Origin of the sequence: Paenibacillus baekrokdamisoli, assembly GCF_003945345.1 — a bacterium.
GTDB classification, from domain to species: Bacteria; Bacillota; Bacilli; order Paenibacillales; family Paenibacillaceae; genus Paenibacillus_Z; species Paenibacillus_Z baekrokdamisoli.
Window position 1 is genome coordinate 6,815,001 of the sequence record NZ_AP019308.1, and the last position, 57,671, is coordinate 6,872,671.

Below are 57,671 nucleotides of genomic sequence, written 5' to 3' on the forward strand. Positions count from 1 at the left end.
CCTCTAGCCAGGTGAAGGTGCCCGTACCGCAAACCGACACAGGTAGGCGAGCAGAGTATGCTAAGGCGCTCGGAAGAACTCTCGTTAAGGAACTCGGCAAAATGACCTCGTAACTTCGGGAGAAGAGGTGCCTCGGTAGGGTGAATAGCCCGAGGGGGCCGCAGTGAAAAGGCCCAAGCGACTGTTTAGCAAAAACACAGGTCTGTGCGAAGCCGTAAGGCGAAGTATACGGGCTGACGCCTGCCCGGTGCTGGAAGGTTAAGGGGAGTGGTTAGCCGCAAGGCGAAGCTATGAACTGAAGCCCCAGTAAACGGCGGCCGTAACTATAACGGTCCTAAGGTAGCGAAATTCCTTGTCAGGTAAATTCTGACCCGCACGAATGGCGTAACGACTTGGGCGCTGTCTCAACGAGAGATCCGGTGAAATTTTAATACCTGTGAAGATGCAGGTTACCCGCGACAAGACGGAAAGACCCCATGGAGCTTTACTGCAGCTTGATATTGGACTTTGGTACGATCTGTACAGGATAGGTGGGAGCCTAAGAAACCGGAGCGCCAGCTTCGGTGGAGGCACCGTTGGGATACCACCCTGATCGTATCGGAGTTCTAACCTGGTACCGTAATCCGGTACAGGGACCGTGTCAGGTGGGCAGTTTGACTGGGGCGGTCGCCTCCTAAAGAGTAACGGAGGCGCCCAAAGGTTCCCTCAGAATGGTTGGAAATCATTCGTAGCGTGTAAAGGCATAAGGGAGCTTGACTGCGAGACCTACAAGTCGAGCAGGGACGAAAGTCGGGCTTAGTGATCCGGTGGTACCGCATGGAAGGGCCATCGCTCAACGGATAAAAGCTACCCTGGGGATAACAGGCTTATCTCCCCCAAGAGTCCACATCGACGGGGAGGTTTGGCACCTCGATGTCGGCTCATCGCATCCTGGGGCTGAAGTAGGTCCCAAGGGTTGGGCTGTTCGCCCATTAAAGCGGTACGCGAGCTGGGTTCAGAACGTCGTGAGACAGTTCGGTCCCTATCTGTCGTGGGCGCAGGAAATTTGAGAGGAGCTGTCCTTAGTACGAGAGGACCGGGATGGACGCACCGCTGGTGTACCAGTTGTTCCGCCAGGAGCATAGCTGGGTAGCTACGTGCGGACGGGATAAGCGCTGAAAGCATCTAAGCGTGAAGCCCCCCTCAAGATGAGATTTCCCAATTTAGTAAGACCCCTAGAAGACGACTAGGTTGATAGGTTCGAGGTGGAAGTGCAGCAATGCATGCAGCTGACGAATACTAATCGGTCGAGGGCTTATCCTACCGCTTCTCACCATTGGTGAGAGCAAGGCTTCGGGACTTACGTGTAACAGCTAACATAAGCTAAGACAACATTTCGCAAATGTTCGTATCCAGTTTTTAAGGTGTAATAACCTGATGTATATTGTTCCCTGATAGCTCAGTTGGTAGAGCACTCGACTGTTAATCGAGTTGTCACAGGTTCGAGTCCTGTTCGGGGAGCCATCTGGAGAGGTGTCCGAGTGGTCGAAGGAGCACGATTGGAAATCGTGTAGGTGTTAATCGCGCCTCGAGGGTTCGAATCCCTCTCTCTCCGCCAGTATAAGGCCCGTTGGTCAAGTGGTTAAGACACCTCCCTTTCACGGAGGTAACAGGGGTTCGAGTCCCCTACGGGTCACCAAATTCTTTTGAAAAAAAAGATAAAAAAAGACTTGCAATGAGTATGGTAAATGAGTTATAGTATTACTTGTCGCTCAACAATATGGAGGCTTAGCTCAGCTGGGAGAGCATCTGCCTTACAAGCAGAGGGTCGGCGGTTCGATCCCGTCAGCCTCCACCATAACAACTTTAGATTTACTTATAATGACGCGGGGTGGAGCAGCCCGGTAGCTCGTCGGGCTCATAACCCGAAGGCCGCAGGTTCAAATCCTGCCCCCGCAACCAATTAATTTTGGACATGATTCAATTGAACAATGTGGAGCTGTGGTGTAGTGGCCCAACATGCCTGCCTGTCACGCAGGAGACCGCGGGTTCGAATCCCGTCAGCTCCGCCATTTAACCAAATTGCTCAAACGGCTCGGTAGCTCAGTCGGTAGAGCAGAGGACTGAAAATCCTCGTGTCGGCGGTTCGATTCCGTCCCGAGCCACCATTTTTGCATCAATTGAATATGCCGGTGTAGCTCAGTTGGTAGAGCAACTGACTTGTAATCAGTAGGTCGGGGGTTCGACTCCTCTCGCCGGCACCATCATGGAGGATTAGTGAAGTGGCTAAACACGGCAGACTGTAAATCTGCTCTCATCGAGTTCGGTGGTTCGAATCCATCATCCTCCACCAGTTTTTTATTTAGGGGCATAGTTTAAGGGTAGAACAACGGTCTCCAAAACCGTTGGTGTGGGTTCAATTCCTGCTGCCCCTGCCAACTGAATACCTTTTTATGGCGGTCGTGGCGAAGGGGTTAACGCACCGGTTTGTGGATCCGGCATTCGCGGGTTCAAGTCCCGTCGATCGCCCCATAAAAACTAAAAAAAGTAGTTACATAATTGGGGATTAGCCAAGCGGTAAGGCAACGGACTTTGACTCCGTCAACCTAGGTTCGAATCCTAGATCCCCAGCCATTATGTGCGGAAGTGGCTCAGCGGTAGAGCATCGCCTTGCCAAGGCGAGGGTCGCGGGTTCGATTCCCGTCTTCCGCTCCATCTTTTTTTTCTCATTTTGGCGCCATAGCCAAGTGGTAAGGCAGAGCTCTGCAAAAGCTTTACCCCCAGTTCGAATCTGGGTGGCGCCTCCACAACCTTAAATAATCTGCGCCCTTAGCTCAGCTGGATAGAGCGTTTGACTACGAATCAAAAGGTCAGGAGTTCGAATCTCTTAGGGCGCGCCATTATAACATGCCGGCGTGGCGGAATGGCAGACGCGCGCGACTCAAAATCGTGAGGGAAACCGTGGAGGTTCGAGTCCTCTCGCCGGCACCACAATAAACTCTAATTTTCACAAATATAAACGTCGATTGTACACTATGTGCAGTCGGCGTTTTTGCGTTTTATACTATATTGCAAAAAAACTAACCGCGTACTACCTTGGGGGCGTTGGTAACTGTGCTTCGCAGACGATGATACTCATTCGTGCTATGGAAAGCGATATCCCACTGCTTTAAAAGATAGAGGTCAGTATCCGTTTCAGCCTCGACCTCACCTTTGTCCAGGTAGACGATCTCCCAGAAATCATGCTTCTCGCCAGGGTAAGATGCCGTTTTGATAGCTCGAAGTAATAATAAGACACAAGGCTGCTGACAACAATATATTCGATGGGTTTGTAAGGTTTGTATTCCATATGTCCCGCCCCATATCTCTGTTTATACTAATAAACGCGGCTCGATAATCAACCTTCTAATAAGCATAAAAAAAACGGCCTAAAATGCAAGCACGAATGCAAATTTTACGATATATAAGCTAAATCTTATATTTCGAAGTTGCTGTACTATTTAACTTATTAAGAATGATTTCACATGATGTGGATATGATATATTGGCTGTTCGGCAAGCCTCAGGGGGGCTCGGCTTTGAGCACTGAGCGTTTTGACATTGTGTCCGCGCATTACAGATATCCCGACGGGAAAATCATTAACGCGCAAGCGGACTTGTCCCTCCAGGGCGATGTAGGGTTCGAGATGAGCTACCGCGTGCATGCGGAGACTGCGACTTTAGTCTTTAAGGAAAACCGCTTGACTATATATCCGAAGGACGGTAGAGCTTGGGTGTACGAGCATTCAGGAGATCATGGATACTACCGGGAAATTAAATATTTTGCAAATAAGCTGTTAAGCAACGGGAATATTGAAATTTCCAAGCCTGAAGATTCGTTGATTACGCTGCAAATTGCGGAAGCGGAGAGAGAATCTGCACTCCAATCCGGGGCATTTGTTCTTTTATCAGCACATTAATCTGGTTATTTGTGAAGAAAGTGAGGTTAAGATTATGGAAATCGGAGTGATCCTTACGCTGAATTCGGGCGATCAGGGAAATTTGTTTTAGAATGTCAGCGATTACGGCTTTAAAGTATGCCAATTGTGCGGATGGGATATCGGGCAGTGCACCCCAGAAATAGCGGAACGCGTAGTCAGGGATGCGAAAGCCGCGAATGTGCGCGTGTGCGCGGTATGGGCGGGAGTCCCTAGACCGGCGGAATGGAACTTTACGGGAGGGCCGGTTACCCTTGGTCTTGTGCCAGAAGAGTATCGCGCGGAACGGATTGACGCGCTTAAGAAGTGGGCGGATTTTGCAGTATGGGTTCACGCTCCTGCCATTATTACACACTGCGGATTCATTCCTGAGAACTTGACTGATCCGGCTTATCCGGGTGTTGTTGAGGCAATTCGTGAAGTAGCGCTTTATTGCGAACAGCTGTGAATTGGGTTTTGGTTTGAAACCGGACAAGAGACCCCGATCGTACTGCTTCGCACGATTGAAAGGGTAGGAACCTCCAATCTCGGAATTAATTTGGATCCGGCGAATTTAATTCTGTACGGCAAAGGCAATCCTATTGATGCGCTGGATACGATCGGACAATATGTACGCAATGTACACGTGAAGGATGGTCTATACCCTACGGATGGCAACAGGGGGAGGAAGTTAGAGCTGGGGAAGGGAAAGTGAACTTCCCGGTATTCATTCGTAAGCTTAAGGCTTTGGGGTTTAATGGTGAATTTGTCATCGAGCGTGAAATATCGGGCGATGAGCAGAGGGATGATATCCTCAGGACGACAGCGGATTTGCGTGTGTGGCTGCAAGATTAAGAATCGGAGGGGATTTCCATGCATATTGATTTGTCTGGCCGAACAGTGCTAATTACCGGGGCCACGGGAGAGCTAGGCAGGGTTATGGCTAGGACGTTGGCGAATTGCGGGGCTAACTTGGTCATTCATTATCTCCAGAATGAAGCTAAAGCCAAGCAATTGAAAGAGGAGACGGAGAAGCTCGGCGTACAGGCCGTTATGGTCCAGGCGGATATAACAAATGAACAATCCGTTTTTCGGATGAAAGAACAGGCGGAACACGCCATGGAGAAAATCGACATCGTAGTGGCTAATGCGGTCATTCAGTATGAATGGACGACAATCTTGAATCAGTCGCCGCAAGATTACGAGAGTCAATTCCAGTCCTGCATCTTGCAAAATGTATATTTGGCCAAAGCATTTGTCCCGGGGATGATAGATCGGAAATACGGGAGAATCATTGGCATCAACACGGAATGCTCAATGCTGAACAACTCTAATCAATCCGCATATGTAGCGGGTAAACGAGGCATGGATGGTTTGTACCGCGTGTTGGCCAAGGAAGTTGGCGAACATCAGATCACCGTGAATCAAGTAGCACCTGGGTGGACCATCAGCGACCGGGATAGAAAGAACGGTACGGTGCAGCGTTCGGAATACGAGGCAGGAGTCCCTCTGAGGAGAAGGGGGGAGGACCAAGATATCGCTAACACGGTGGCGTTCTTGGCTTCGGACCTGGCTGGATTTATTACGGGCGCCTATATTCCTGTCTGTGGCGGAAATATAATGCCTGCGATCTAGAACGACATAGTGTATTTCTTTTGAAAAATTGACGGAGATTAACACATAGGAGCTGGTAGGGTATGAGAAATCCGAGGATATGACTGTCGCTGGCTTTACATGAGTCTGGATGCGCTCAAGCAGTTACTCTTGTCATTAACAATATATTTATTAAGCGGGATTCATTACGGGCGGGTGATGTGGACTATTGGGATTACAAAATCAGATAAATCCTCATAAGAACAAAGAAATATTTGTTCTTTATTCTCCGACATTTTCTTGAGTAAATCAGCAGCATCAATCAGCTCATGACTCCAATAGGTTCAGGAGCTTGGAGGAGCCCCCCTTGAATATGAACTCCAAGTTGCAACCGAGTCAAACACTCATCCAACTCCTCATGTGTTAACTGTTCAGAGCAGTGAGAAAAAATACATGAGTATTTGCCTTTATTGATTCCAGTCGGATGTATGGAATGGAATATCATGGAAACCATCTTTCTTTAGGGACAGATAGATTATTGCCGAAGAGCTGAATGAAACTCATCGCAGAACGCATTCCCTGTACACTAGCTCTGGGAATTCACTTCGAGCCGACTGTATACGGGCTGCAGGTCACTGTCTGACGGAACTATGGAAATGACTGCGGAACTGTGTGGGGCGAATAACCGCAAACTGGAGCGAGCTAGAGACTCGCTTAGCGGAAAATAGATTGCAGATAAGAGGATAATGAGAAAAGGTCAAAACGGAATTATGCGCCGCTGACGGTAAGTCAGTGGCTTTTTCTTTGCTTGAAAAGAAATATCTACTTACTATCGAAGCGTATGTAAAAGTCATTAAAAATACTAAGGACGCACTAACTAGTGCTCTATACCATAATCAGTGCTAGCCATCACGAAAAAAAAGTGAAGCGGACGGAATCGTTCTGAATAAGCAATAGCGTTCGCCTTTGTCTCCTTATTTCTACCTCTAAGGTATAGAATCAAGAAATAGGGAGACAACAGCGACCCTTAAGAATGATCCGGCAGCAAAGCGGCCTTCTATGCACCATGCTTCGCATTTATCAAGCACTTATTTTAGTATTGAACCGAAACTAGTAATAATCACTATCTTTTTTTGGGTAATTTATCCTATAATAAAGCAGGAACTTACAAAAAAGGGGGTTTTACGACAGTGGGTACATTTTTAGCTTTAATTGGTTTTCTAGCGATTATCGTATTCTTAGTCTTGTCGATCAATCCAAAGATGCTGAAATGGACGCGCAACTTCTCTCGTAAGAAAACACTTTTGTTCGCTCTCATGGGACTCGTTGTTTTGGGTGTAGGCGGTACAATCGGTGGATCGGATACCGCGACTACAGGAGCTGTAGTATCTGATGCTGACGCAAAAGTGAAGGCAGATACCAAAGCTAGGGAGAAGGCTGAGGCTAAAGCGAAGGCTAAGGCGGATGCTGACGCAAAAGTGAAGGCAGACATCAAAGCTAAAGCAGATGCGGATGCCAAGGCGAAAGCTGAGGAAGAAGCGAAGATAGCAAAGATAGGAGATACGCTTCAAGTAGGGGATGACCTTTTTAGAGTCAACAGCATACAAACAAAACAAACTATTGGTGACAAATTCATGTCCCAAACAGCTTCTGGCACATATCTGATCGTCGATGTTACGCTTAAGAATGGTGAAAAGAAAGCGATCACGACGAATAGCTCATTTTTCAAATTGGTTGTAGGTGACGTAGAGTATGAGGCTGACGCTGTAGCTGATTTTTATGTCAACGGCAAACATAGCATGTTTCTCCAAAAGATCAATCCAGGGATCACTTACACGGCTAAGGTAGCGTTCGATATCCCTACCGAAGTGTCTACAGCTAATAACCTAATGTTGAACGTTCAAACCGGCTATTGGGGTACTGAGCAAGGTCAAATCGCGCTTAAGAAGAAGTAGATGATAGATTCGCTCAGTGAGAATGAGCATAACTATAACTTTTTCATATCAACGAAAAGCAGATTGGACTACGCTAGCGCGACGCAAAAAGTGAATCGTCGAGGTTCGCGTCCTCTCGGCGGCACCCGAATAAAATCCTGAAGTCAGTTGACTTCAGGATTTTTTTGAATTGTATTTTTGTATTTTATCTTACATATATTAACTGTACAAAAATGTAAATTTATTGACTAAACGAACTTTATGTATGTATAGTTAGAGAACGATTTCTTGCTTATATATGAGAACGCTAACATTTTAGTTAGTGTTGATAGAAATCTGATGGTTAGCCTTATCTAAGAATGCAAGGATGAAGTCATTTATTTATGTGAGGTAGAGGAACTAGTTGTTAAGTAGGGGGAGCAGGGTCGTTGAGGATCATCCAATCTTTAAAGAACAAGCTCATTATTGGCTTTATCGCGATTATGCTTCCTCTTGTTGTTTTTATGATGATTAATAATCTTTATGCAAAGGAAGTTGTTAGGGAGAAGGTATCACAGACCTATCGAAATACGCTCGATATTTTTGTTAAGCAGACAGATAGTTACATGAAGGAAATAAATAGCTATCTTTACAAAATGGCTGTTCTGGATTCGGATGTCGGCATATTAACTTCTTATCCCTATGGCAGCGATACCTATGTTCTTACGAAAGTAAGAATTAACAATAAAATCAATCGAGATGTCGGATTTTATAGCATAATCGATACGATTTTTCTTTATCATGAGAATGATGAAATTATTGGGACCGTATCGGATTATGGAAAGATGCAGAAGGTTGTACAAGATAATGTGAAGGATGTAATAAAGGCTGGGGCTGTTAGCGGGGATGAATTATCAGGATGGATCCTTTGGTACGATGAGAGAGTCCAGGGTGGTTACTTCCTTGTCACTACTTTCCGAGTGACTGAAGGCTTTTATGTTGGAGCTATCATCAAGTTAAGTGACATTGTGGTGCCTCTTGGCTATCAATGGGCAGATGGCGATATTGGAGAAAGTTCGTTATATCGAAGTGCAGGTACGAAGCTTCTGCAGCCTCTGTCGACTAAGGAGCCTGCGATTGCGTTGACTGATTTTGATTTATCCAACGAGGCCTACCAAACTGTCAAAGATAAGGTCAGTGATGAAAGTTATTTGATCATGAGCCAAAACAGCACGATGGCCCCGATGACCTATGTGGTCACAATACCCGAGAAGACACTGCTTAAGAGCTTACTGTTCTTTCAGAAGGCGACTTACTTTGTGCCCCTCGGGTTCCTTATCTTGCTAATGGGTTATTTATTCTTCATGAGGGGGATTATGTTTAAGCCGCTAGCCGAGATTATAATCGGGATGAAGAAAATCTCGCTGGGTATGCTGGGGATTCGACTTCAGTCACAGGGAAGTGTTGAATTTAATTTTCTGGCGAATACATTTAATCAGATGGCCGGGCAGATTGAAACGTTGAAGATAGGCGTGTATGAGGAACAGCTGCGGGTTCAGAAGAGTGAGATGAAACAGCTGCAGGCACAGATCAATCCGCATTTTTATATGAACAGTTTAAATATCATTTATAATTTTGCGGCTCTTAAGGATACGGAATCGGTTAAGAAAATGTCGCTTCATCTAGCGGATTACTTCCGCTTCATCATGACGGCCAATCGAGATACGATCTCCCTCGGTGAGGAAATTAATCATATTCGTAATTATATCGATATTCAAAAATTACGTTTTCCAGACAAATTAGATGTGGAGATTGATATACCCGATGAGGCATTCTCCTTACTAATCCCTGCACTGACTATTCAGCCCGTCGTAGAAAATTCAATTTTGCATGGATTTAAAAATCGAAGACAGATTTTCCGGATATCCATTGAAGGTGTGCAAACAGAAGAGGGTACGTTGATCATAAAAGTGAGTGACAATGGGATTGGATTTGTGCAAGAGGTATTGGAGGATCTTCAGTCCAATAGACCGCTGTCTGAAGCACAGTCAAGTCGTTTAGGCATAGTGAACGTTATACATAGGCTTAAACTTCGCTATGGGGATAAGGCAGAGATTGAATTTGATAATCAGGCGAATGGAAGTGGTGCTATTGTTACATTTCGATTCTTCCACTGGTCAGAAATGGTAAATGTTAAGGCGGGTGCGGAAGGGGAGGAAGGAAAGCAGGATGTATAACATGCTCGTCGTTGACGATGAAGAGATTGCGATTCGTGGCATAATTGAAGGCATTGACTGGTCGGATTTGCCGATTGCAAGTTTCCATAAGGCATATGATGTTGAAGAAGCCAAGAGTATGTTCGTGGATCAAAGCATCCATATTCTAATTTCGGATATCGACATGCCTTTACAAACGGGTATTGATTTATTGGAATGGGTGAACCAACATTCAACGAAAACGATAACTATCTTTTTAACTGGCCATGCAGACTTTAAGTACGCCCAGCAGGCTGTTCAGTTAGAGAGCTTTGATTATCTGTTGAAACCAATTGATCATCAAATGCTGAAGGCTCGTGTTGTTGATGCAATAGAACGTTTGCGTCGACTTGAAGAGCAGGAAGCGTTCACTCAAACCTATACCTACTATTATGAGCAATGGAATAAGCAGCTGCCGATTCTTGTCGAACGATTCTGGCAGGATGTATTATCTCTTCGAATACCTTCTACTGTTGAGCAACTGGAGCCAGCTCTATCTCTTTATAATATCCCGCTTCAGGCAGAGGGGGCTATCCAAACGATACTGCTCAGTATTGAGCAGTGGAAGGAGGAGTGGACAGCACGAGATGAAGAAATAATGACGTATGCTGTCAAAAATGCTGCTGAAGAGCTGCTGCTTCATGATCATCCCGGACATGTGATTCAGGATAGTAATGGCGTACTCTACGCACTGCTGTACGAGTCAACACTTACTGATTTAGAGCTCAATAGACGATGTGAGGAATTCATTCGTAAATGCGAAATTTATTTATATGCAACGATTTCCTGTTATGTAGGCAAACCCAGTAGTGTGAGGAATATTCGTACCCAAACTCAATTGCTGATGGAGTTGGAGCGCAATAACGTAAGCGTCAGCGGTTCGGTGTGGTTCCAGTATGATTTTAAACAGACGGATGGATCTTCAACGATTATCCCTCAACTAGCAGACTGGAGTGCATTGCTGGAATTCGGGAAAAAGAATGAGCTTCTCCAGCGAGTAGAGGAATGCTTCGAGCGGATCAAGAGTGAGAAGGTAGATCACGCTTTTCTATTGTCGTTTTATTATGGCGTTGTGAATGTGGTTCTGAGTGCCCTTCAGAAGAAGTCCCTAGTTGTAGGAGAACTTCTGCCTTTTGTGGAGTGGAAGGAAGCAGAGCAAGCGGTTAAGTCACTCGCTAAGCTGCAAGGATGGACGATACAATTCATCACGCAGGCTGTCGTTTACATACAAGGAAATGGTAAGGATGTATCGCAGGTTGTGCATAAGGTCCAGCAGTATATAGAGGAGCATCTGGCAGAGGATTTTACGAGGGAGGATATAGCCGATCACGTTTATTTGAACTCTGCTTACCTATCCAGGCTATTCCGTAAGGAAACAGGAGGCTCCTTAACCGACTACATGGTGGATTTGCGGATTAATAAAGCGAAGCACCAGCTGACCAAGGCAAACCATAAGATTAGCGATATTGCTGTTGAAATAGGGTATACGAACTTTTCTCACTTTTCCAAGCTATTCAAAAGGGCTACAGGCCTAACCCCGCAGGAGTATCGTCGACAATATCAGGACATGAATTGAAGAGGTCATAATAGTGTTAAGGAAGTCACAGTGCCGATAGATAGTCGGTGCTGTTTTTTTTACAATAAAGACAAGAGAGAAATCGCAAAAAAGTGAAGCCAGCGGATTTGAACCAAGTAGGCTTCAGGACTTGTATGAGGAGGAACTAGTAAATGGCAGCTCAACCGACAGGCTTAACCGTCTCCGTCAAGCCAAAAATTCCGGATCGGCCCCGTATGAAGTTTATAACGAATGTTCGAAGATACTGGATATTTTATGTAATGATGCTCCCAGCAATTGTTCTGCTTGTTCTTAATAATTATATTCCTATGCTGGGCATTATCGTAGCTTTCAAGAACATTAACTATACCGACGGTGTACTTGGCAGCCCATGGGTAGGCTTTGATAATTTTAAATATCTATTCAAAACGTCGGATGCATGGATCATTACGCGCAACACAATTGCCTATAACGCCCTGTTTATCGTACTGAACCTCGCTATACCTGTTATGTTCGCCATCATGCTGAATGAGATAAAAAATCGGTTTATGGCAAAGTTTCATCAATCCATTATGTTTCTCCCTTACTTCTTATCCATGGTCGTTATCAGCTATCTCGTCTTCGCATTCTTGGATGAGTCACACGGGTTCATTAATACAACGATATTCCCATGGTTTCATCTGGATGCTATCCAGTTCTATATGGAGAAGAAGGTATGGCCCTATATTATCCCACTTGTCAGCACTTGGAAAAGCATGGGCTATTATACGGTCATCTATATGGCAGCTATTATCGGCATTGATGATGAATACTACGAAGCTGCTACCATTGACGGAGCGAGTAAATGGCAGCAGTTTAAAGGCATTACAATACCGATGATTGCACCTGTCATGATTACAATGACTTTACTGCAAATTGGGCGTATCTTCTTCGCAGATTTCGGCTTGTTCTACCAGGTGCCCCGCGAGTCAGGAATGATCTTCTCGGTAACGAACGTAATTGATACTTATGTATATCGAACGTTCCTTGCCGTCGGAGACATTGGTCTTTCTTCTGCAGCAGGACTTTATCAATCTCTGGTCGGCTTCATACTCGTTCTTCTTTCGAACTGGATTGTACGTCGAGTTAACAAGGATAATGCTCTCTTCTAGGTAAAACTGCTGGGCAAAAGTGATTTTCTACTGACGTAGCCGGTTTGAAACAGGAAGTGTAGAAAAGTTTCAGGAGGTTCAAGGATGGAAACGACGGAACATGTAAATACGGATGCGAATCCGCACAATAAATTATCGCCAATATTCGATTGGTCCATTAAATTGTTCTTTATTCTATATTCAGCAGCTTGTATTTTCCCAGTATTATTGGTCATTATCGTTTCTTTCTCTGATGAGAAGACGGTACTAAGAGAGGGTTACAAGATTATTCCTTCCTCTTTCAGTTTCGAAGCTTATCGATTCCTCTTCATGGATTGGGAACAGATTGCTCGATCCTATGGAATCTCCATTCTGGTTACAGTTGTCGGAACGGTTCTTGGGTTACTCATCATGGCATTGTATGCTTATCCGATTTCGAAGACCGATTTTCCACATCGTAAATTTTTCAGTTTTCTGATATTCTTCACGATGCTGTTCAATGGCGGTCTAGTCCCTTGGTATCTCGTATATGTGCAACTGCTGGACTTAAAGGACACGACTTGGTCATTAATTATGCCGCTGCTCGTAAGTGCATTCTTTGTACTGATTATGCGAACATTCTTCCAAACCACAATTCCTAATGCTGTGCTGGAATCAGCTAAAATAGATGGAGCGGGTGAGCTTAGAATATTCATGCAGATCGTAATGCCGCTTTCTCTGCCTGTACTTGCAACGATCGCATTATTCAACACACTCAACTATTGGAATGATTGGTTCCTCAGTCTAGTGTTCATCTCAGGCGATAAAAATATTACGATTCAATATTTAATGTATAAGACGATGCTCAGCATTCAGTATTTATCGCAAAAAGCAGGAGAGGTTCAGAGCGCTGGTGCTGTGCTGACATTCCCTAGTGAAACGGTACGGATGGCTATGGTCGTCATCGGTATTGGTCCAATCGTGTTCGCTTATCCTTTCTTTCAGAAATATTTTGTAAAAGGTCTTACTGTAGGTGCGGTTAAAGGTTAGTTACAGGTTGATCCATACAGGCTATAATCGGTAAAAGCCAACCGATTGAGCATAGATAAAATGACGAAATGGGAGGTCCACCAATGAAACGTATGAGAAAAAGCGCAACCCTAAAGCTTATCTTAATTCTTGCTATGTCTGCGGTAATGGCTGCTTGTGGAAGCAACAAATCAGTCAACGACAGTGGAACGAAAGAAACGAATACAGATACAAAAACGAATGCAGAGACCGGCAAAGGGACGAACGACACAACAAAGACAGATGATTCAGCTTCTAAGCTTAAGCCTTATGTAATTAAAATCACGTATCCAAGCGCTGATGGTTCACAAAAAGACGAAGCGGCAGTTGAAGCGGCACTTAATAAATATTTGACTGAGAAGATCAATGCAACGGTTGATCTGATGCCAATTGGTTGGGGTCCATGGAATGACAAGTCCAATCTGATGATTGCAGGCCGTGATAAAATTGATATTTTCTTCACGGCACAGTGGGATCGTTATACGCAGAACGTTGCAAAAGGTGCGTTCCTTCCTATTGATGATTTGTTGAAAACAGCAGGTAAACCAATAGTAGATTATCAGGATCCAGCCTTCCTTGCAGGGTCCAAAATCGACGGTAAAAATTATGGTGTACCAACAACGAAAGAGCTTGCCTCACAAGGAGGTATTCTTTATCGCAAAGATATCGCTGAAGAGCTAGGTCTGGATATGACTAAAGTTAAAACGATTTCTGATCTTATTCCTATTCTTGAAACGGTTAAAGCTAAGAAGCCTGATATGATTCCATTGTTCCTGCGTGATGGTGAAAACTTCGCTTCTCACTATTTCTCTAATTATGATCCACTAGGTGATATCACAGTTCCAGGCGTTATCCTTAAGAATGTGGATGACAAGGTCGTGAAGCCGATCTATGAGCTTGATATTTACAAACAAACACTTAAGGTAACACGTGATATGTATTTGAAAAAGCTGATTAATACGGATGCAGCAACTACGCAGGTTGGTTCCACGGATGCCATGAAGGCTGGAAATGTATTTGCTATTCCTTCGCCGCTAAAACCAGGTAAAGCGGAAGAAGTAGCTGGATCGGTAGGTCTTCCAGGTAAATTGGCACAAATTGAAATGAATGAAAAAACGGTATCGACTTCGGAAACAGCAGGCTCTATGCTTGCTATTTCATCGACTTCCGCAGATCCGGAGCGCGCCATGATGTTCATTGCTCTACTTCATACGGACCCGATTGTTAATAACCTGATGAACTTTGGTATTGAAGGTGTTAACTATACGAAGGTCAACGACCATGTGATCAAAGCAACAGATAAGACGAAAGACTTTGCTCCGGGAACGAACTGGATGTTCGGTAATCAATTCCTGAACTATCTGTGGGATACGGAACCGGCTGACAAATGGGAGCAGTTCAAGGCTTTCAACCAAGGTGCACATCTCTCCACAGGTCTTGGATTCGTATTCAACGGTGACCAGGTAAAAACGGAAGTTGGCGCTATTCAAAGCGTACTGCGTGAGTTCCGTAATCCGCTTGAAACCGGTTCAGTAGATCCTGATAAAGTAATTCCCCAGTATGCAGAGAAATTGAAGGCAGCTGGTCAGGATAAGATTATACAAGAGAAACAGAAGCAGCTGGATGAGTATTTGGCAAAAAAGGGTTAATCATTCGAATGAGTTTCGTATTATTGTTAGTGAAGAAGAACAAGGTCCTTCCGTTATTTACGGGTGGGACCTTGTTTGTTGTATGTAGACCATTCATTGAAGGCGATAAAGCACGTGCTGCAGTGGTATTTCTGAGGGGAAATCCCGCTATTTACCTATATTATCACCACGTTCAGTCTATGGAAGGGTCTCTTCCCCGACTGAGGTCTAGGATCAAAAACCGTCGCGAGTCCGTTTTGAAATACTTCAGAAACACCTACAATAAGTACATAAGGAAGCGATGAACAACTTCAGTCGCAAGCAAATCAATCAAACTAATACAAACTATGGAATAGAAAGGCGGTGACACAAATAATGAATGGAAAATCTGCACTTGGCGCTTTATTAGTTGTCGTTGGTGGTTTGATGGTGATGAACTTTCTAGGTATTCACCTTGGTTGGCTTATTGGATTAGTAATGCCTTTCATCTTCATCGGTCTTGGGGCGATCGGCCTTAAGAACAACTCTAAAGTTATCGGCGGAATTCTGGTGGCAGTCGGCGCAATTATGCTGCTTGGTAAACTAGCTGGAATCATTGCTCTTCTGCTAGCAATCGGCCTAATCCTCTGGGGCGTATCGATGTTTAAAGGTCAAAGACGTGTATAATTATACTTAGCCGCCTATAAGTTGAAAAAGGTAACAGATTGTATGAAGGAGGTTTATCGATGAGTATCATCAAGCGAGTACGCGACATTACAGTTGCGACGCTGAATGAACGGTTGGAGAAAGCAGAAGATCCTGTTAAGCTGATTGATCAGTTCCTATGGTCAACTAGGGAGGAAATCATCCAAGCCGAGCGTTTGTATCAGCAATATGTGACACACGGTAATCATCTAAAAATGCAATGGCTCCAAGCGGAGCAATTGAAGGATAAGCGAGAACAGCAAGCATTAACGGCTCTAAAGGCTGGAGAAGAACAGGTCGCTCGTATTGCGCTTCATGATAAAGCTGCAAGTGAGGAGCGCTCAACACAATATCGAGAGCTTTACGAGCAAACACAGCAAAATGTACAGGATTTGGAAGAACAGCTGCGAGAGCTTCGCAGTGAATATCAAGCGGTATATGACAAACGCGAATACTACGCTGCACGGATGGAATCCCTTCGATTGCAGCAGCGCATGAATGCACGGTATGCTGGAGGAGGTGCTGCAGGCCCACAATCCGGTCAGCAGCCTGACGGTATGTTCCGTAGGTTGGAGGATCGCATCAGCGATATGGAGCTTGAGGCCCGCAGCTTACGTGATCTTCGTAAAGCCGGTCAATCCTTCATACTTGGTGCAGGAGAAGCTGTACAATCTGTCATTGAACGTGAAATGGAACAATTAAAACGCAAATTGCAGCAGGAAGGATGGAAATCATCATGAAGAAACTGTATCGGTCACGCCGCGACAGAAAGCTATTTGGTTTATGCGGCGGACTAGCCGAGATGCTTAATGTCGATGCGACGCTGCTTCGGATTCTTCTGATCGTTCTAACCGTATTCTCAAGCGGGGCATTAATCTTGGTCTATATCCTTGCAGGCCTGGTGGTTCCTAAGGAATCTAATCCTTTCGGTGGATACGGTCCTGGTCCAGGTGGTTATAATCCAAATGGCTTTGGTCCTGGTGGTTATAGCGGAAATGGTAACTGGAGCAATAGTAATCCATATGGTTCTCATTCCAACCCTAGCCAAGGTTTCGGTGGTCCTTACACAAACCCGCCTGGCCCTGGAGCAACTGCTGGTCCAACTAACTGGCAGCAGCAGCCAGCGCCGCCGGCGTCGAATATTGATGCTATGATGGATGACTTGGAGAAAAAAGCATTACGTAAAGAAGTTGAAGAGCTTCGTGCCAAACTAGCTAAACATGAGAAGGGAGATTTATAAAAATGAGTATATTCAAACGGATGAAAGATATGACGAAAGCGTCTCTGCATGAGCTGTTAGATAAAATGGAAGATCCGGTGGTAATGCTAAATCAATATCTGCGTGACATGGAGGCCGAAATCCATCAAGCCGAGCTGACGGTAGCTAAGCAAATGGCTAGTGAGCGCCGCATGAAGCAGCGTTTGGATGAATCTGTACGCGGAGGAGTCGACCGTGAGGCTAAGGCTGAATCAGCTATCCGCGCTGGTCAGGATGAGCATGCACGTAAGCTTCTTGAAGAGAAGATATTCTTCGATCAAAAGACTGCGGAGTATACGGATCTGTATGCGGGTGCTAAATCACAAGCAGAAGAGCTGTTACAGCAGCTTCACGGTATGAAGGATGAGTTTTACCAGCTCCGTAACAAGCGTAATGAGCTTGCTGCTCGTGCTCAAATGGCCAAAGCGAAAAAGCAAATGGCTCAAGCAACCGTAGTTAATTCTATTGAGAGCGGCCATGCCTCACGCGGCTTTAGCCGGATGGAAGAGAAAATTATGCAGCTTGAAGCAGAAGCGGAAGTAGCGCGCGTTCCTTATGGCAGCAGCTATAATGGTTCATCTTCAGTAGGTACGGTTGATCCGTCCAAGCAACTGAAAGTAGAAGAGCAGCTTCAGGCACTAAAAAACAAATTGAACCCTCCTTCTCCTTCTTTAACAAAAGAGCAGGAATAATGTTCTTCAATGAAGAAAGTATAAAGTAACGACGGAATTACGTATGGTTAAGCCAATACGGTCGATGCCTAGATAGTAGGTATCGGCCGCTGGCTTGTTTTTATGAGAGATAGAGAGGAGATACATACAATGGCTGACAAATCGTCTCCATCCTCGGATGAGGCGACCGTCAATCGGTCGAATCATTCAGAGACGGAGGGGGCGGAGCGTGTAGCTGCTTCGGCATATCGAATAGAACGCGGAGGTCCTCCGGGTAATCCTGAGAAAAGAGGTAATGCAGCGGAGACTGTGCTGTGGCTGCTTGTTATCCTTGGGCTTATCGTTCTTGTTATGCAAGGAACGGGCTATGTGAAGTTATTTGCCCTACAGAGTAAATCAGCTGCCATTGTATTATCTGTCATTGCTGTTGCTCTTGTGTCAGCGGCAGCATATAGCTATTTACAGGGTTTGAAGCTTCGTGCCGCAATAAAGCGATTGACCGATCAACAACGACGCAAGAGACAGCGAGTTACGCTGCCAGCTATCGATGGGGAGACGGAGGCAGCTCCGGTTAGCTTCACGGAAGAGGATGAGGCATGGACGGAGAAGGTTCGATTCTCAGCTGTTATCGAAGAGCGTCAGCGGCTTGCGCGTGAGCTTCACGATGCCGTTAGCCAACAGCTCTTTGCTATATCAATGACGGCTACAGCGGTTAGTCGAACACTTGAGAAGGATTGGGAGCGGGCTAAACGTCAGGTTCAACTTATTGAAGAGATGGCTTCTGTAGCCCAATCGGAAATGCGTGCGTTATTACTTCACCTGCGTCCTGTACATCTGGATGGCAAGAATCTAGGTCAGGCGCTGAATAGTCTGATTGAGGAGCTCAAGCAAAAGGTACCGATGGATATTTCTCTTCAGGTTGATCCTACCATTAAGCTTAATCCGGCTGCCGAAGATCATTTGTTCCGTATTGCGCAGGAGGCATTATCCAATACACTTCGTCACTCAAAAGCAGATCGATTGAAAATTCATTTGCAGCAAGCGGATAAATACGTAAGGCTAACCTTTCAAGATAATGGGGTCGGCTTTGATTTGGAATCGAAAAGACAAACTTCCTATGGCCTGCTTACGATGGAAGAGCGAGTGAATGAACTAGGCGGCACCATGCAGCTTATTACTTCACAGGGTCAAGGTGTTATTATAGATCTATGGATACCTGCAACGGTTTAAGAAGGAGGGGATCGCGCGAGATGGGAGCGATTGAAACAAAGGAATCGGTCGATCAGTTTATTAAGGTTTTACTCGTGGATGATCACGAGATGGTTCGAATTGGTTTGGCGGCGGTATTAAATACGGAGGATGGCATCGAAGTAGTTGGGGAAGCGAGTAACGGAATGGAAGGGATTCGTCTTGCCCAGGCATACAAACCGGATGTTGTTCTGATGGATTTGGTTATGGATGGCATGGATGGTATCGAGACTACTCGTAAATTACTGGAGCTGTACCCGGAATGCAAGGTTATCGTGCTGACCAGTTACTTAGATGATAATAAAATGTATCCAGTTATTGAAGCGGGTGCGTTTAGCTATTTGTTGAAAACATCACGTGCAACTGAAATAGCTGATGCAATCCGTGCAGCAGCACGGGGACAATCGGTACTGGAATCGCAGGTGGCGGCGAAGATGATGAATCGCTTCAGGCAGCCAAAGGCCGAGACAGTTAAACCGCTTCATGATCAGTTAACAGAGCGGGAAATGGACGTGCTCAAATGCGTAGCAAAGGGACAGTCCAACCAAGAGGTAGCGGAAGAGCTGTTTATTGGTATCAAGACCGTTAAATTTCATGTTACGAATATATTCGCAAAGCTTGGTGTAGATGATCGTACACAAGCAGCCATCTATGCCCATAAGCATGGAATAGCAGAATGAGCTGGCAACTAGCTCATCGTGATCCCTATTAGAAGCCGTCCTCGGTGTAAGCTGAGGCGGCTTATTGTCGTTTTATGAGCATGGAGCGTGAGGCTTGGGAAAAGAAGGATTCAAAAGAAATGAGAAGAAAGAAAAGCATAAATTTCGTTCGTGCTGCTAATTGCAAAGCATGGAAGTGGATAGGAATCTCCTGCCTTATTTGCTGTGTGCCAGGCTGCCCATGCTTGAGGCCATACAATTACCGCGATTGGGTTACTAACTACCTCTAGCAGCGTGAAGTCTTCTTCTGAGCGAATAAGGATTAGCTTAGGATAGGATTCCTGCTTGAAGCCTTCCACTAATACGATATGAACCTCGTTCATTTGCTTGAGCAGTGCAGGTAATGACTCGGAAAAGCTCCGAAGGATTGTACTTTGATTGGCTGAAGTGATGGCAGTCACATCTGCTCCAGCTTCTTGATGCTTCCAGCTATCTGTACCAGGGTAATCCATTTGATAGTGATGGGCATCATGCTTTGCGGTTCCGACGGAATAGCCATCCTGCTTCAATCGGCGTATGAGGTCGATTATCAGCGTCGTTTTGCCACTGTTCTTGTAGCCAACAAGCTGCAGAACGATCGGATGTGGGAGAGGGAAAGAGGATTCCAAAGGATAGCTGGCTCCTTTCATATGTTGATGAGCGAATTGATGGCAAGCACTGATTATGATTTAACCCGTTTAAATGTATCATATTTCGACATGGAAAAAGACAATCTTATCGCTGGAGCGGTTATACGACTTTTGTTACAATAGAAAAGATTGCGTAAATGGCTAACATACTTGGAACTTTTTAAATAAACAGGAGAATTGTCTTGGCGGATAATCGCGGGAGGAGAGCGGAAATTGCAGCAGCTACATAGAGCTTCTCGCTTCAATCGAAGAGCAATTAAGGTGGAGCAGGCGACCAAGCTTGTCTTGGAGTCAGTTGCACCCGGACAGCAGGAAATGGTGCCTCTCTGGAAGGCAGGGGGACGGCGGTTAGCGGAGTCGCTGTGTGCAACCAGCGATTGGCCGCCCTTTGCTCGCTCAGGGATGGACGGATATGCCGTCCGGAGCGAGGATACGTTGCAGGCTTCACCAGATTCTCCGGTGAAGCTGCGGGTGTTGAACCCGGTCACCGCCGGCGGGATCGCGGCTGGGGGCGTAGAGCTGGGCAGCGCCATCCGGATTATGACCGGAGGCGTTGTGCCGTGCGGGGCGGATGCTGTGGTCATGCTGGAGCAGACCACAGACGTCCTTCTGGACGGGCTGGCAGCTGTGCAGGTGAAACAAGCCGCGCTGCCTGGCCAGCACATTGCGCAGCCAGGCGAGGAGTTTCGCCTGGGCAGCCTGCTGGCACAGTCTGGGACGTTAATTCGTCCCGGACATGCTGCTCTTCTCGGTACATTCGGCTATGCCCGTGTACCGGTCTTTACAAAGCCGCGCATAGCGGTTATCGCGACGGGCAGCGAGCTGATTCCCGTTACAGCGCAGCTCGGAGCGGGTTTAATCCGCGATAGCAACAGCGGAATGGTTGCCGCTATGATAGAGCAGAGTGGCGGTATTCCTCTTCAACTAGGATGCAAGGTTGATCAGGTGGAAGCCATTGTTGCGGCGCTTGTAGAGGCGCTTGATCAAGCCGATATTGTGATCACCACGGGTGGAGTATCCGTGGGAGACCATGACGTGATGGCTGCAGTCATGCGCAGCATTCGTAATCACGACCATGATCAAAGTGAGATCGAGGCATCGGCAAAGCCAAAGACTGTAGGAGATCATTCAACAGTATCTCTTCCATCAGAGAATCTTCATTCATCAGTGAAGGAAATGGCTGATCCGTTTCAGAGTAATTATGAGCACTCAACTAAGGTTTTACAGGCTTCTTTAGATCCGAGCACCCGTCTGCTATTCGATAAGGTTGCTATGAGGCCTGGCAGTCCGACTTCTGCTGCACTCGTCAATGGCAAGCTGCTAGTTGCCTTGTCCGGTAATCCGGGAGCCTGTTTCGTTGGTTTAGAGCTGTTTGTAAGGCCTGTTCTTCTTCGCCTGCAGGGCGTAAGTATGGAGGAAGCGATGCCTAGGACAGTCACGGCCATACTCGACGCGGATTGGGATAAAGGGAGTCCTCATGAGCGGTTTGTACGAACTCGGCTCTACACGGCTGATAGCATCTTGCATGCTGACCCGCTTGCCTTTAACAAATCAAGCATGCTTGCCTCCATACCGGATGCGGATGGATTGATTCGAATACCTGCTGGACCGCGGGGAGCAGCTAAAGGAGAGATTGTAGAAGTACTTCTCCTTTGAATGAAATTCCTCAGTGTGCTAGTGCTCGTTAGATGCGATGTAGCAAAGCGAAGTTCTCTACCTTGGTTAACCAAGCGGCTGCAGCCTCCGCATCCTCCGCAGCATCCTTTGAGATTTCTCCCGCAAAATCGAAGATAGGCGGGTTAACTTTTTTATGTATAACGGGGCTTCTTCCTCATAAAAGAATCTTCTCTGATCTTCCATAAAAGGATACTATATGTAGAGCATGATGGGTTGAATAGAGAGTAATAGTTTGCGGCTAACACCTGCAATTCAAACTTCTGTACTGCAAAAGCCCGTACCTGGCATGGATGGCTTCGCAAGGTTTCGGGCGTTCGCAGTTCCAGCGATTAAAGTAATAGAAACAGAAAGGCGATTTGGGCCAAATCAATGGCAAAGAAGTCTCCGAATGGAGAGAATGACGAGTTTCCATTAAACGGATCGTTGGAAGATATCGCTTGGGCTTGAGCTTTACTTTCTGTGACAGCTTTTTTTGGCTTCGCACCCTTTTTTCCTTTCAGCTTATTCTTGCCTTTTTCATGATTCTTTGTGCCTTGACTGCCAAATGAGGATTTATGTTGCTGTTCAGGACTACCATTAAGCATGACGCGACCGTTGTGGCAGCTAGTGAGAATACCTACATGTCGGTTACCGTCATGAGTGATAATACAAACGGGGACACCGCAAAACTTATTAATATGATCTTCATGGAGCGGGAAAATAGGTTCCATTATTCATCTACACCTCCCAAGGTTTCTTGTATCAGTGTATTCACCTAGGGGCGAGTGCGTATGGTTATTTACCTAGTATATGGTTGATTTGAAGCTTCTATTAAGGAGTGAATGCTCATCACTACGAATCCTTCTACTCGTACGAGGTCTTCAGCTGCAAGGAAGCGCTCTAATCTGAAGGGAATAGCAGTTGCATGGCTGATATTAATGATTGCAGCAGGGTGGTCGGTATGGCAGGTAAGAGAGAATCAGAAGCAAACAGTAGGAAGTACCTTGCAGAAGGATTTCTCTGCGATCTGGTCATGGAGTGAAGATGAGCTTAAAGGCGGTTCTTCGGGTGCTCGCTGGTCGTTTCGGTGGGATGGTCATCTTAAGCGCTCCGATGCAGAAGAAGCCGCTAGTCAGCTAGGTATAGATTTGAAAGCAACTGCGGTCAATACCTACGAGGGGAAGAAGGAAGAACTTGATGGGCATAATAAGCTAACAATCTGGATTCATACGGATCAACAGCAGCAGTCAGAGACAGTGAAGACGATGTCAACGGCTGTACAAAAAGATGAACCTGTCGATCTTGTTATCCTTTTTGAACCGGAAAAAGGTTCTGCATATAAACGGATTGCGAACGCGATGACCAGCATTGAGAAGACGATTATTCCATTAGAAGCTTCAATTAAGGGGAGCTTTGCACTGCGAGGTATTCCCATTAGTCAAGACGCTGCTGGGCAAATTGCTCTTAGGGCGGATGCGAAGCAGCAGGAGACCTATGATGATGGTCATACAAGCAGCAATACCTATCTCAGTTCCAAGCTAAGATCACAAGTGAGCAGTGGAACGAAAATGGTGAATTTGCAAATCGCTGAAGCAGCCTCATCGGCTGGAATTTCTGCGGAGCTTATCGTTGGAGTTCCCTTAATTACAGGGGATTACATCGTACCTAATTAGAAGGAGTTACGACTTCGATTAGATTTTTTTATGGTAGCATGAATAGCATCTAATGCCTCAATATGCTAAACTACATAACATGATCCTTGAGAGTTTTGCAACCTGTTAAAAATACATATGAGAAAATGAGGGAAATGACCGACGTGAGCAAACATGACACTATTGCCGCAGCGGGGGCGGTTTATTATCTATTCGGAGCCACCGGCGATCTAGCGCGGAGAAAGCTTTTTCCAGCGCTGTTTAGCTTATATAAAGAAGGAAAATTAGCAGAGGATTTTGCAGTAGTTGGTCTAGCCCGTAGACCTCGGACAAATGAACAGTTCCGTGCTGACGTTTACGAATCAATTGGTGAGTTTTGTCGGTATAAAGCAGACGAAACTGAGCTTTGGAATCGATTTGCCGAGCATTTCGTCTACATGTCACTGGATATTAATAACGTGGATGGATTCCGTCAGTTGAACAACCTGACAGAGGAGCTGGATGCCAAGTTTGATATTCCGGGCAATCGTCTATTTTACTTGGCGCTTGCACCTGATCTCTTCGGACCTGTTTCATTCAATATGCGTGATGGCGGCTTGCTGGAATCCAAAGGCTGGAATCGACTCGTTATCGAGAAGCCATTCGGTTATGATCTGGAATCGGCTCGTAAGCTAAACGCACAGTTGAATCAAGTTTTCAAAGAAGAAGAGATCTTCCGAATTGACCATTACTTAGGAAAAGAAATGGTGCAAAACATCGAGGTCATTCGATTTGCGAATGCTTTCTTCGAGCCTCTGTGGAACAACAAGCACATCGCTAACGTGCAAATCACACTTTCCGAAACGGTTGGTGTTGAAGAGCGTGGTGGTTATTATGATAAATCCGGCGCGCTTCGTGACATGGTGCAGAATCATATGATGCAAATGCTCTCCATGATCGCGATGGAGCCCCCTAGCCGCTTGCATCCTGAAGATATTCGGGACGAGAAGGTCAAGGCTCTTCGTTCACTGCGTCCTTTTGCCAATGAAGAGGATGTGAACAAGAATGTCATTCGTGGTCAATATTCTGAGGGCTCTTCCAAGAATAAACCTTTGAATGGCTACCGCCAAGAGGATTCGGTTCAGTCCGATTCTATGACGGAAACTTATGTTGCAGCGCGTGTCTTTATTGATAATTTCCGCTGGGCTGGTGTGCCATTCTACATTCGTACAGGTAAAAGGCTGCCAGTGAAAACGACGGAAATCGTTATCGAATTTAAAAATGTTCCGAACAATGTCTTGTTCGCTGGACGTCATAACCTAGCACCGAATTTGCTGGTCTTCCGTGTCAACCCAATGGAAGGCATTTATATTAAGATTAATGCCAAAAAACCTGGTGTTGATAATGTGGTGCAGCCGGTATCGATGGAATTCTGCCAAAGCTGCATGATTGGTATTAACACACCGGAAGCTTATGAGCGTCTGATCTATGATGCTGCACGCGGGGAGTCAACCTACTTTACCCGCTGGGATGAAGTGGCTCAGGCTTGGTCTTATGTCGACCGTATTGCATCAGCATGGAGAGAGGATAGCTCCAGCCTGCAGTTCTACCCAGCGGGATCATGGGGACCTGAACAGATGGACAAGCTCCTTGCCGAAGATGGGTTCCATTGGTGGACGGTTAACGGACAGGAAGAAGATAATGTGATCTGGCTCTCCGGCGGAGACAAGTAAACCTTCCAGTCACGATAATGGCTATGCTAGTTAGGAATTGTCAGTGGATAGAGATGAACATGGCTGTATTCATATAGGGGCTCTGCTGCATATGCTGGGGGAGGGTGAGACGATCGAAAAGATCGATCTTGAGCCTCCCTCAGCATATGCATGTGTTGTTAATTTGACTGGCCGGCTGACACTGTACTATACAGACACTTTGCATCGCATAGGCTTGAAGCCACCGATGCTGCCCCTAATCGGACATTTGTAATCGATGGCATGTAAAAACGAAGGGAATCCAAGATGAGTAAACCAATAACGGATGAGATTAAGCAAGAAGTAGAGAAAAGGCGAACGTTCGCTATTATTTCTCACCCGGATGCGGGGAAAACAACATTAACTGAGAAGCTGCTGCTGTTCGGGGGCGCAATACGCGAGGCTGGAACTGTTAAAGCGCGTAAGGCGAACCGTCATGCGACGAGTGACTGGATGGAGATTGAGAAGCAGCGTGGAATCTCGGTTACATCCTCTGTTATGCAGTTTGATTATAGCGGACACCGGATTAACATTCTCGATACGCCAGGTCACCAAGACTTTAGTGAAGATACGTATCGAACATTAACGGCTGCGGATAGCGCTGTTATGCTTATTGACGTTGCAAAGGGCGTCGAGGCACAAACAATTAAGCTGTTCCAGGTTTGCCGTAAGCGTGGCATTCCGATCTTTACCTTTATCAACAAGCTCGATCGTGAAGGACAAAGCCCGTTCGAATTGATGGAAGAGCTTGAACGTGTACTTGGTATCCGTGCTGTGCCTATGAACTGGCCAATAGGCATGGGACGTGAGCTTTGTGGGGTCTACGACCGTATGAAGAATCAAGTTGAGTTGTTCAAAGGTAATGATCACTCGACGATCTCTGTTCAAAAGGTTACGGATTACAATGATACCGTCATTCGTGAGATGGCTGGTGATTATCTGCATGATCAGCTCGTGCAAGATTTAGAGCTGCTTGATGTAGCAGGGGATCAGTTTGATTTTGATAAAGTTCGTGCTGGGGAGCTGACACCGCTTTTCTTCGGTAGTGCAGTCAATAACTTCGGTGTACAGACGTTTCTGGAGAACTTTCTCCAGCTCGCTCCATCACCGACTCCACGTAACAGCACAACAGGCCTCATAGACCCGATGAGCGATAAATTCACAGGCTATGTATTCAAAATTCAAGCGAATATGAATCCGGCTCACCGTGATCGTATCGCATTCTTGCGTATTTGTTCGGGTCGATTTGAACGTGGCATGAGCGTTCGCCATGTTCGTGCAGGCAAGGATATTAAGTTGTCACAGCCGCAGCAATTTCTTGCGCAGGATAGAGACATTGTCGAATCGGCATATCCGGGCGACATAATCGGCTTGTTCGATCCAGGTATCTTCCGAATTGGCGATTCATTATCACAAGGTGGCGAGGTTATTTTCGATGAGCTGCCGACCTTCTCGCCTGAGATTTTTGCCAAAGTAACGGTTAAGAATGCGCTGAAGTATAAACAGTATCAAAAGGGGATCAACCAGCTGACAGAGGAAGGTACGATTCAAGTTTTCCATTCCTCAGGCGGCTTTGATGAAACGATTCTCGGTGTTGTTGGACATTTGCAATTCGAGGTATTCGAGTACCGGATGCGTGCGGAGTACGGTGTGGAGATTCAGCTTCATCGCATGACGTTCCAGTTTGCACGATGGATCGTTGACGATAAGATTGATCCATCTAAGTATCGAATTAACTCCACGCTTGTGAAAGATAAAAAAGACAACTATGTTGCTCTTTTTGAGAATGAGTATGCGATGCGTACGGCGATGGAAAAGAATCCGACCTCTAAGTTCTTAGAGACAGCGCCGTAACCACTGCTTGATTAAGAAGGACCTTGCTCCGCCAGCTTTGAGCTGTGACCCGTAAGATGACGGACACTTTGAGAAAAGTGACTATCTGTGGCTCGCATTTCAGCGTAGGCAAATGAGCGAGGTCCTTTTTAGTATTTCTATTTATAAATGCTACTTTTTACGCGCATTGAATGTTGACATGGATAATTGTTCATGAGAAAATGTACGCGTGTACATTACGGGGATTAGACTGATGTAGTGAGCAGATGAAGTGAACAGATGATGTGAACAGATGATGTGAACAGTAGAGAACTAATAAACAGATGTTTGAACAGCTGTAGTGGACGGAGGAAGGACCTATCAACAGAAAAGAGGTCGCCAAGCTTGCGGGTGTGTCGGAAGCGACGGTTTCGCGGGTATTGAACGGCGTCGGACCGGTGAAGGAGGATACCCGTAAGCGAGTTATGGAAGCGGCACAGCAGCTGAATTATGTGCCTAGTGCGTTAGCTCAGCGTTTTGCCCTGCGCAAAAGCGGTAATTTGGGCGTGATTCTGCCATTTCTGCCTAAAGTTAATTTGTTCTCGACCTATTACTTCTCTGAAGTATTGAGCGGTATTGGGATAACTGCTAAGCAGCGCGGCTATGATTTACTGCTGCTGTTTCGTGAACCGGATGAGCCGAAGGACTATGTGAATTTATTCCGTACGCAAAAGGTGGATGGCTGCATCATTCTTGGCGCACAGGATGTACCGAGCGAACGCGCTGTGCTTGATGAGCTTCAGCAGGGTCAATATCCATTCTGCCTTATTAATCAGCGGTTTGATGGCAAAACCTTTAACACGGTTGATGCTGATCACCGAATGGGCAGCTTTGAAGCGGTGAAACACCTTGCCAATCAAGGCTGCAAACGTATCTTGTTCTTGAATGGGCCATCGGTTTATTCCAATAGCTTAGACCGTCTTGAAGGCTATCGACAAGGGCTTGCGGAGATGAAGCTTCCGTATGATTCCTCGATGGTGCTGGTCGGCAATTACAGCAGGAAGAGCGGTTATAATCTGTCGGAAGCGATTGCATGGTTAATTAAAGAAGGTCGGATAGATGCTGTAATAGCAGCAAATGACCGAATGGCAATCGGACTTTTACAGGGATTAAGAGAGCTGGGTTTACAGGTTGGCAAGGATGTTGCATTAATGGGCTGCGACGATTCCGATGGGGCGAGGCTGACAGACCCGCCTTTGTCATCGATACAAGTTCCGTTCTACGAAGTGGGATGTATGGCAGCGTCCAATCTGCTGGATGTGATTGCGGAATCGGAACACCGATCCTTTGAAATAAAATTACCTGTTAAAGTGGTGGTACGTGCATCGTCCGCTGCCGAGAACTTTTCAGAAGCCTAAATGAAATGAACCTTTATATAACTTTAACTATTCGTTTATGAAAGGTGGAAATTCTCGATGAGTATCGTTCGCGTAGGGATGATTGGCTATAAATTTATGGGGAAGGCACACAGCAATGCCTATCGAGCTCTGCCCATGTTCTTCCCAGCAGTATGGAAGCCGGAGATGAAAGCGATATGTGGCCGTGATGCGGGTGGGGTCGAGCAAGCACGTGTACAGTTTGGCTGGGAGAGCGCGGAGACAGACTGGCGCGATATGGTGACACGTGATGATATCGATGTCGTTGATATTAACGCTCCAAGTGATGCACATAAGGAAATTGCCATTGCCGCAGCGGCAGCGGGCAAACATATCTTTTGTGAGAAGCCGCTTGCACTGAATCTAGCAGATTCCATCGAGATGCTGAATGCTGCCGAAGAAGCAGGAGTGAAGCATATGGTTGGCTTCAACTATCGATTCTCACCGGCCGTGCAGCTTGCGAAGAAATTGATTTCCGAAGGGCGTATCGGCACCATTTATCATTTCCGAGGCTTGTTTCTTCAGGATTGGATCGTTGATCCGACCTTCCCGCTTGTGTGGCGTCTTCAGAAGGAAATTGCAGGCTCTGGGTCACATGGCGATCTGGGTGCTCATGTGATTGATATGGCACGCTTCCTCGTTGGTGAGTTCCAAGAGGTTATCGGCATGAGCGAGACATTCGTGAAAGAGCGCCCCATTCCCTCAGCAATGACAGGACTAAGCGCAAAAGGTGACAAGGATGCTCCACTTGGAGCGGTAACGGTTGATGATGCAACTGTTTTCCTTGCCCGTTTTGCAGGTGGAGCACTGGGAAGCATTGAAGCGACACGCTTCGCTCCTGGTCACCGCTGCACGAATTCTTTTGAAATAAACGGCAGTAAAGGCAGCATCAAGTTCGACTTCGAACGTCTGAATGAGCTTGAGGTTTATTTTACCGAGGATGCGGTGGATGTGCAGGGATTCCGCCGTGTATTAGCGACTGATTCAACCCATGCTTACATGGATGCTTGGTGGCCTGCCGGACATACGATCGGTTATGAGCATACGTTTACACATGAAATGCGTGAATTTATGCTTGCAATTGAAGAGGACCGTCAGCCGGTTCCAAACTTCGTGGATGGTGTTGAATGCCAAGCGGTCCTAGAAGCCGTCGATAAGTCGATTGAAGAACGCCGCTGGGTCGCGATATCTGAGCTTCGGTAATTATAAATATAAATTATAAGGATGGTAGCAATGAGAAAAGCATTAATCGTATGGGGTGGATGGGACGGTCATCAACCGAAGGAAGTAGCGGAGTTATTTGCTGGTATTCTGCGTGATGAAAGTTTTGAAGTGACTGTATCTGATACGTTGGATGCCTTCAAAGATGCGGAGCTCTTAGCACAGCTTGATCTGATCGTACCAGTGTGGACGATGGGTGAAATTACACAGGAGCAGCTTCGTCCATTGCTAGAAACGGTTCAAGCCGGCTGCGGTATTGCTGGCTGTCATGGCGGTATGGGAGATTCCTTCCGCAGTGAAGTTGATTTTCAATATATGGTCGGTGGTCAATGGGTAGCTCATCCAGGTAATGACGGCGTTCATTATCAGGTGAATATGACGGATTCCGAAGATCCACTTACTAAAGGTATCGGTGATTATGAAGTGGTATCGGAGCAATATTACATGCATGTAGATCCAGCTATTAAAGTACATGCGACTACTTCATTCGGTGATGTTAAAATGCCGGTCGTCTGGACAAAAGGTTGGGGCGATGGCCGTGTCTATTATAATACACTCGGACATCAAGCAGATATTATCGCGATGCCGCAAACGACAGAGCTTATGCGTCGCGGCTTTCTTTGGGCAGCACGAGGATAAGATAGAGCCATTACAATTATCATTATAAATTTGGCAGGGAGGCTTTTGTCGAATGAATAAAGTGAAGGTCGGCATTGTTGGCTGTGGGAATATCAGCCATATCTATTTTACCAATTTGAAGAATTATCCGGAGATTGATCTTGTGGCAGCAGCGGATCTCGACCTAGCTCGTGCACAGCAGCGTGCTGAAGAGTTTGGTCTGGCGAAGGCCTATACGGTAGATCAGCTAATGGCTGACCCGGAGATCGAGATTGTAGTGAACCTTACTATTCCTAAAGCACACGCTTCCGTCTGTCTTCAGGCACTTGAGGCCGGCAAGCACGTCTATGTAGAGAAACCGATCGTTGTCACCCGTGAGGAAGGCAAGAAGGTATTGAAGCTTGCAGAGGAGAAGGGTCTTCGCGTTGCGAGCGCCCCTGAAACATTCCTCGGTGGAGGTATTCAGACTTGTAGGAAGCTGATCGACGACGGTGCCATCGGTACGCCGATATCGGCAGCAGGCTTCATGATCTGTGGCGGTCATGAGAGCTGGCATCCGGATCCAGAGTTTTATTATGAAATCGGTGGCGGGCCTATGTTCGATATGGGACCTTACTATTTAACGGCATTTGTAACCTTGCTTGGACCAATTCGCCGAGTAACCGGCTCCGCTGTCATTTCCTATCCAGAACGTACGATTACCAGTGAGAAGAAGAAGGGCAAGAAAATTACAGTGGAGACACCGACGCATCTTGCTGGCGTACTTGATTTTCAGAATGGTGCGGTAGGTACGCTGATTACGAGCTTTGATGCATCTGCTGGCACGTCTTTACCTAACATTGAAATTCACGGAAGCGCTGGTACACTGCTTGTTCCAGACCCGAACGGATTCGGCGGAACCGTAAAGCTTCGCCCTGCTGGCGGCGAGTGGGAAGAGATCGCATTGACACATGGGCATACAGATAATAATCGGGGTATCGGCGTTGCTGATATGGCACGGGCGATACGAGATGGAGGTCAGCACCGTGCGAGTGGTGCAATGGCCTATCATGTGCTAGAAGCGATGCATGGTATTCACGATGCTTCGCGTGATGGTAAACACTACACGATGGAGAGCACATGTGAACGTCCTGAGCCCATGCCTGCTCTTGAAACCCAAACCAAGTAAATGGTTGTGTTGAGAATTTACTTAAATGACTTTTGATTTCAATCAGCTTGCCCTTGGGTAGGCTGATTTTCTTTATGGGGGGTTACAATATGTATGCGTGGGAGCGCCAATGATACAAGACGCATCCCACAATCGAATTAGTGCCGTTAGCTTGGACTTGGTGGTGCTGTCTGGGTCAGGTGAAGATGATTATAAAGCGTCTCAACCATCCGACTATGCTCGGGCTCGGCGCTGTTTTTCCAGATCATCTCGAATAAAACGCCAAGACCGGGAAGTGCCCGTTCGTCTTGACCAATGGAGCTTTCAATGACGTCAGTAAGCTCTTCACCTGTTTTATCCTGTACCCGACGAACGATCGCCTGCCTCAAATCAAGATTACTCAACCGAATCCCTCCATTACTCGACTTCGGGTTTAATATTTCCCGGGAGGGTGAGTTTCATGCTGGAAGGAGATTTCGGAAGCACTCCTGAACTGTGGTATAATCAGTAAAAGCAAAGCGTTCATTATTTGAAAAGGGTGTGCGAACTTTGGCGAAGAAGCAGTATGCAGTCATTGGTATGGGGCGTTTCGGTTCAAGTGTTGCTAGTGCGCTGACGAATCTTGGATTCGAGGTACTGGCAATTGATTCGAATGAACAGAAAATTCAAGAGGTCGTGGGTTTAGTCACTCATGCAGTATCTGCGGATACGACCGATGAAGAAGCATTACGGGCGATTGGTATTCGCAATTTTGACGTGGTTGTTGTCGCAATCGGAGCCGACATTCAAGCGAGTATTCTGACCACTTTAATTTTGAAGGATCTTGGTGTTCCTAAACTAATTGTCAAAGCGCAAAATGAGCTTCATGGCAAAGTACTGCAAAAAATCGGTGCAGATAAGGTTATTTATCCAGAGCGTGATATGGGCTTGCGCGTCGCTCATCATTTAATATCCCCTAATATTCTCGATTATATTGAGCTTTCAGATGATTACAGTATCGTGGAGATGAAGGCACCACAGCCAACGATAGGTAAAAACTTAAAGCAGCTCGATATTCGGGCCAAATATAAATGCAATGTGCTAGCGATCAAGACCAACGAGCATATGAATATTTCTCCTTACGCAGATGATATCATTAAGGAAAATGACATCCTTGTCATTGTAGGAAAAAATGCAGATTTGACGAATTTCGAAATTGTCCATGCGGAAGGCTGAGTAAACGTGAGTAAACCGATAATAAGCTTGACTTCTTTGCAAAATGATCAAGTAAAAGCAATGGCCGCACTGCTGGAGAAGAAGCACCGGGATCGTACGGGGCAGTTCATTATTGAGGGCGTGCATCTTGTGCAGGAGGCAATTCAGGCGGGAGCGGATGTCCGCACGATTGTTTATGATGGTGAACGGGGGATACCTGTAGAGCTTGCGCAGCTGCTTCAAGAGATGGACTGTGAGCTGATTGAAGCAACGAAGGGCATCATGGCCAAATGCAGTGGTACAGATACACCTCCGCCGATTTTTGGCATTGTGGCAAAAATGCCTTATGAAGAAGAAGCATTATATAAAGAAAATTCACTTGTTGTTGTACTGGACGGGGTACGTGATCCTGGTAATGTAGGAACCATTATCCGTAGTGCGGATGCAGTCGGAGCGGATGCGGTTGTGCTAGGAAGCGGCTCTGTTGACTTATATAATCCGAAGACGGTCCGATCGACGATGGGCTCGCTTTTTCATTTGCCTATTATCGAAGGAAATCTGGAGGAGCTATTGCCAGAAGCGAAGAAGCGGGGAATCCGCCTTGTCGGGACTAGCCTTCAAGCATCAGCTACCTGCTATGGATATGATTGGAGTGGGCCAACCTGGCTGCTTCTCGGCAATGAATCTAATGGATTGTCTACGGAGACGTTAGAGCTCGTCGATGAGAACGTCATTATTCCGATGCAGGGGAAATCAGAATCGCTGAATGTCGCCATGGCAGGAACGGTTCTTTTGTATGAATCGCTGCGGCAGCGGAAGTTTAACGAAACAATAATTCCTGTCCCACAACCTAAATAACTGTCCTTTACTCAAATAACTGTCCTCAACTCACCAAAGACTGGAAACTGGTCGGCGCTTTCGCCCAATCAATTATCCAGTCTTTTTCTTTCCCCCTGTTAAAAGCAATGCAGGAAATAATCCTCTTCTACTCGAATATTTACTCAAGCATTTATCAAGCGGAAACCAGGTATAGCAAGGGTTTGAAAAGATTTGAAGTGGGATCTTACCCAAGCTTTTTCTCAATCTTTTACCCAATCAAAATCCCAATTAGACTTGTCTTTTCCTTTCATTATCTCTACCATTGAGGACACTAATTATTATCTCTTTTCGTTCACAATTGACCCAGTTTCCTTCCAGGTTTTCATCCGTTATACCTCACATGGGGGGACACTAATTATTATCTCGATTTTGGGTGGAAAAAGGCTGAGATGCCTTGTGGGGTTTGGGTTTGTGGGGTCTGGAGTGGGAGGGAATGGGTGGGGGAGTTGAGGACAGTAATTATTATCTCTTTACAGAAGTATCCACCGCAAATAAACTCATAACAAAGCAAATAAACTCGTATCGCCGCAAATAAACTCGTATCGCCGCAAATAAACTCGTATCAGCCCAACCAATCCCCCAATTATTTCCCTACCCAAAGCGGGAGAAAAGAGCGGGGGAAGACCAACGGGCTAGCGAATTAAAAGCTGGAGTAAATGAGAAGACAGCGAAAGTTCCACCCATGCATTTTTCTCTCTCTTTTTCCTCAAACTCACCATAAGACTGGAAGTTAATCGGGCAATCCCCCCGACTGATCTCCAGTTTTTTCTTTGTTACACCCCTGATTTCCGTGTCTTTCCTCAAGCATTTCACTTCGTTTTTTCTTTGAACTATCGGCACAGTCTTTTCCGCATACTGTTCAAGACTTTCCCGATTTTACTCTCGATTTTTTATCCGATAGCATGCACTAGAACACGGCACAGCGACGGATGAATGAGAAGGAAGCGGGAGTAAATGACCGAGGAGGCCTCAGCCCAACTCAAGCACGTTCCTACACCAATAATCTCGTGTATCCCCCAGCTTTTTTTCCGAATATTGTACTCCCGATTATTCTCATATGCTTGAAGGCTTTTTCTCCTTTTACCTCTATCTTTTTACTGATCTCGAAGGAAAATGCCGGGATACTTGGATGGAGTTTGAGTGAAACGACTTATATTCGGTGCATAGGAAGTATCACAGCAAATAAAGTAATAATGTGGGTTGTAATTCTGATTGACACTGTTTGGAATATTGTTAGGCACCGAAATGGAACATTTTTTTGGCACAGTGAGGTCAGTCCTGATGATCAAGAATCCTTGATTAATCAGGACTTTTTAATATTTGTAAATTAGTGGAAGGAACGATGCTTCTTTTGCACCGTGGCATGCAAGCCGAAGCATTTCAGTATTTGTGACGTAGTCATTGAATTTATTTGATTAAACGACAATTTTCGACATATACATACCCATTCGGATGTTATAATTCTCATTAGTAAATCTTATCCATATTCTTTCTATTTAATGGGGGCACAGAAAAATGTTACGACGTTGGACAATAGGCATAATTAGCTTCGTTTTGCTTTTCACACTGGCGATGCCGGTACGATCAAATGCAGCAGTAGGGGATAATATTAATCCTGATGCTAATCAGGAGCAGAAAGTCCTTGAAACTCTTAACCAGGACCTTCCTTTACCAAACAGTACTGAATCGGAGAATGTCGATTCTGCGGGAGGGACCACTCTGAATCCTGGTAAGATTCAAATGGGAGAAATAGATGGGTATTCGGTCAGCCCCTACAATAATGCGAGCATTTTTTATAATGATGAGAACGGTGCTAACTCGAGGGATCTCAAGATTGTGAATGGCATAATTGACCTGGGAATGGTTCAGCTTCCGCCGAAGGCCAAGATAACCATTTCACTGACTGCGCTTTATACACAGAAGTCAACAGGTAAGTCGCTACTTTATATCGACGAGGATACGATGACAAGTGAAGAGCTTGTTGCATTAAGCAACTGGACGATTGATATGGATGCCGTGGAGGTACCGCTCGATCATTCATCGTTTGCAGATTGGACTTATCCTCAGTTAAGAGTTTCTTTTGGCAATGTTTCTGTAAATGCCAATATCTCCAATATGTCCGAACTTTCTATACTGTCTAAGCCGGGTAAACTTGAATTAAGCTACTCCGGAGTGAAGAATCGTGAAGGATATCTGATTCGGAAAACCTTTAATGTGTTCTCGGGCACAAATCTGGTCTTTAATAAGGAGGATGTATCCGCTGCTTCAGTCACTCAGTTGCCTGGCGGCTTGCGGAATATCAATCTTTGGGGAGCGGGTGTCTCGGCTGGATTCCAAGACATTGATGATTTGATTGTCACCGAAGGCGTTTATTCGCTTAGAGCCGATCAAAGCGCGCCGATTGACGGCGGAGAGCGAATCACTTCCTGGACGATCGTCGATTTTGAGGTAAAGGGAAATAGAGAGCTGCATTTTGACGTACCGAAGTTGTCAATTCAGTATTTGAATATATCCGCAGAACGCTTATCATCTATAGTTGTCGTGAATAACGGCGACTTCCAACTAAGCGATATTTACGAACAGATTGGCAGTGAGTGGAAGCATTCAATCAATCTGCATATAAAAATTGCCGACAGCCAGGGCCAATCCGTCTATGAGACGGACGTTAGTCCAAACAGTTGGTGTTGTTATGATCATACTTTTGATACGCCCCTTAAAGGCGGTAGTTATACCGTCGAATTCTCAATGAACGGCCTTGAGCAGCCACTGAGCTTGAATAAATCAGTTTTGATAAAAAGTGCTCCGGAATACGATGGTAAAGGGCTAGTTATTCATACAGAGAATGAAGCTGGGCAACCTCTGGCTGACGGCCAAGTCTTTTTGTTTGAGAAGCAGCCACCTTGGATCGGGGGAGCCAATGATGGGGAGGCCGTTTACAGTACTCTTCTGACTTATAAATCAAAAAAGTCGAGCGATGGATCTTTTATCATACCTTACCAGAAGCTGCTGAAGGGACGCAGTTATGAACTTGAAGTGGTTGGAACATCTGCAGACGGCCAGCACAAAGTACTTTATCACCGCCCCGTATCTCGCGATGATAAGTATATTCAGTTCAAGAGCTCCAATCTCAAACATATTACAATTAAAGCTGCTCAGGCGAATGAGGGCGATTCATTGCTCCTCTCCGTACTGGATGATCATGAGCAGTTCTCTAGTTGGCCGGCCCTCGCTCTATTCGGCAATAATCATCAGGCCGAGGTTTACATTCAGACGGACAACAAGATATCTATGCTTACAAAGCTATATGACGCTAGCACGGATACCGGATATTTCCTAACCAGAACTGTCGCTCCTAATGGCGGAAATGTCCAAACCATCGACTTGAATGGAGAGACTGCGGAGATACGACTGCCGGCAGGGTTTGAGAATGCCAAGTTGGACGTGAATGATGCCTTTAGCAAAGAAGAACGTTTCGCGAAGCGTTACCTCGTGAGTAAGGGGAACGATGTTACTGCTTCCTACTACGTGGAATCAGGCGCTTACAGGTACACTTTTAGTAAATATTTAGGCAAGGTCAAGAAGGATATAACACTTGGGATCGGACATGACTTCGTCAATAGACGGATAGAGAATCAATTTTTCATAGCAGGAAAGCTGAATCAGCGAGTATACACCGATTATATGGACGAATTGGATAATAACTTAGTGGATGTCTCGCATGTTGTAGTGGCAAAAATAGCAGATCGAATCGAAACAGAAGGGATTACGTTTACTGTAGGTAGTGCGAGACAGAAGCAGGTTATGTCTATCCAGGATATTGAAGATGGACTTTCCTACGCACCGTTAGACCAGCCAGTGGGCACTAACCAAATAGTAGTCGGTGGATCTACACTTGATTATCAAATGTATAACTCAGATAATCAAAAAATTGGAGATACTGTACATTCGTCGGATCCTTTGCTGGTCCACACGGATATCCCGATTCAATCAGGTGACTACTCGCTTAAATTAACCAATCAGAACTTTCCTTCTGATGTTGTCAAGCTAACAGGTCAAGCGAATATCACAGCAATCAGTAGAAGTGAACAGATAACTCGGATTCCTATCGAATTGCCACCCAGTTATCAGAAAGGAAGTATTTCATATAGCAATGTGGTGCTGCAGCCACTGAATGATACGTCATCCCCAGTCTATTTGTGGATGGAAGATGGAATGCTATGCACTTATCCCCCAACTCTTGATCTTGACCAGAAGTATGCCCTGCATCTTGCGATTAATTTGATTTCGTCAAGTGGGGAAAGAGTACTTTATTACAATCAGCTCCTTTTGACGGGTTCTGAGTTCGTAAATCTCAAAAAGGTTGCTTATGTTTCATCGGCCATCACGATCTCGCCGGAAGTTAGCGATCTTCCGAAAGACTTTCTCCAGAGGGATATACAATTGGAATTCCCGGTTATCAATTTCAAAGAGAAATCGTTTAGCACCTACGCCAGCCAAAGTTATGGTAGTCTAGGAAAAATTAAAATTAATAAGATTATTATGAAACCTCAAGACTTTGTGCTTGTGTTTAATGGCTGGGACGGTGATTCTACCGGATATAACCTGAGAAGAGAAGTTCATACGGACGCGGTGACAGGTAAATGGACGTTACGAGACCCCGGCACGCATCTCTTGCAATTGCAGGGAAATCATCCATTCATTACTTTTAATTCGTTGGCTCCTGGAGAAAACAGGTATTCATTCAATTATTATTATGACGGGAAATTGATGGACAAAGCTTACGTCAGCCCTGGTAAGCAGCAATTCCAGTTCGTTACGGGAACAAGTAGTCCCGAGGAGGAACCTTGGAATTTATACTGGATGACTAATAATACGTACGATGTGGATAAGGATACGGTTATTCCATTTACAGGTCATGTAGATTTGTCAAAATCTTCATTAACTATTGCCCAGAGAACAGAGGGCGATAAAATTGTCCTCACGATGAAACCGGAACTTATGAGTGGGGATTTGAAGTTGAAGGATATTTCTCTTGGAAAAAGCGGTGGCTATAATTATGTCCCTGCTATTGTTACCATTAAAGATAGCCATCAAAATAAAGTTTATGAAGCTCTCGCGTATAATTGGTATGGAAGCCTTGAAGTATCAAAAGCACTTACTAGCGGTACTTATTCGGTTGCATACAGCCAACCTGTGGGTCCGAACGAAGAGGCTGTTGTGACTAACTCATTCACTGTCCCTGCAAATGGCGGTGGTTTTCCTGGCGGCGGTGGGGGCGGTGGCATCATCCCTCCAGGCGTGGATCAAAGTACTGACACAGTATCATCGAAGACAACGATCTTCAAGCCTGAAGATATCCCTGCCGCATTGGATGGCGTGGTCACGCTTCAGATTAAGGACAGTGAAGCAGTGGTAATTCCTGCTAACATTCTGAGTGGTGATGGCACTAAAAACGTGCTGGAGCTTACGGGTACTCACGGCAAGGTATCTATCCCTCCAGCCGTGCTTAAGCAGCTAACCGAGTTGGTTGGAAAAGATAAATTGGCAGATGCCCAGTTCTCTTTATCCCTCACGTCAATTAGTGATAGTGAACTGTCGGGTACGGTTAAAGCAGTCTCCGGCACAGATTTCAAAAAAGCAGGCACCGTTTACGATTTCAAGCTGTCGATCACGGCAAAGGATAGTAAGTCGATCTTGTTAACAACTTTTGATGAACCAATAACGTTGACGTTCGAAGTAGACCCAAATGCTGTGAAGCATTTGACGAACGTATACTACATCTCGGAAGACGGAAATCTGACTTATCTACCAAGTAAACAGGACAATGGTATGCTTGTCGCGAAGGTCACACATTTTAGCAAGTATGGTGTACTTCAAGTGAAAAAGGCATTCGCGGATGTGAGTGCTGCTCATTGGGCTCATGATGCAATCGAAGAGCTGGCAGCTAAGCAATTCGTAGAGGGAACCACACCTGATAAGTTCGCTCCGAACAGATTGGTTACCCGAGCTGAGTTCACAGTGATGCTCGTACATGCACTTGGATTGTCTACAGAGCAGCCGTCCGTCTTCAAGGATGTTCCTGTCACAGCTTGGTATGCTTCGGCAGTAGCTGCAGCCTATCAGAATAATCTTGTAAAAGGCATCAGTGAGGATTCGTTCGCTCCAAGCAGGCCCATATCGAGGGAGGAGATGGCGGTTATCCTTAAAAATGCTCTGAAGCATATGAATGCTGCTTCTTCGGCATCCAAAGATGTGACATTCAAGGATTCCGTCAAAATCAGCAGTTGGGCGGTAGACGCTGTGGGCTTTGCCCTGGCCAATGGACTGATCAAGGGCGACGGTAGTGGCATGTTCATTCCTAAAGGAATGACGACACGTGCGGAAGCTGCACAAATGCTCGTCAATTTGTTAAATCAGGCAAACAAATAAGGAAGACAGGGACCCGAGCAATCGGGTCTCTTCCCGTATTCATGAAGAAGAAATGGATGATACAGCTATGACGAAAGGCTTGACTGTTCGCAATTTAAATATGGAAACATTAACTCTTGCGCTATTTATATTTTGTGGTCCTTTTTTTCGGGGATATATCTTCGAATCCCAACTGATGTGGGCTACATTAGTTATCTCGCTTGGCTTTATTGTGTTCTTACTGAGAAGAAGGCTTCCACAGGATATTACTCTGTACTTACTGCTAGCGCTGACGGCTATGTATGCGGCGAGTATTGGGTATGGCACCGATCACCGCGAAGCGTTAGACAGCCTGTTGAAGGTGGCTTTTCTGATACCTTTGTATATATTCGCTCAGTCTGTAACACGGCAATGGATGAACCGGATTTGGATGGTCTGGGTCTGGCTGACTGCGATGTCCGTGCCGCTAGGGGTAGCCACCGACCAATTCGTCGACGGTCGTCTGGCGGGCTTTATCGATTACGCCAATGGGTACGCTATTCTGCTGCTGGTCGGAATAATAATGACTTTCGCTTTATCCGTGAGAGGGTTTTCCAGCTCCAAATGGATGCAGATCCCAATCTTCCTGTGCGCTGTCGGTATCTGTTTGACTGAATCCAGAACGGTACTGGCACTGTTGTTCGTCGCATTCGTCCTATTATTTTTCTGGAGCAGACGGAGCTTTCCCTTGCTGTGGTTCCGCTGCAGCGCCAATGTCGCCCTTGGAATTGCTGCGGCGACAGCGTATGCCTGGTCACCGTTGTTAGTCATCCCTGTTATAGTGGTATTCGTGCTCGGCTACCGATTATCCGATTCAATGATTTCCCATGGTTACGTCAGGTTAATACTCCTCGCAGTTGTACCCCTGCTGGTCATACTTGCTCTATGGAGCGGATCTAGTATGGCCAGTCGGTGGAGCACGCTTGTCTCCCGCACGGGGGAAGGCTTCACCCGACTCGTCTATTACCATGACGCCTGGTCTATGGTTTTGGACTCGCCGGTATGGGGTTTTGGCGCCGGGACATGGGCGTATATGCAATACCATTATCAGACAGCCGCTTATTTTACGGCATATGTTCATAACCAGCCTTTGCAGGTGATGATAGAAATCGGGATTGTTGGATTTCTGATCTTTGCGGCGGTTTGTGTAAGTCTGGTCGTTCGAGGCTTCTCTGCCGCCAAGCAGAAGGATGAAATAGAAGCCAAATTCGATCACTTTCGCATGCTGGCTTGCTGCATACTTATGATGCACAGTCTGGTCGATTTTTCTTTATCATTTCCCTACCTGCTCGGTCTGCTGTTCATTTTGGGGGCACCCTCCGATGAGAGCGCCTCAGCAGCGAACAAAGTAGGAAGATCGGTTACAGTAAAAACGACCGCCGGCATAGTCACAGCCGGAGCGCTGATCATCGCGACTCTGCTGCTTGTATCTGATCAGCTTCAGCAGTCTGCTACCAGGGCAATTGGGGAGAAACGCAAAGCGGACGCCGTCCTGTTGCTGGACCGGAGCGCGTCTGTGGCAATCTTTGCCGACCGGATTCACGATCGCAAAGCCCGATTATACATGCGAGAGTATGAATCCAATCAGGATCCCCGTTATTTGGATGTCGCTCGAGACGAGAACGAGAAGTCCTTGTCAGGACACTCTGAGCAGATTTGGTATAGGAAGTTGAACAGCGATATTCTGTGGATGCAGGGAGACCGTCAGAAAGCTGTTGCTGTTTTGAGTGAACTAGTTCAGCAGAATCGCTTTATGGCGCGCTGGCGGGAGGAGCTGGGTCAGAAAGAAGCGCAGATGAAAAATTAGAACACCGACAAGGCTGGTTCGGATTATTGTCTATGTATCTCCCTATGCACGAGTGAAGGGGATAACGCTATTGACGAAGATGACCGATTCTAATGACCCATGGGACTGTCATTTGCTCTAGTGTCAATTGTTATTACAAAAAAGATCGTTTTGTACCAAAAGTCATTACAAAATCACGCTAAAGGGCTACTTTTTGTGTCAAGCTGAATTACAACTCACACATAACAAAGTAAATAAACTTGTAACGCCCAAATAAAGTTGTATCACCCCACTAAAGCGCACCCTTTTTTCCACCCATCAACAGGGTAAGTAGTAAGAGGAAAACGGCTGAGTAAAAGCCAGAGGAGCGGGCAAACACAGCCTGTAACTCCAACCAATAACATGCAACCCAAACGAGGAGAGAGCAAGTAACACAGCTCTCTCCCTTTTTCTTTTTCTAGCTATGTTACTTCTGCTGTTTTGGATGAGGAAAAGTGGATGGAAGCAGGTGGGACAAGTAATTTGTGATGTCCGTCTCAGGGCGTTTCCAGAATTGAAAATAGTTTTTCACTATCTTTCTTTGTCATTTTCCCATACTTAGACTTTCCTTCAATAATCACTTCTAACCTGTCTTTCTTGGGCGTTAGCCAGACGGCATAAGTCACTGGTTCGTACGAAATTGCTGGATCCGTATTAATGGTATGAATTTTATAATCAGGTTGACGGGACATAGATACTTTTGCATTTTCCCATGGTACATCTAGTAGAACACTCATTACTGTTTTCACTGTTTCATTATCAACGATTTTCTTATAAACCGTGTAACTTTGTCCTTCTAGTCTACTGATATGAAGATTTAAGTTTTGATAGGGGTTCTGCTGATGCGATGCTTCTTTTTGGTTACAAGCAACTAGGAAACTCATCATGAACAGGAGTAGTAATCCAGCAGTAAAAGATTTTCTCACTTGAAACCCCTCAACTTTCGTATTCTCATATTCCTTGCTGTCTAAATAACGAAGCCATGCCAAGTAATGTTGCTAAAAGTTTTCCAACGATTATTGTTGTTATGATATAATTTTACAAAAGAAAGGAATGAGAACCATGTAGTTTCAAATAAAAATGTAGAACCTCGTTCGAGATCTCCGCCGTTAGTAGATAAGGGTGAGAGTGAAAAAAATAGGAGGGCCTATATGATAAGCAATATTTGGACAGGAACTAAAGTCAGATTACGTTCGGTTTTGTCTAGCGATTGGGAAAAGTATCATAATAATGATTATGATTCTGAATGTGAGAGGCTTTGTGATGTCATTCACTTTCCAAGATCTGAAGAGGGAACGAAGTTATGGGCAGAACATCAATCATCTAAAACCCCTGATGGCGACAATTATATGTTTGCTATTGAAACGCTTGATGGTGAACTGGTTGGAGGTATTAATGCTCATAGCTGTGATTCACGGAATGGGACTTTTAAATATGGAATCGGCATTTTCCGTGAGCATTGGCGTAAAGGTTATGCTTCTGAAGCGGTGAAGCTATTACTGCGATATTATTTCGAAGAATTACGGTACCACAAGGTAACGGCAAATATTTATGCATTTAACGATAGCTCCATTGCCATTCATGAGTCTCTAGGTTTTAAGCAAGAAGGAAGACTCAGGAAGATGATTTTCACTAATGGAAAGCACTTTGACGAGTTAATTTATGGTTTATTAAATAGTGAATATGAAGAATTGAATAGGTAAAAGAGTGCTACAGGAAGGCTGCCATCATCTGGTGGCCTTTTATTGAATGAACAGATAAAGATAGCTCCATTTAGTGTATCGGTCGAGGAAGATGAATGACCTAGTGAAAGGACACTACATATGAAACAGTTTCCCGTTTTAGAAAGCGAAAGATTAGTATTAAGACAGTTAAAGCAGGAAGATTCCAAAGAGCTTTTTCAGTATTTTTCTAAGGATGAAGTAACTGAATATTATGATTTGGAGAGTTTCAAGGAAATTAAACAAGCCGAAGAATTGATTCAATCCTGGAATCGGAAATTTGAAAGCAATCAGGGTATACGCTGGGGAATCTCTTTGAAGTCAGAAGATAGAATAATTGGAACCTGCGGGTATCATAATTGGTTAAAGGAACATTACAAAGCTGAAATCGGATATGAATTAAACCCTGAATTCTGGCTTAAGGGTATTATGACAGAAGCAATTAAGGAAATAATTAAATTCGGATTTAACGAGCTAGAGTTAAACCGAATCGAGGCATTTATAGATCCAGGGAATATTAGTTCACGGAAATTACTTGTGAAAACCGGATTGAGAGAAGAAGGACTATTAAAGGAATACTTTTTTGAAAAGAATCAGTTTGTCGATGCCGCTATTTTCGCCATATTGAGAAAAGATTATAAAGGGAAATAGTTGAGCTATTATTAGGAACGGACATCAAATAGCCGAGTGGGTTACAGGGCTAAATGCTGCAGTCACTCGGCTAAATTATATTGTCATCTCATAATACATAGGTGTCATGTAATTTTCTAAAACTGCCAAACCATTGGTTGTCCTTCCCCGGATTGTCCGCTTCCTTCCTCTATAATTTCGACTACTTCAACAGCACAATGAAACAATAACTTTAAAAGTGCAAGCCCTCTTATCTGACTCTCTCTTAATTTATCGTTTGTGTCATGCCGCTTACATTCGACGAATAGGATCTCGGAACAATCTGGCTTATATATCAACAGATCGGGTTCTTCCACTTTTACAAATTGAGAGAAAGCTGAATAGTATCCTCGACCACTCTCATATCTTGCATCTCCAAAATGTTTACGTAGTATAGTTTCTGCTTCAGGGTACTTTCCCAGTTTGTTTCCGCCAAATAGGTTATAGTCATGATGGATCCATTGATAACCCAATGATTCATAGAATTTGCCCGCTATATACTCACCAAATCCCTTCGAGCCTTTAAGTTTCTTGCAATAGGAGTCAATACAGTCCTCTCGACTTCCAATTACCCAGCGATCTAATTGTTCTTTATTGTAAGTTAATATACGAGAAGGAATAATAATCTCCAGATGAATCACTCCTCAATTTAATGAACCTTCTTGAACCGTTTTTCCATATACGATCAACTTCTATCTCAGTACAATGATAACATAAGAAGCTAAACTTAATTGGAGTTGAGTGTAATGTACTTACGAAGTTTTGAGATACTGAGAAATGACAATGAGGATCAGAATGCCTACCCTTTTCCATACCCGCTGTGAAGCACTTAGATTCCCTTTCCTTGCGAGGAAACGTCACCTTTTTAGCATACGCACTGTTTACAAATCTATAAAAATAGATATAATGATCTATATGGAACCTTTATTGATCTACAAAGCTTTGTCAAACGAGACACGCCGTCAAATTTTGCTGTGGCTAAAGAATCCTAAGGAATTTTTTGATGAAAGAAAGTATTTACAACAAGGCATCAGTTTTCAAATTGGTGTATGTGTGGGGGATATTCAAGCTAAAGTGGGACTTGCACAATCCGTCATCTCTAGCTATCTGTTAACGATGCAGCAAGCTGGTTTGTTGGAATCTGAGCGAATCGGGAAGTGGACGTATTATCGTCGGAACGAAAAGACAATACAGGAATTTGCCGACTACATCCAAAAGGAACTATAGGAGAAAGGAGTTTTTTTTGTTATAACATATCCAGATATATAGATAGATGATTTTATAGATAAATATACTTGTTTAGGAATGGAGATTTATTTAAATGAAAAAGGTTAACCCAATGCTTATCATTATACTGGCTTTAGGGGTATTCGGTATTATTACAACTGAAATGGGGATTATAGGAGTTCTGCCCCAGATCACTCAAAAGTTCAATATAACAACTTCACAGGCAGGATCACTTGTAAGTATATTTGCTTTAGTCGTTGCTATTTCAGGTCCGTTCCTGACCTTACTCACTTCTGGAATTAATCGTAAAGTAATTCTATTAACAGCGGTGTTTTTCTTCGTTATTTCAAATATTTTTTATGCTTATACAACTAATTTCAATGTCATGCTAGCTTTCCGAATTCTACCTGCTATTTTTCATCCTGTCTTTTTTTCGGTAGCGCTTGTCACTGCAGCTAATCTTGTCCCTTCGGAAAAAAGCGGCCAAGCGGTGACGAAGGTTTTTGCTGGAATAACTGTCGGATTTGCTTTCGGTATACCTCTGACTTCGTTTCTTGCAGAACGATTTTCATTAGAAGCTGCATTCTTATTTGGTGCCATTGTAAATACGATTGCCTTTGCAGGGATATTATTGTGGCTTCCTTCCATGCCTATTAAGAAAAGAATGTCTTATGGCATGCAGCTTGCTATATTGCGTAAACCTGAATTGTGGTTAAATATCGCGGCAGTTATGTTTATCCTTGCAGCAATGTTCGCTGTGTACAGCTACTTCGCGGAATATCTAGGGCAAGTAACACATATGAAGGGATCTTGGGTTAGTATGATGCTGATGGCATTTGGAGTAATAATGATTTTGGGTAATTTTTTGTTTGGGATTTTTTTGCAAAGAAACTTAAAAAAGACCGTAATCTTGTTTCCTCTTCTATATATGGTCGTATACGTATTCGCTTATTATTGGGGGTCCTATTTCATTCCAATGATTGTAATCATATTCATTTGGGGGATCGTACATTCTGGTGGTCTTATTGTCAGTCAAACATGGCTCACAACAGAGTCGAAAGAAGCACCTGAATTTGGCAATAGCTTGTTTGTCTCATTTTCCAACCTTGGGATTACTTTAGGATCTTCTATCGGTGGTTGGACTATTTCTCAACTGGGCTTACATCAGCTCATTTGGAGTGGATTTGCGTTCGCCTTACTTGCTTTCTTAATGATTATGATAAAAATAAAATGGTTCAGTTCAAGAGGCGAGGCGGTAAATGCAGCCTAGGTGCATAAATGGAATGAATAGAGATATATTCAAGAGGGGCTGCTTTTTCCAGGCGGCCCCTTCTCAAATTATAAGAAAGTATAAGTTTCCTCTATACTTTGCTTATATTTCAGAGGGAAGAAACTTGCTTCGCCGCCAAGGGCGGCGTTAGCCGTTTCTTCTTGTCGTTCCGTCTACGTTCATCCCTATTAAAGGTAGTGCTGTGCTAATGGTTTCAAGAAGAAGTCAGGCGGCTCAAAAAAAATTGAAATCCACTGATAACGAGATGCATTCAATTAGCGTTCTTACTTGTAGATACTTCCTCTATCAGTAAGGACCCTTCTTTCCGCTTGAATGATACGCGTGGAGAGGGGGAAGTTTGAGTAATGATTACACCTTATTGGTGGAGCAATAATCATCAAAACAAATCCATTTTGAAGTGTCCTTACTAAACTGGTCCACTACGCAAGAGTCGAGTTTTGCCGTTATTTTGCAACCCAAGAACTATTACATAAATATCCCTTTTGATGGTATTTTGTAGTAGTCAATGCAGGGGTTTAAAGTTTCAAATTCCTACTTGACGCGACATGAAAAGTAGTTTTTGGAGGTGTTATGTCATGTAGCGAACAAATGAATGTTCTTCGCTATGCATGTGGATGTTATCTGTCAAGCTTTTCGCGACCTTTTGTTATACCCACATAAGACCAGTTTGCAGTTTTAAAGCAGGTTCCGGAGAAACATTTCTATTCCGCGAACGTTTTACATCAAAAACAAGCATTCGCTCTGTTGTAGTTTCCATCAAATTTCAGCGTAGGAAGGGGAGGTTTGATTATGAAAAAATGGTCTAGAATCACAGTTATAGCAACTTCGCTTATCCTTCTCGGGGTCGCGACTTCTCAAGTAATACAAGCATCAAACCCGCCTATTTCGAGCGAAAATAAGCTAGCGGCTGTCCCGTACGAAGAAAATGTCAGTAATGTTATGGTTGGGGAGAACGGCGCGGTTCTGTTGGTTGACTCAATTAACGATGAAGAGTATTCGGAAATGATGAGTATACTCTACCCTAACGGCATTGTAGATGCGCAGGGGCAAGATATTCCCGGCATAAACAACCTTGCCGAATCTCGTGCAAAATTTGTCGCCGAACATATGAAAGCATATTCGCTCGAGCTGAAATCAGCCTCGGGATTACGAAGCTTCATCCAGATTGGTATCTTACTTGGGTCGATAGCGTAAACATTAGTCCTGATGGTAAGTATGTCGTTTATCGCACGAATCGAGACAGCATCGAGCTTAATGAGACATCTGTTTGGGGAATTGATCTTAATACCGGAGAAGAACATCAACTGATTAATCCGTCCCTTAACAACGATATTATCGGGTTCATTACTGATAGCAATGTTGTTGTGGGAGCACTCAGCGACACGCGTATGATTGATGTAAATAACAAGACGGCTGTTACTGTAGATGTTCCGAAACTGCCGAATTTACGTATAAGCGGCGTTAAGGATGGAAAAATCGTGATCTCAAGTTATAATGATGGCAGTTCTAATTCCACTGCGTTCATTAGTAGTGTCGATGTATCAACAGGAAGGGTATCTGAAATTTCCAGAGTTTCCGGATACCTTGATGGCGAACCCCGTTTTTCACCATCGGGAAGCAAAGTTGCGATAGATTATGGTAACGACCCAATGGTTGGCGTTGACGATGTAATGATTGTTGACTTGTCTACAAAGTCACAGAAATTGCTCTCTATTTCGTCGCAAAACGCTCGGGCAGTTAACGGGAATATTATTCGTTTCCATTGGGTGAATGATTACGCAGTACTCGTCGATGCGAAACATGGAAGTGAATCCTCCAGCTTTCTGGTTAAATCACAAGGGGAGTAATATGCTGTATAAAAAAATGTTTTAATCCATAAATAGCAACAACAAAGGAAGACTAATATGTAATGTTGTATATTTTTGGAAATAGTATATTATAAGGAGAGGTGGTAAAAAAATGAAACGAAAAATAACGGCATTTGCACTCTCTATTACTGCCATTGCGTTCTTTTTCACAACAAATGTATTCGCGGCTGATTACAGTATCGTTTTCGGCAATACGCCGCCATCTATTGTGAATTTCAACTCGCCGCTTTCAACCACTTCAACTTCAGGCTTTGTGGCAGTGAACAGCAAGTGGAATCAACCGCGTCCGGTTGGAACAAATCCCCATAACGGAGTAGACGTACAAGCCGCGTTGAATACAGATGTATATGCGCCATATGACGGGTGGTCAACTGGCATAACTGGTGCAGGTTCGTATGATGTCGAATTTTTGGTGGATGCAAACAACAATAATGTAAAAGATGATGGAGATTATAAAGTTAGGTTTTATCATCTGAATAGTAGGGAGCCTGACGGAAAGAAGACGAAAGGGACTCTGATAGGCAAATCTGGCAATCAGGGAACCAACGCTGCACACCTTCATTTTGGAATCTGTTCTACATCGGGTGGTGTGAAATGGCTCAGAAATGAGGTCAATTACAGGCATTTATCTTCGACGAACTGGAACTCTGGCAAAGACCTAGACGCTTATGCCGTAGTAGGGTGGAATAGCAACACTGCGTCTTTTACCGCGTATATTAGGAATGACGGCGTTAAAGAGTACTTTTCTGAAGTCAGAATGTACTATCGCACAACGTCGGGGGGGACGTGGACTGATGGAGGTGCTATAACCAGATCTGGAGATGTTTATAGTTATAATTTTACCGGCAAGGTACCATCAGGAACATCCGTACAATGGATGTTTAGATTAACTCGAAGTGGTACATCTCAGGCGGCTTTCGGTCCTGCAAAATTCTATCAACCGGACAACGATCCTAACGCGAGTTCGAATGCTTATGAATATCAGACAAACACGGTCTCATAAGATACGATTAATCGTGTTAGCGAGAATGCACCCACGCAGCTTATCTGCGTGGGTGTATGAAGTCCAGAATCATTTGTGCAAGGAGAAATCTATAATGAACACCTCCCATCAAACGCTACGTGCTATGGTAATACTCATGGCAATTACTATGTTGATGTTGCTAGTCGGATGCAATAACAGTACACCCACTGAAACTATGAACCCCAGCCCCACTTCAACGTTATCTCAAACACCTTCTCCGACACCAGATCCGACACAAAACGGAGAAACTAAAACTTTTAATTTTGACGGACTCAAACTTGAGATAACAAACGTCTACGAGGTTCGAACCGAAAATATGAAGGATGATGGAGGTAATCCATGGAAATATAGTGTTTTTGTCTATTATCCCGGCGCTCGTGTTACCGTATTAACCCCCGGTATGAGTGACGTGAATATTAGTGCCGATGGAAAATCTCATGCGAATTGGGGTGTCCTATTGGCGTCGGGTGAACGGAAAGATATCGTTGACGATATGAAGTCATTTGATCTTACGCCCGATATGCTTGGCATTTATAGCCTTGAATCGAGCTTGTATGTATTGAAATTTGAGATGTATAAGAATGACAAATAGGTATCAAAAAAAAGGCACAAACAGGGCACAGAATATGGATTCTGGCCCTGTTTTCGCTTTTCCTAATAGATTTACTTTGCCCTTGGTGACAGCTACGCTGGTACTACCCCGGCTTCGAATTCAAAGGACGGTGTATTGGAATGAGTGACATTAAGAAAGCCCTAGAAGCACAAATCAAGGCGCTGGCCGCTGGCATTAAGGACGTAAAATGTCCTTGCTGCGGCGAGACTACGAGCACCGGATCGGAAGTAAACGATCCGGAAGATGATACCCGAGGAATCGTTACTTGTGAAATAAACGGCTGCGAGTTTTACATCATTGAGTACACGGACGGTACTACATCGCTGGAACCAAGATTCTAATTGAAAACGGAGATACTATTAATATTTACCATGTGTTTGCGGGTGGTGACAGCTACGCTGGTACTACCCCTACAAAGGTACAGAACAACAGCATTTCCTATTCTCATATCGAACTTTCGCATTCGAATATCATAAAAAGCTTGAAGCTCGGAAAGCAGTTGAAAATGTAGGGAAAATAAAACCTAGTTTAATTAAAGACGACTATTACTTAAGCTACATTAAGGGAAACGAATTAGCAGTTAAAGACAGCCTTTATCACAAACAAAAATTCGATGAAGCGTTGATCAGAGGGAATTATAACATAGTTGAGACAGTAGCATTAAAATTCAAAGGGAACCCTCCTATTGCGGTATGTTCCGGTTTCTTGTTGGAATTTGATCTTTCTGGAAAGCCTGCAAGTAGTATTACTAAAACGGATGAGATTGCCCAGCTACTGATGTTAAATGTCATTCCAGAGAAAGAGCAAATGATTGTACTATTCAGTTGGTTAAAAGAACATGAGGAAACCTATAAGAAATTTCGGGAAGAATTACTTTCATTAAGTGCTGGACAGCAGCTTCAACTCTTAAACAACATAATTCCAACTTACTGTGAAAATGTCGTATTCAGTCCGAACTTCATTGACACTTGGGACAAAAGCAAAATAGAAGAGTATGAAAGAAAATTCCACAGTACATTACGCAATCCGTTTCCTCCAGAAAAACGCAATTTACTTGCTAAGTCTTTTGCTAACCTGTTTGAGGACATGGAAAAAGATTCTTAATTACCGAAAATATAAGTTTACACAAATAGTATAAAAATTAGGGGGAATCCGGTAAAATGAATAATAAAGATCTACCTAAGAACATCAATCAAAATCCTAGAAATCCTAAAAAGCCACCATTAGAGCATTCAGTCGACAAACCGACTATTAAGCCACCGCCAAAGAAATGAGGAATTCAAATGCAAAAAAACACTCAGACTGACTCTTCAAGTAAGGATCCAAGAATACTTACAGAATCAGTAACTAAGCCAACTATTATTCCACCAATAAGGAAAAAATAATTATGAGAGCGAAAATGCCTTCTACCAATTCATCAAGACCAGTTAAAGAAGAGAGATCCGTTGATAAGCCCACAATTACTCCACCACCACGAAAATAGTAGGCCCCTTCTCAAGCTATGACTTTTTTTTCTTTTTAACCCGAGGAGACAATACTTCTTCAATCCCCCAATGTTTATTAAGAGCTTTAATTGTCATTTCATAGTTGAATATTTTTACATAGGAGCCAGACTTAATATCATAAAGATGACCTTCAACCTCTATATCATTTTTCTCAATAAAATCCTTGTCAAAATCACGTAACTCTTCAATGTACAAGTGACGTTCCGGTTCAAATGGCCGGGACGTATTTTTTATACAACCATAGATAGGAAGTCCATCTTTTTTATCTATTCTTCCAACCTCTACAACCTGAACATTGTTGTTGAGAAATATTTCATCCCATACTGATGTATTTTTAGATAAGGGAGCCAGATCACGACTAATACGAATCCTATTTACCATCCAAATAAAGATATGATAATGAATCCATTTGGACCAGACTAGTCCGATAATAAAGCTTATTATGGTACTAGCGATGATAAAAGCAATTAAGTAGCTTATGTTATCTGAAGCATTTTTTAAATTCGTCAGTGTCCAAATTTCCGTAAAATTAGATGTAACAATTTTCGAAAATGGATGTCTGCTATTAATCCTTACCAGCCAATTTAATGCATAGATCGCTGAAGCAGAAACTGGGAACCACAACAGCACTGTAATGGCTGTAAATTCTGCTGGGCTATGTTTAACTACGGGATTAATCCCGAAATACTGAACCCAGAAGTAAAGTAGCAATCCAGGCAAGAGAAATATAATAGTACCGATTAGGCTATCCAAAAACGCACCTCCTGTTACTGAGTTTTTCAATAAGTTTAGCCAACTGATGCCCGTTCTCTAAAAAACAATAAGCCTAAAGGCTTTTTTTTTCAAGTACGCGATGTAGGGAGCTTGTCTTAGGGGTCTTTACAGCGATACCCCCTACTGTCGTTTCTTGTTAGTTATATAACGTACGATCTCGGAGATTAATTTGTTGATTATGTTATCAAAAACTTAGACATTTCAGCAGCTAGATTGGTAATAGCGGTTGTAATATCCTTTAAGCCTGAAGAAGAAGAAGAATTCTTAATTCCCTTCCACCAGAGCCTTCAACTTATTGACTTTATATATGTAAAGTCGTATATTTGTATCAGTTGTAGTAACTATGATAACCATGATAACTATGATAACTATGATAATTTTCACTTCAAAATAATAAAGCGAACCGGTGTGCAAGACCGATTCGCTTCTATGTAGAGACTTATAACAAGAGATGCGCGGGATTTTTCCCCTCGCAGAGCGTTAAGCTCAAAACAGCAAGATCCAATCCACGCGCCTAGGAACGCTTAAGTGGTTTGGGTCTTATTTTCTTTTGTAGACCACATGGATATATGTCAACAGTGCCAGTAGAAACATTCCGCCAGTAAACAGCAAAATCAAGTCATTGTTCATACTTCTTCCCCCTCCCTTGTAGCCAGATATTGTGGCTCAGGAGGGAAAAGACCCGCGATCAATCTCGTCTTCGTCGTGACTTCAGCTTATACAATTTGGTCAAAGAAAGTCAAGGATTATGTACCGAAATCAAAAATAAAAATTCCACCTTCTGCAATAGCAAAGCTTCAGCAGATCCAGTAGAATAACGGTGTTTCTTCTATATATGAGTTGGATCTGTTCAAGTCAATAATATCATTATAATAGGTTCCCGTTATCAGGAATATCGTAAACGTGAAATGTGTATTTTATATAGATTGATAGATTCATCACCCTCACTTCTTCTCTCCCAAGGGCTTTTTAGCTACGTGTAACTATGGAGAAACGGTACCGAGGAAAGAAACGAAATAGGTCTTTGTCCTATTGTATTTTGTAGAAGGAGGAGATGGCAATAGCCCGCATGCAAACTCAATTGAAACATTCCAACCAAACCTAGTTTTCTCTGTATGTTTTACTCCACACTCTGGACAATTAAAGCCACATCCATCTAACGTGTCTTTCCATTCAAGTTTAAAGTGTTTGACAGTCTGATTGGATCATAAGACCGGCTGATCCACGGACAATATGTATCTCTCAATGTTCTCTTGGCCAGAGTGAGAGATTCCGGTGCTGCCTTTAACTCAGTATATTCACAATCGTCCCTGCTGCAGACAAGTATTCCTAAAGCAGGTTTTTTATATGGTACTATTTCTGTAAATTCTAACGGGCCTTTTTTTAATTCTAGGTAACCCATACTTTCAAGAACCCCGGTCCCACATCGTGGACAATTCATATTTGTTCACCTCTCCGCTTCTATTCAACCTTAATATTCATTTCTAGTATTTTCTACGTTGTTGTCTATATGCTCTTCATCAATTGGTTTAGGCAGAAGGGTACTAATAATTTTGGATAATAATTCCCTGGATGAAGAGCTACCCGTCTTTAAGAGTAACTTGGACATGTGAATATGGACTGTTTTCTTTTGAATTTTTAATTCATACGCAATTTCTTCGTTTGAATAACCCCGGATAGCTACAACATTTAATAGCTCCGTTTCTCTGGGCGTGAGTTTATGTTCTCTAGCGAAATTATCGTACTAGCAAGACGTCTCCAGCTGAATCTTTCCCAGTAAGAACTTGCAGATCGGGCAGAGACAACGCAAAAACGGATCTCACTCATTGAACGTGCAAATGGGAATGTCAGTCAGGATGTCATGGATCGAGTTTTCAAAGAGCTTAAACTAACGAACATCGAAGCACAATTTGATGAACAAGCAGCTGCGCGGGCTTTCTAAGTCTGCGTTTTTTTTTGCGTTCTTGTCTGTGCGCATCCAGGAGCACTTGCTGAAAATCGGCCCGCCTGCCAGCTTGCCGCATGCGCGTCAATCCGTCAGTCGGGGCGCGTCCGTAGCCGGCCGCGAGAGGTAGGGAATGTCATTTGCCATTCCCTTTATTTTAATTTGTTCTTTTGTTTGGGGATGCAAGGATTCCCTTGCTTTTCTTTTTTTTAGATCCAGTATTCATTCAAATAAACCCCGAATGGCAATAATCCCAAGCAATTCTTGAAGAGTAAACATTACTTTTTATAGAACCCATGTCTTTCTAGTTCAGTAGTAGAAGTGCCTCCCCGTTTATTAAGGACATTCTCCACTTTAGTCAAATGAGCTTCGATCAGTTCGACGGCTCTCGATTTATCTCCATGGGCAATGGCTTCATAAATGTTCTTGTGTTCCTCAAGCAGTCGAGAAGCTGAAGATTTATCCTCGTAAAACCAGAGCTCCCGTGTCTTGCCGATCGTTTCAGTTAGACGCTGGGTAAGGGAATCCATCAGCTGAATAAGCAGCGAATTATGTGATGCCGCTGCTATGGCACTATGAAACTCTACATCGGCTCGCTCACCGTCATAGGTGTCATTGTTGATCATAGCGAGCTCCATCCTCGTCAAAATGGTCTGCAATTTATTCAAATCATCCTTGTTGCGTCTATCCGCGGCAAGTGCGACAGTACCGACCTCCAGCACCTTCCTCACCTCGAGTATTTCTCTAACCGACTCAGCGCCTAGAAAAGGATCACCTGCACCAGGCTGTACGTCTGAAGGCAAAATTTTCTTCACGAATGTGCCGCCGCCATGGCGGACATCGACCCAACCCATCGCTTTCAATGCGCTAAGTGCCTCACGTATGGTCGATCGCCCTACGCCGAATGAGATAGAAAGATCAACAACGGAAGGTAATTTTTGCCCCGGTACAATCTGTCCTTGTTCGATCTGACTAAGGATTAGCCGAGTAACGATTTCATGACCTTTCTCGGTCTCTACTTTGATCGGGTGCATAGCTGTGACCTCCAGATAAAAAATTTGATTCCGAACACTATACTCTACTTGTATCATAAGCTATAATCAATATAAAGTCATCAGATGACCTGACTACTATTTATGGGAGGAAATGAAGATGCTAAATCCTCAAATTGTGAACCGTTTGCGATCTATCGTTGGAGAGAAATACTATCGAGACGATATGGAGTCATTGGTCTCGCACTCATACGACGGGACACCCATGCTGCAAGCTCTGCCGGACGGTGTTATTTATCCGGATTCTACCCAGCAGGTAGCTGACATAATGAAAGTGTTATCTGAAGCGCAAATACCGCTTGTAACACGCGGATCAGGTTCAAACTTATGCGGAGGGACCGTTCCTATACAAGGTGGCGTCGTAATGGTCATGCATCGCATGAACCGTATAATCGAAGTCGATCTAGAGAATCTTACTGCAACCGTCCAGACAGGGCTCATAACGGCGGAGTTTACCGCCCATATCGAATCACTGGGCTTGTTTTATCCCCCAGACCCAAGCAGTATGCGGATATCCACAATTGGAGGCAACATTGCTGAATGTTCCGGCGGACTTCGTGGATTAAAGTATGGAACGACCAAAGACTATGTTATTGGTCTGGAAGCGGTTATGGTTAATGGAAGCATCCTTCGTACAGGAGGAAAGCTGATGAAGGATGTAGCTGGTTACGATCTAACCAAGCTGTTAGTCGGTTCGGAAGGGACACTTGCAGTCATTACAGAAGCGACGCTTAAGCTAATTCCCCCTCCGAAAGCCAAGAAAACGATGCTGGCCATGTTCCGAGACTTGTACGGTGCGGCGCGAACAGTATCCAACATTATTGAATCGAAGATTATTCCCGCGACGCTGGAGTTCTTGGATAATCCGACGATTCAGGTCGTTGATGATTTTGCCAAGCTAGGACTCCCTCGCGACATGGAAGCGATTCTGTTGATTGAGCAGGATGGGGATCCGGAGACGGTGGAGCGGGACATTGAGAGAATCAGAGAAATCTGTATCCTTGAGAAGGCTGACCGAATTGAAGTGGCTGCGAACCGGGAGGAAGCGGAGAAACTGCTGACAGCCCGTAGAAGTGCATTCACCGCTTTGGCCCGACTTCGACCTACAACGATACTGGAGGACGCGACTGTTCCTCGGTCCAAGATTGCCGATATGGTGCTGCGTATCAACGAGATTGCTACTAAACATAGGGTCACAATTGCGACTTTCGGGCATGCAGGGGACGGGAATCTTCATCCTACCGCGACAACGGATGCTCGGGATAAGGAAGAGATTCATCGCGTTGAATTAGCATTTGAAGAGATTTTTGAGGCTGCGATCGAGCTCGGCGGTACGATAACCGGAGAGCATGGCGTCGGTATCGTGAAGGCTCCCTACCTGGAATGGAAGGTTGGAGCAGCGGGGATGGAAGTGATGCGTGGCATCAAAGCGGTATTCGATCCTCATAATATTCTGAATCCTAGCAAGATGTTTGCCAAGGAAACGAAAAAAAGGGTGGTTATTCAGCATGGCTAATAGTCACACTATGAATAAGCCGATTATCGAACACAGCAACCCACTGTCGCGAACACTTCTGGAGAAGCTGGATTACGATCAATTGACGAACTGCATGCGCTGTGGATTTTGCCTTCCAGCTTGTCCAACCTTTAAGGAAACCGGAGTAGAAGCAGAATCACCACGAGGTCGAATTGCACTTATGAAGGCGGCAGTCGATGGGCTGATGGAGCCTGATCCTATGTTCAAGGAGCAGATGAACCATTGTCTGGGCTGTAGGGCATGCGAGCCGGCATGCCCGGCTGATGTCAAGTATGGACAACTTATCGAACAGGCACGAGATGCGATTGAGGATCATACTGACCATAGCCTGCCTATTACCGGACTGCGTAAATTGTTTTTCGACGGTGTGTTTCCACATCGCAGCCGATTGAAATGGTTGGGGCGTTCCCTGCAGTTCTACCAGAAGTCCGGCCTTCAGCGGATTGCCAGAGGTACGGGCATCATGCGTCTGTTTCCCTTGCATATGCGCGAGATGGAAGGGATTCTTCCCGCAGCTACGGCACGCGGGGTAATTGAGCAGCTTGGTACTTCCTATCCAGCCAA

General features: G+C 44.6%; 50 protein-coding genes, 16 tRNA genes, 1 rRNA gene and 1 pseudogene (2 of these 68 cut by a window edge). 59 read left to right on the plus strand and 9 right to left on the minus strand.

All coding sequences use genetic code 11. The annotated features are described in order from the left end of the window. The 34 genes from EKN16_RS30020 to EKN16_RS30180 form a co-directional block, all read left to right on the plus strand. A 23S ribosomal RNA gene (locus tag EKN16_RS30020) occupies positions 1-1,302 on the plus strand (it extends 1,629 nt beyond the left edge of the window). A gap of 125 nt (positions 1,303-1,427) precedes the next feature. After that, positions 1,428-1,503, plus strand: a tRNA-Asn gene (locus tag EKN16_RS30025). 3 nt (positions 1,504-1,506) lie between these two features. Continuing rightward, a tRNA-Ser gene (locus EKN16_RS30030) sits at positions 1,507-1,597 on the plus strand. 6 nt (positions 1,598-1,603) lie between these two features. Then, a tRNA-Glu gene (locus tag EKN16_RS30035) sits at positions 1,604-1,678 on the plus strand. A gap of 83 nt (positions 1,679-1,761) precedes the next feature. Continuing rightward, positions 1,762-1,837, plus strand: a tRNA-Val gene (locus tag EKN16_RS30040). Between the two features lie 27 nt (positions 1,838-1,864). After that, positions 1,865-1,941, plus strand: a tRNA-Met gene (locus EKN16_RS30045). Between the two features lie 33 nt (positions 1,942-1,974). Next, positions 1,975-2,051 (plus strand) — tRNA-Asp (locus EKN16_RS30050). 20 nt (positions 2,052-2,071) lie between these two features. Beyond that, positions 2,072-2,147, plus strand: a tRNA-Phe gene (locus EKN16_RS30055). 20 nt (positions 2,148-2,167) lie between these two features. Beyond that, positions 2,168-2,243 (plus strand) — tRNA-Thr (locus EKN16_RS30060). A 4-nt stretch (positions 2,244-2,247) separates the two neighbouring features. After that, a tRNA-Tyr gene (locus EKN16_RS30065) sits at positions 2,248-2,332 on the plus strand. Between the two features lie 11 nt (positions 2,333-2,343). Beyond that, positions 2,344-2,417: transfer RNA gene (locus EKN16_RS30070), tRNA-Trp, on the plus strand. A gap of 18 nt (positions 2,418-2,435) precedes the next feature. Beyond that, positions 2,436-2,511 (plus strand) — tRNA-His (locus tag EKN16_RS30075). Positions 2,512-2,539: 28 nt separating this feature from the next. Beyond that, positions 2,540-2,613, plus strand: a tRNA-Gln gene (locus EKN16_RS30080). A 6-nt stretch (positions 2,614-2,619) separates the two neighbouring features. Beyond that, a tRNA-Gly gene (locus EKN16_RS30085) sits at positions 2,620-2,694 on the plus strand. An 18-nt stretch (positions 2,695-2,712) separates the two neighbouring features. Further along, a tRNA-Cys gene (locus EKN16_RS30090) sits at positions 2,713-2,786 on the plus strand. A 16-nt stretch (positions 2,787-2,802) separates the two neighbouring features. Then, positions 2,803-2,879: transfer RNA gene (locus tag EKN16_RS30095), tRNA-Arg, on the plus strand. A gap of 9 nt (positions 2,880-2,888) precedes the next feature. Then, a tRNA-Leu gene (locus tag EKN16_RS30100) sits at positions 2,889-2,970 on the plus strand. 523 nt (positions 2,971-3,493) lie between these two features. Continuing rightward, positions 3,494-3,937 carry a Gfo/Idh/MocA family oxidoreductase gene (locus EKN16_RS30105; protein ID WP_331852358.1) on the plus strand — a complete coding sequence of 148 codons (444 nt, stop codon included), beginning with the start codon at positions 3,494-3,496 and terminating at the stop codon, positions 3,935-3,937. A gap of 124 nt (positions 3,938-4,061) precedes the next feature. Beyond that, positions 4,062-4,403, plus strand: coding sequence for an apurinic/apyrimidinic endonuclease family protein (locus EKN16_RS30110; protein WP_125665080.1), 342 nt, complete (start codon positions 4,062-4,064; stop codon positions 4,401-4,403). 42 nt (positions 4,404-4,445) lie between these two features. Further along, positions 4,446-4,649 carry a TIM barrel protein gene (locus EKN16_RS33320; protein WP_221226844.1) on the plus strand — a complete coding sequence of 68 codons (204 nt, stop codon included), beginning with the start codon at positions 4,446-4,448 and terminating at the stop codon, positions 4,647-4,649. Continuing rightward, entirely contained in the window at positions 4,646-4,789 is a 144-nt protein-coding gene (locus EKN16_RS32565) for a hypothetical protein (RefSeq protein ID WP_164523053.1), read from the plus strand. The genes EKN16_RS33320 and EKN16_RS32565 overlap by 4 nt, the downstream gene beginning before the upstream one ends. An 18-nt stretch (positions 4,790-4,807) precedes the next feature. Next, positions 4,808-5,569: an SDR family NAD(P)-dependent oxidoreductase gene (locus EKN16_RS30120; protein ID WP_125665084.1), complete on the plus strand. Its 762-nt coding sequence runs from the start codon at positions 4,808-4,810 to the stop codon at positions 5,567-5,569. 1,148 nt (positions 5,570-6,717) lie between these two features. Continuing rightward, positions 6,718-7,482, plus strand: a complete 765-nt coding sequence (locus tag EKN16_RS30125; protein WP_125665086.1) for a DUF4352 domain-containing protein — start codon at positions 6,718-6,720, stop codon at positions 7,480-7,482. A 407-nt stretch (positions 7,483-7,889) separates the two neighbouring features. After that, the gene (locus EKN16_RS30130; RefSeq protein ID WP_125665088.1) at positions 7,890-9,677 is read left to right on the plus strand and encodes a sensor histidine kinase; all 1,788 of its coding nucleotides are present in this window, start codon (positions 7,890-7,892) and stop codon (positions 9,675-9,677) included. After that, positions 9,670-11,271 carry a helix-turn-helix domain-containing protein gene (locus EKN16_RS30135; protein ID WP_125665090.1) on the plus strand — a complete coding sequence of 534 codons (1,602 nt, stop codon included), beginning with the start codon at positions 9,670-9,672 and terminating at the stop codon, positions 11,269-11,271. The genes EKN16_RS30130 and EKN16_RS30135 overlap by 8 nt, the downstream gene beginning before the upstream one ends. Before the next feature lie 152 nt (positions 11,272-11,423). Continuing rightward, on the plus strand, positions 11,424-12,401 hold the full coding sequence (locus EKN16_RS30140) for an ABC transporter permease (RefSeq protein ID WP_232016092.1): 978 nt from the start codon (positions 11,424-11,426) through the stop codon (positions 12,399-12,401). A gap of 84 nt (positions 12,402-12,485) precedes the next feature. Beyond that, positions 12,486-13,409: a carbohydrate ABC transporter permease gene (locus EKN16_RS30145; protein ID WP_125665092.1), complete on the plus strand. Its 924-nt coding sequence runs from the start codon at positions 12,486-12,488 to the stop codon at positions 13,407-13,409. A gap of 83 nt (positions 13,410-13,492) precedes the next feature. After that, positions 13,493-15,076, plus strand: coding sequence for an ABC transporter substrate-binding protein (locus EKN16_RS30150; protein WP_125665094.1), 1,584 nt, complete (start codon positions 13,493-13,495; stop codon positions 15,074-15,076). 354 nt (positions 15,077-15,430) lie between these two features. After that, entirely contained in the window at positions 15,431-15,721 is a 291-nt protein-coding gene (locus EKN16_RS30155; RefSeq protein WP_125665096.1) for a LiaF transmembrane domain-containing protein, read from the plus strand. Between the two features lie 59 nt (positions 15,722-15,780). Next, on the plus strand, positions 15,781-16,479 hold the full coding sequence (locus tag EKN16_RS30160; protein ID WP_125665098.1) for a PspA/IM30 family protein: 699 nt from the start codon (positions 15,781-15,783) through the stop codon (positions 16,477-16,479). After that, entirely contained in the window at positions 16,476-16,979 is a 504-nt protein-coding gene (locus EKN16_RS30165) for a PspC domain-containing protein (protein ID WP_125665100.1), read from the plus strand. The genes EKN16_RS30160 and EKN16_RS30165 overlap by 4 nt, the downstream gene beginning before the upstream one ends. 2 nt (positions 16,980-16,981) lie before the next feature. Next, positions 16,982-17,689: a PspA/IM30 family protein gene (locus tag EKN16_RS30170; protein ID WP_125665102.1), complete on the plus strand. Its 708-nt coding sequence runs from the start codon at positions 16,982-16,984 to the stop codon at positions 17,687-17,689. Positions 17,690-17,818: 129 nt separating this feature from the next. Next, entirely contained in the window at positions 17,819-18,898 is a 1,080-nt protein-coding gene (locus EKN16_RS30175) for a sensor histidine kinase (protein ID WP_232016093.1), read from the plus strand. 20 nt (positions 18,899-18,918) lie between these two features. Continuing rightward, complete coding sequence (locus EKN16_RS30180; protein WP_179955574.1) at positions 18,919-19,596, plus strand: response regulator transcription factor; 678 nt, start codon at positions 18,919-18,921, stop codon at positions 19,594-19,596. Between the two features lie 110 nt (positions 19,597-19,706). Here the strand turns inward: EKN16_RS30180 and mobB are convergent, their stop codons facing one another. Next, positions 19,707-20,243: a molybdopterin-guanine dinucleotide biosynthesis protein B gene (gene mobB / locus EKN16_RS30185; protein WP_164523054.1), complete on the minus strand. Its 537-nt coding sequence runs from the start codon at positions 20,241-20,243 to the stop codon at positions 19,707-19,709. Between the two features lie 234 nt (positions 20,244-20,477). On the opposite strand from mobB, the gene EKN16_RS30190 reads away from it, so the two are divergent. After that, positions 20,478-21,920, plus strand: a complete 1,443-nt coding sequence (locus EKN16_RS30190; protein ID WP_164523055.1) for a molybdopterin molybdotransferase MoeA — start codon at positions 20,478-20,480, stop codon at positions 21,918-21,920. A 350-nt stretch (positions 21,921-22,270) separates the two neighbouring features. Here EKN16_RS30190 and EKN16_RS30195 read toward each other — a convergent pair whose 3' ends face one another. Continuing rightward, positions 22,271-22,651, minus strand: a complete 381-nt coding sequence (locus EKN16_RS30195; protein WP_125665108.1) for a hypothetical protein — start codon at positions 22,649-22,651, stop codon at positions 22,271-22,273. Positions 22,652-22,858: 207 nt separating this feature from the next. On the opposite strand from EKN16_RS30195, the gene EKN16_RS30200 reads away from it, so the two are divergent. From EKN16_RS30200 to EKN16_RS30235, 8 genes are all read left to right on the plus strand, one after another. Next, a complete protein-coding gene (locus tag EKN16_RS30200) occupies positions 22,859-23,593 on the plus strand; it encodes a YwmB family TATA-box binding protein (RefSeq protein ID WP_164523056.1) in 735 nt (244 codons plus the stop codon). A gap of 143 nt (positions 23,594-23,736) precedes the next feature. After that, a complete protein-coding gene (gene zwf / locus EKN16_RS30205) occupies positions 23,737-25,284 on the plus strand; it encodes a glucose-6-phosphate dehydrogenase (RefSeq protein WP_232016094.1) in 1,548 nt (515 codons plus the stop codon). Positions 25,285-25,327: 43 nt separating this feature from the next. After that, on the plus strand, positions 25,328-25,537 hold the full coding sequence (locus tag EKN16_RS30210) for a hypothetical protein (RefSeq protein ID WP_125665111.1): 210 nt from the start codon (positions 25,328-25,330) through the stop codon (positions 25,535-25,537). 32 nt (positions 25,538-25,569) lie between these two features. Continuing rightward, a complete protein-coding gene (locus tag EKN16_RS30215; RefSeq protein ID WP_125665113.1) occupies positions 25,570-27,156 on the plus strand; it encodes a peptide chain release factor 3 in 1,587 nt (528 codons plus the stop codon). Positions 27,157-27,494: 338 nt separating this feature from the next. Then, positions 27,495-28,532, plus strand: a complete 1,038-nt coding sequence (locus EKN16_RS30220; RefSeq protein WP_125665115.1) for a LacI family DNA-binding transcriptional regulator — start codon at positions 27,495-27,497, stop codon at positions 28,530-28,532. 57 nt (positions 28,533-28,589) lie between these two features. Beyond that, positions 28,590-29,753 (plus strand): Gfo/Idh/MocA family protein, encoded by a 1,164-nt coding sequence (locus EKN16_RS30225; protein ID WP_125665117.1) that lies wholly within the window; start codon positions 28,590-28,592, stop codon positions 29,751-29,753. 30 nt (positions 29,754-29,783) lie between these two features. Further along, complete coding sequence (locus EKN16_RS30230) at positions 29,784-30,410, plus strand: ThuA domain-containing protein (RefSeq protein ID WP_125665119.1); 627 nt, start codon at positions 29,784-29,786, stop codon at positions 30,408-30,410. Positions 30,411-30,462: 52 nt separating this feature from the next. Further along, positions 30,463-31,557 (plus strand): Gfo/Idh/MocA family protein, encoded by a 1,095-nt coding sequence (locus EKN16_RS30235; protein ID WP_125665121.1) that lies wholly within the window; start codon positions 30,463-30,465, stop codon positions 31,555-31,557. Positions 31,558-31,703: 146 nt separating this feature from the next. Here the strand turns inward: EKN16_RS30235 and sspI are convergent, their stop codons facing one another. Further along, positions 31,704-31,940 carry a small acid-soluble spore protein SspI gene (gene sspI, locus EKN16_RS30240; RefSeq protein WP_125665123.1) on the minus strand — a complete coding sequence of 79 codons (237 nt, stop codon included), beginning with the start codon at positions 31,938-31,940 and terminating at the stop codon, positions 31,704-31,706. Positions 31,941-32,085: 145 nt separating this feature from the next. On the opposite strand from sspI, the gene EKN16_RS30245 reads away from it, so the two are divergent. The 4 genes from EKN16_RS30245 to EKN16_RS30260 all read left to right on the plus strand — a co-directional run bounded on the left by EKN16_RS30245 (position 32,086) and on the right by EKN16_RS30260 (position 41,863). Beyond that, positions 32,086-32,751, plus strand: coding sequence for a potassium channel family protein (locus EKN16_RS30245; protein WP_125665125.1), 666 nt, complete (start codon positions 32,086-32,088; stop codon positions 32,749-32,751). 6 nt (positions 32,752-32,757) lie between these two features. Then, positions 32,758-33,588, plus strand: coding sequence for a TrmH family RNA methyltransferase (locus EKN16_RS30250; RefSeq protein ID WP_375782087.1), 831 nt, complete (start codon positions 32,758-32,760; stop codon positions 33,586-33,588). Positions 33,589-35,124: 1,536 nt separating this feature from the next. Continuing rightward, positions 35,125-40,038: an S-layer homology domain-containing protein gene (locus EKN16_RS30255; RefSeq protein WP_125665127.1), complete on the plus strand. Its 4,914-nt coding sequence runs from the start codon at positions 35,125-35,127 to the stop codon at positions 40,036-40,038. 100 nt (positions 40,039-40,138) lie between these two features. Continuing rightward, entirely contained in the window at positions 40,139-41,863 is a 1,725-nt protein-coding gene (locus tag EKN16_RS30260) for an O-antigen ligase family protein (RefSeq protein ID WP_232016096.1), read from the plus strand. A 515-nt stretch (positions 41,864-42,378) separates the two neighbouring features. Here the strand turns inward: EKN16_RS30260 and EKN16_RS30265 are convergent. Further along, complete coding sequence (locus tag EKN16_RS30265) at positions 42,379-42,870, minus strand: YhfM domain-containing protein (protein WP_125665131.1); 492 nt, start codon at positions 42,868-42,870, stop codon at positions 42,379-42,381. 162 nt (positions 42,871-43,032) lie between these two features. Between EKN16_RS30265 and EKN16_RS30270 the strand changes: the two genes are divergently transcribed. Together EKN16_RS30270 and EKN16_RS30275 are read left to right on the plus strand one after the other, a co-directional pair. Continuing rightward, on the plus strand, positions 43,033-43,584 hold the full coding sequence (locus tag EKN16_RS30270) for a GNAT family N-acetyltransferase (protein ID WP_125665133.1): 552 nt from the start codon (positions 43,033-43,035) through the stop codon (positions 43,582-43,584). Positions 43,585-43,704: 120 nt separating this feature from the next. After that, a complete protein-coding gene (locus EKN16_RS30275; protein ID WP_125665135.1) occupies positions 43,705-44,253 on the plus strand; it encodes a GNAT family N-acetyltransferase in 549 nt (182 codons plus the stop codon). Positions 44,254-44,369: 116 nt separating this feature from the next. Here EKN16_RS30275 and EKN16_RS30280 read toward each other — a convergent pair whose 3' ends face one another. After that, entirely contained in the window at positions 44,370-44,912 is a 543-nt protein-coding gene (locus EKN16_RS30280) for a hypothetical protein (protein WP_232016098.1), read from the minus strand. Between the two features lie 274 nt (positions 44,913-45,186). Between EKN16_RS30280 and EKN16_RS30285 the strand changes: the two genes are divergently transcribed. From EKN16_RS30285 to EKN16_RS30320, 8 genes are all read left to right on the plus strand, one after another. Then, on the plus strand, positions 45,187-45,498 hold the full coding sequence (locus EKN16_RS30285; RefSeq protein WP_125665137.1) for an ArsR/SmtB family transcription factor: 312 nt from the start codon (positions 45,187-45,189) through the stop codon (positions 45,496-45,498). A gap of 94 nt (positions 45,499-45,592) precedes the next feature. Further along, positions 45,593-46,768 carry an MFS transporter gene (locus tag EKN16_RS30290; protein WP_125665139.1) on the plus strand — a complete coding sequence of 392 codons (1,176 nt, stop codon included), beginning with the start codon at positions 45,593-45,595 and terminating at the stop codon, positions 46,766-46,768. An 810-nt stretch (positions 46,769-47,578) separates the two neighbouring features. Further along, entirely contained in the window at positions 47,579-47,983 is a 405-nt protein-coding gene (locus tag EKN16_RS30295; protein WP_125665141.1) for a hypothetical protein, read from the plus strand. Between the two features lie 170 nt (positions 47,984-48,153). After that, on the plus strand, positions 48,154-48,636 hold the full coding sequence (locus EKN16_RS30300; RefSeq protein ID WP_125665143.1) for a hypothetical protein: 483 nt from the start codon (positions 48,154-48,156) through the stop codon (positions 48,634-48,636). Between the two features lie 112 nt (positions 48,637-48,748). Further along, positions 48,749-49,660, plus strand: a complete 912-nt coding sequence (locus tag EKN16_RS30305; protein ID WP_125665145.1) for a M23 family metallopeptidase — start codon at positions 48,749-48,751, stop codon at positions 49,658-49,660. 94 nt (positions 49,661-49,754) lie between these two features. Next, positions 49,755-50,273, plus strand: a complete 519-nt coding sequence (locus EKN16_RS33325) for a hypothetical protein (RefSeq protein ID WP_183530806.1) — start codon at positions 49,755-49,757, stop codon at positions 50,271-50,273. 140 nt (positions 50,274-50,413) lie between these two features. Further along, positions 50,414-50,635, plus strand: coding sequence for a hypothetical protein (locus tag EKN16_RS30315; protein ID WP_125665147.1), 222 nt, complete (start codon positions 50,414-50,416; stop codon positions 50,633-50,635). Positions 50,636-50,999: 364 nt separating this feature from the next. Further along, entirely contained in the window at positions 51,000-51,398 is a 399-nt protein-coding gene (locus EKN16_RS30320; protein ID WP_232016100.1) for a hypothetical protein, read from the plus strand. A 395-nt stretch (positions 51,399-51,793) separates the two neighbouring features. Here EKN16_RS30320 and EKN16_RS30325 read toward each other — a convergent pair whose 3' ends face one another. The 4 genes and pseudogenes from EKN16_RS30325 to EKN16_RS30340 form a co-directional block, all read right to left on the minus strand. After that, on the minus strand, positions 51,794-52,552 hold the full coding sequence (locus EKN16_RS30325; protein WP_125665149.1) for a DUF6338 family protein: 759 nt from the start codon (positions 52,550-52,552) through the stop codon (positions 51,794-51,796). Positions 52,553-53,113: 561 nt separating this feature from the next. Then, a complete protein-coding gene (locus tag EKN16_RS33330; RefSeq protein WP_125665150.1) occupies positions 53,114-53,203 on the minus strand; it encodes a putative holin-like toxin in 90 nt (29 codons plus the stop codon). Between the two features lie 841 nt (positions 53,204-54,044). Then, positions 54,045-54,281 (minus strand): annotated as a pseudogene (locus EKN16_RS33855) (helix-turn-helix transcriptional regulator); the annotation flags it as partial. A gap of 515 nt (positions 54,282-54,796) precedes the next feature. Then, positions 54,797-55,552 (minus strand): FadR/GntR family transcriptional regulator, encoded by a 756-nt coding sequence (locus EKN16_RS30340; RefSeq protein WP_125665151.1) that lies wholly within the window; start codon positions 55,550-55,552, stop codon positions 54,797-54,799. 118 nt (positions 55,553-55,670) lie between these two features. Between EKN16_RS30340 and EKN16_RS30345 the strand changes: the two genes are divergently transcribed. Then, positions 55,671-57,086 carry an FAD-binding oxidoreductase gene (locus tag EKN16_RS30345; protein WP_125665152.1) on the plus strand — a complete coding sequence of 472 codons (1,416 nt, stop codon included), beginning with the start codon at positions 55,671-55,673 and terminating at the stop codon, positions 57,084-57,086. Further along, positions 57,079-57,671, plus strand: partial view of a (Fe-S)-binding protein gene (locus tag EKN16_RS30350; protein WP_125665154.1) — the 5' portion only. It continues 778 nt past the right edge of the window; 593 of the gene's 1,371 nt are visible here — the first part of the coding sequence; its start codon is at positions 57,079-57,081; the stop codon falls past the right edge of the window. The genes EKN16_RS30345 and EKN16_RS30350 overlap by 8 nt, the downstream gene beginning before the upstream one ends.

Coding starts and splice junctions, on each gene's coding strand:
- EKN16_RS30105 (WP_331852358.1), top strand. CDS start 3,494: ATGATTTCACATGATGTGGATATGATATATTGGCTGTTCGGCAAGCCT.
- EKN16_RS30120 (WP_125665084.1), top strand. CDS start 4,808: ATGCATATTGATTTGTCTGGCCGAACAGTGCTAATTACCGGGGCCACG.
- EKN16_RS30135 (WP_125665090.1), top strand. CDS start 9,670: ATGTATAACATGCTCGTCGTTGACGATGAAGAGATTGCGATTCGTGGC.
- EKN16_RS30140 (WP_232016092.1), top strand. CDS start 11,424: ATGGCAGCTCAACCGACAGGCTTAACCGTCTCCGTCAAGCCAAAAATT.
- EKN16_RS30145 (WP_125665092.1), top strand. CDS start 12,486: ATGGAAACGACGGAACATGTAAATACGGATGCGAATCCGCACAATAAA.
- EKN16_RS30150 (WP_125665094.1), top strand. CDS start 13,493: ATGAAACGTATGAGAAAAAGCGCAACCCTAAAGCTTATCTTAATTCTT.
- EKN16_RS30155 (WP_125665096.1), top strand. CDS start 15,431: ATGAATGGAAAATCTGCACTTGGCGCTTTATTAGTTGTCGTTGGTGGT.
- EKN16_RS30160 (WP_125665098.1), top strand. CDS start 15,781: ATGAGTATCATCAAGCGAGTACGCGACATTACAGTTGCGACGCTGAAT.
- EKN16_RS30165 (WP_125665100.1), top strand. CDS start 16,476: ATGAAGAAACTGTATCGGTCACGCCGCGACAGAAAGCTATTTGGTTTA.
- EKN16_RS30170 (WP_125665102.1), top strand. CDS start 16,982: ATGAGTATATTCAAACGGATGAAAGATATGACGAAAGCGTCTCTGCAT.
- EKN16_RS30175 (WP_232016093.1), top strand. CDS start 17,819: ATGGCTGACAAATCGTCTCCATCCTCGGATGAGGCGACCGTCAATCGG.
- EKN16_RS30180 (WP_179955574.1), top strand. CDS start 18,919: ATGGGAGCGATTGAAACAAAGGAATCGGTCGATCAGTTTATTAAGGTT.
- EKN16_RS30195 (WP_125665108.1), bottom strand. CDS start 22,651: ATGGAACCTATTTTCCCGCTCCATGAAGATCATATTAATAAGTTTTGC.
- EKN16_RS30200 (WP_164523056.1), top strand. CDS start 22,859: ATGATTGCAGCAGGGTGGTCGGTATGGCAGGTAAGAGAGAATCAGAAG.
- EKN16_RS30215 (WP_125665113.1), top strand. CDS start 25,570: ATGAGTAAACCAATAACGGATGAGATTAAGCAAGAAGTAGAGAAAAGG.
- EKN16_RS30225 (WP_125665117.1), top strand. CDS start 28,590: ATGAGTATCGTTCGCGTAGGGATGATTGGCTATAAATTTATGGGGAAG.
- EKN16_RS30230 (WP_125665119.1), top strand. CDS start 29,784: ATGAGAAAAGCATTAATCGTATGGGGTGGATGGGACGGTCATCAACCG.
- EKN16_RS30235 (WP_125665121.1), top strand. CDS start 30,463: ATGAATAAAGTGAAGGTCGGCATTGTTGGCTGTGGGAATATCAGCCAT.
- EKN16_RS30255 (WP_125665127.1), top strand. CDS start 35,125: ATGTTACGACGTTGGACAATAGGCATAATTAGCTTCGTTTTGCTTTTC.
- EKN16_RS30260 (WP_232016096.1), top strand. CDS start 40,139: ATGGAAACATTAACTCTTGCGCTATTTATATTTTGTGGTCCTTTTTTT.
- EKN16_RS30270 (WP_125665133.1), top strand. CDS start 43,033: ATGATAAGCAATATTTGGACAGGAACTAAAGTCAGATTACGTTCGGTT.
- EKN16_RS30275 (WP_125665135.1), top strand. CDS start 43,705: ATGAAACAGTTTCCCGTTTTAGAAAGCGAAAGATTAGTATTAAGACAG.
- EKN16_RS30285 (WP_125665137.1), top strand. CDS start 45,187: ATGGAACCTTTATTGATCTACAAAGCTTTGTCAAACGAGACACGCCGT.
- EKN16_RS30290 (WP_125665139.1), top strand. CDS start 45,593: ATGAAAAAGGTTAACCCAATGCTTATCATTATACTGGCTTTAGGGGTA.
- EKN16_RS30295 (WP_125665141.1), top strand. CDS start 47,579: ATGAAAAAATGGTCTAGAATCACAGTTATAGCAACTTCGCTTATCCTT.
- EKN16_RS30305 (WP_125665145.1), top strand. CDS start 48,749: ATGAAACGAAAAATAACGGCATTTGCACTCTCTATTACTGCCATTGCG.
- EKN16_RS33325 (WP_183530806.1), top strand. CDS start 49,755: ATGAACACCTCCCATCAAACGCTACGTGCTATGGTAATACTCATGGCA.
- EKN16_RS30315 (WP_125665147.1), top strand. CDS start 50,414: ATGAGTGACATTAAGAAAGCCCTAGAAGCACAAATCAAGGCGCTGGCC.
- EKN16_RS33330 (WP_125665150.1), bottom strand. CDS start 53,203: ATGAACAATGACTTGATTTTGCTGTTTACTGGCGGAATGTTTCTACTG.
- EKN16_RS30340 (WP_125665151.1), bottom strand. CDS start 55,552: ATGCACCCGATCAAAGTAGAGACCGAGAAAGGTCATGAAATCGTTACT.
- EKN16_RS30345 (WP_125665152.1), top strand. CDS start 55,671: ATGCTAAATCCTCAAATTGTGAACCGTTTGCGATCTATCGTTGGAGAG.